This is a genomic window from Paenibacillus sp. PAMC21692, from assembly GCF_014303795.1.
GTDB classification, from domain to species: domain Bacteria; phylum Bacillota; class Bacilli; order Paenibacillales; family Paenibacillaceae; genus Pristimantibacillus; species Pristimantibacillus agaridevorans.
Genome location: NZ_CP060293.1, coordinates 3907571 through 3965241 on the forward strand (window position 1 = coordinate 3907571; position 57671 = coordinate 3965241).

Here is a 57671-nt window from a genome sequence, read left to right on the forward strand (position 1 = left end):
TGAGAACGGCAATCCCGTTGGATTGGACTCTTCGTCCTATACGACAACCGCTTCCAAGATATTGGGGGCAGGAGTCTCCAATCAAACATGGCATGAGGTGCAAGTCCATATTAAACTGAATGACCCTGGACAAAGCAACGGAGTTTATCAGGTATGGATCGATGGAGACATGGAAACGAACAAAACGAATATGAATTGGATTGGTTCATACGCGGACTACGGTTTTAATGTCGTGGAATTTTCGAATTACGTTTCTGTTCAAAATGTGCCCTTGCAATCGCGTCATTACGACAATATCGTGCTTAGCAGCGATTTTATTGAGTCCGTGAACTTAGAGGCTGGCCCCCCTTCGAACCTCGTCTTCGAAGACAACTTTGATTCGTACACCGACTCACCAAGAAATCACGGATGGGGGGAAGTGCATTCGGCTGTTGTTATTGATCCTGTCGGAGGCAAAAACGGATCTCATGCCGCCAAGGTACAATATACGACACCCGAGCAGGTGGTGATGCTGAGGAACGACGTTTCAAACTACGATCTCAATCAGGTGTTCGTAAGCTTTGACTTCAAACTCGATTCTCCTGTCGACAATGATCCGAGCACCAAAGGCGGAAGCAAGTTCCTGAAACTGTTCGGTAAAGACGGCCTTAATCCCAATGGGGCAGATGGCGTTGCCAATACCACATTCGGATTGGAGTACACGACCAACAAGCTCATTGAAGTATCTTATGGGAAGGGCACCGATTTAAATAACGATACCCAGACTACCATCGGTTATAATGGCAATCACATCGACAGTCTGGTAAATATCCGCTACTCTACGGACACTTTCGTTCCTCAAACGAATCAGTGGCATTCCTTCAAAGCGTTCATGAAATACAATTCCAACGGAAACAGGGATGGAGAGTACATCGTCTGGATCGACGGCGAGCTTCGGTTATACGCGACTAATGTGACAAACCGCAATGTATTGAACTCGGATGAATTCAAGTACGTCTCTCTAGGCGATTACTCAAGAGTCAATGCCGATCATCCATGGAATTTGTGGTACGACAATGTGCAGATCATGCGAGAAGTTCCGGAAGAACTTGCTGCGGGTTTGTCGGGCAATAACGCGAATCTAAGCGCGCTGACCGTTAATACGGGGACGTTAAGTCCGACCTTCTCGAAGGAAATAAGCAATTACACGCTCGAATTGCCCGCTGGCGCAACGAGTCTGGACATTACACCGACAACGGAACAAAACACGGCAACCATCCAGGTCAACGGAGCTTCGTTATCCAACAAAGCTGCGGTTACCGTTCCCGTAGGAGTGAACGCCACGAAGGTTAACATCGTGGTTACCGCAATGGACGGGGTGACCGCCAAGACGTACACCATATCGATCAAGCGGCCTTCGGTCGTTGCGGAATGCGGCTTCCCGCGCGAGGGCTGGATTTTCTGCGATGATTTCGAGAGCGATAGATTGGATAAATACTACGACTACTTTAAGCGATGGGGGCGGTTTCAACGTGAAGGAAAAGGCATTGAAGGCTCCACGGGAATGGTTTCTTATTACGGAAACTACTCTGCCGATACGGGGGTTATAGGCCCTTATGGGACGTGGATGAAACTTGCCTTCGGCAAAACCCCTGATCCGTCCTACTACAAGCCGGCGGGAGATCCCGAAAAGATTGAAAAAGAGCTGTATTGGCGATTCTATGTCCGCAACAATACGATAGCAGAGGGAAATACGGCGATTAGCAACGGACCTCTTGCGAGAGTGTACGGTTATGGTCCGGACGGCATTCCGATTATGCAGATTAACGTCAATTATCCCGATTCGTCAGGCGTGTTGGTATCGGAGCTGCTTCGGGGACAATTCGATCAGGAAGGATTGCCGACCGGTACGACGGAGGCTGCCGTAATATCCGGCACCGAACCGATCATGCATCCTGGCGAGGCAGGGCAATGGCGGTTAATCGAGATTCATGCCAGACTTAATGATCCGGGACAATCCAACGGGGTGTATGAGCTTCGGATTGACGGCCAGCTTGAGGCCAGCAAAACCGATCTGGACTGGGTCGGCTCCTACACCGATTACGGGATAAACGCAGTAGAGCTATACAATACGAACAATCAGCCGGGCGTACCGGGCGGGGACTTAGAGTACCGTGCGTTCGACAATATGGTATTGAGCAGATCCCCAATCGGCGCTCCGGGCGCGGTCAGCCAGATCAATGCCAATCTGAGCAATATTACCGCGAGCGTCGGCAAGCTGTCGCCTCACTTCCAGGCTAATGCGACGACCTACACGTTGACGCTGGAGCATGGAGCAACCAGCGTCGACATCACGCCGGTCGCGGCTGATGAACAGGCGACGGTGAAAGTAAACGACGAGGCGCTTCCGTCGGGCAATGCCTTTACGTTAAGCGGCGCGGCTCAGGCCGTTATTAAAGTGACGGCAAGGGACGGCAGCACCTCCAAGGCCTACACCGTTACGCTGGCGCAGGCCGCTCCCTTCGAGGTGAATGAATGCTCCGCGGCGCATGCGGATTGGCTGTTCTGCGACGACTACGAAGTTGATCGTATGGATCAATATTTCGAACGCACGAGTCGAAGCCAGTTCTACCGGACAAGCGATGTCGGTCTTAGCGGATCTTCCGGCATGAAGGCCGAGTTCCGTCAAGCGGACGGTGCGGAACATGACACGGGAGCCATTAAAGTTGCATTTGGCCGGACGCCTACTTCCTATATGGATCCGGTTGCAGCGGAGAACGAAGATCTGACCGAGGTCTACTTCCGCTTCTACGTCAAACATCAGGAAGGCTGGATTGGCGGGGGAGGCGATAAGCTGGCTCGGCTCAGCTCCATGCAGTCGGCGAACTGGGCGCAATCGATGATCGCCCATGTCTGGAGCGGCAACAATGCAGGGAAAAATTTGCTGGTGGCGGAGCCGGCCCGGGGGACGGACGCAAGTGGAACTCTGTTGTCGACGAAGTGGAACGATTGGGCGAATCTGTATTGGTTTGGAGGGCAGGCCTCCGAGACGCCAATTTACGACGAGAATCACGTCGGGGAGTGGTATTCGGTGGAGACGCGCGTCAAGCTGAACGATCCGGGACAGTCCAACGGCATCTTCCAGGTGTGGATCGATGACAAGCTGCAGATGAACCGTACCGATTTGAACTGGATCGGCTCGTACGAGATTGGACCGGGCAAGGGCTACGGCCTCAACTGGCTCGCGCTCGAGAACTACTGGAATGCAGGTACTCCGCAAGATCAGGAACGTTACTTCGACAACTTCGTCATCAGCCGTTCCAAGATCGGATTAGCGACGGCAGAAGCAACGGACAAGCCTATCGCGCTCCTGTCCGGCGATAGCGACGTTAAGCTGGCTAGCGAGAATATCGAAATGACCGTAAGCGTGGAAGATCTTGACGATGCATTCACGGTAGCGGACTTTATCGTGAACTATGATCCGCAGAAGCTGGAATTCGCAACGGAAACGAACGGAAATAGTGTCGTTTTGGCGGATTCCGCGATCGAATCCCTGCTCCCGAATTTTTCGATTGCAAGTGCAGTCAAGCAAAACCAAGGAGAAATTCGGGTGATCATGATGGCTGCAGGCGAACAAAACGCGGTTAACGGAAGTCGCCCAATCATTAAATTACACGGCACAGTAAAAAATACGGCGGAAACGGGCAGTACTGCCGTGTCGCTGTCGGATTTCGAAATATCGATGAACGGAGAGGGTACATTGCTGGACGTATCCGACGCGTCTTTAAGTATCCAAGTCGTGCAATCGAACAAAGCGGCTTTGAGCACCCTCATAGCTAACGTTCAACAAACACGAAATGCTGCGGTCGTGGGCAGCCAGCCGGGACAATATCCGCAAAGCAGCGTGAACGCATTGTCTGCCGCTATCCAATCGGCAACTGCCGTGCTCGAAAACGCAACGGCTGCGCAAACGGATATTGACAACGCGGTTATTGCTCTGAATGCGGCATTAAGCACCTTCACAAGCTCGGTCAACGGCTCTGTGTCTGCCAATCTCACCGCCTTGAACGCTGCGATTACCGCAGCGGAAAGCAAGTATGCCAAGTCGGTAGAGGGCAGCAAGATCGGTCAATATGCACCAGCTTCGAAAGCCGCCTTGCAAACAGCCATAAACGCAGCCAAAGCTGTTCGAGATAACGCTTCTTCGAGCCAGGTTCAAGTCGATCAAGCGGCAGCGGCGCTAAATCAAGCGTCTGCGGCATTCTCGTCAACGATGATCACTTTAACTCCCAATGCTGGGAGAATTACGATCCATGACTTGTCGATTATCGCGAAGTACTTCGGAGCCAAAAGCACCGATGCGAATTGGACGGAAATCGAAAAGGCGGATCTGTTGGGTCAAGGCGAAATTACGATTGAGGTACTGGCAGCCGTCGCGCAAATGATCTTGGACGACTGGCTTGCGGACTAAATAAAGGAGAATCTTTTGCCAATAAAAAACCGCCGAATGTACAATTCGGCGGTTTTTTGCGTTTTTATTCGTTTTGCAACCAGTCTGCCAGAATCATCTGCGCTACGGCAGCAAGCGCTTCTATCGTAATTTCTCCTTGATCAAGTACGTCCGCAATCGCAATCTCGGACCATTCGTTATCCGCGTCTGTTGTTCCGAAGTAGCGCGCCATGATGGACAAATCATAGATGCTAATCTGCGTCGCTCCAGACGTTAATGAGATAAACGTTGCCGCAAATGTTTCGCGTGCCGCATTCAACGACAAGACAGCCTGGTTGACTTGCGCTTGCGTCGCTGAACTATTCCCCCGTACAGATTTAGCGGCGTTAATGGCATTCGATAGAACAGTTTTCGAGCCAGGGGCGTACTGGCCGAGCTTCGAGCCTTCGATCGCGGCGTTGAATTTGCTCTCCGCCAAGGAGATTGCTGCTTGTAAAGCAGAGAAGTCCGTAGGAACGCTGGAAATGACCGAGTTCGTGAATGCAAGGATTGCCGAATTCAGTGCCGAGACAGCATGATTGACCTCAGTCTGAGTTGCCGCAGCGTTGTTGCGTACCATTGTTGCTGCTTGAATGGCAGCTTCCAGAGCGGTTTTGGATGCCGCTGGATATTGTCCAGGCTGCGAACCGATAACGGCAGAGCCCATTGTAGACTGCGCAACTGCAATACGAGCGATCAAGTCAGCTTTATCCGTATTAGCGATCGTAATGTTAACCAAAGCGTCAGTCGCGTTCAACGTTTCGCCAGTCCCGTTCATGGCTAGCTTGAAGTCCGAAAGCGAGACGGTTGTGCTGCCTGCCGCGGCGTCATTTTTTACTTTGCCAGAAAGCTTGAAGAGCGGAATGGAGCCGCTCGCGGCATTGGACTCGCCTGCCGTAGTAAGGATTACTCTGATCTTGCCTTGGCTTTCCTTGACGGCGCTGATGATGTTGAAATTCGGAAGCAGCGATTCAAGGGCTGAACCCGCCAGCGAGACGATGCTGCCGCTTGTCTCCGTCGCGAATTCCAGCTTTTGAGGATCGTAATGGACAATGACGTCCGCAACCGTGAAAGGAGCGACATGAGCGGAAGAGATTGTCAACTCGACGCTTTCCCCGACTTGCGTCGCCGATTCATCAACGGCCAGTGAGCCGCTTGGGATGATTTCCTCGGTTGCTTCTGACGCAAGACCGATCTTCGAACGACTGACAACGAAGTTATCGAAGTATCGCTCTTGATCTTGGGGGGAGCCTATGTTCCAGTAATTCTCGAGAGCAAGCCAGTTGAGACCATAACCTTTGCCCGGACCAATCTGATAAGAGCCAATCCAATTCAGATCGGTGAAGCTCATCTGCAGCTCGTCGTCGATCCATATTTGGAAAATGCCGTTGGATTGTCCTGGATCGTTAAGTTTGACGCGCGTTTCTACTGCGTACCAAGATCCGACATATTGCTCGTCGAAGATAGGCGTTTGCGACGATTGGCTTCCTAACCAAGTCATATTTTGTTGATCATTCCATCCCGTTGACTTAAGATTGCCCGCTACGTCAGTTCCACGGGCAGGTTCAGCCAATAAGAAGTTTTTGTTGGCGGAGTAGCCGCTCCAGACATGGGCGCTGATGGCTTGCGCCCAATTGGAGGTTTGCATAGAGCTTAGGCGCGCCAGCTTATCCCCGCCGCCGCCTGTCCAGCCTTCCTCGTGTTTGATGTAGAAACGGAAGTATACTTCGCGTAAATCTTCATTCTGCGCCGCAACGGACTTGAAATAGGAGGAGGGCGTTCGTCCAAAAGCAACCTTGATTGCTCCTGTGTCATGCTGGGCGCCATCCGATTGCCTGAACTCCGCTTTCATCCCGGAAGAACCGTCCAAGCCGACTTCGGTCGTGCGATAAAATTGACTTTGTTTGGTCCATTCAAAATATTGATTCATCCGATTAATCTCGTAATCGTCGCAGAATAACCAGTCGGATTGCATGTTGCTGCATTCGTTAACGATGAATGGAGCAGCTTCCTTTAAGTTGACTTTATATGTTTTTTTGATTGTTCCGTTTTTGGAAGTCACTTCAATAGAGAGCGGATTCGCTCCTGTTATGGTGATTGGAGTAAGGCTTGCATGCGTGACGCCGTTAACTTTCATCGTTGCTTCTGCATCATCAAGAACAGGGGTTATCTCCGCGCTTGCAACATTTTGATCCACGGTAAGCGTATAGTTCAAAACATTGGATTGGAAGTAAGGCGACAGCTTGCCTGCGCTTTTGGAAAGCATTTTAAGGCTGGCATTAACGCCGGTTACTGCTCCCGGAGCACCGATCGGTTCTCGGCTGACTACCAGATTGTCGAATACCCGGTATTCATTATCGTCGCCTAACGGACCGTCGACCGCATTGTTCGTATTGTACAACTCCACAACGTTTATGCCGTAATCGGTATAGGTGCCCGTCCAGTTTAAATCGGTTTTGCTGGTCTCCAGCACGCCGTCAATCCATAGTTCATACACGCCGTTAGATTGACCCGGATCATTGAGCTTTGCGTGAATTTCGATGACGCGCCATGAACCTGCCTGATCCGGCCGCATCACGGGATTTGTCCCGACAAGCTCGGCCGTTTCCTGGACGCCGGTCGGATCGCCATTTGTATTAAATTGTCCCGTACTCAATTTGGATACAAGGGCGCCGGTTGCATCGGGATGACCGACCTCGATCTGCATAATCGGCACGTTGTCGGGGCCGTAGCCATATACGCGGGCCAAAGGTCCCCTGTTTATGGAATCGGTACCCTGGACAAGCGTATTGCTCCGGGTTAGAAACCGCAAGTGGATTTCTCGTTCTGCTGTGCTGACATCGCCTACAGGTTTGTAGACGGTGTTGTTCGGAGTTTTGCCGACTGCGAGCTTTAGCCATGTGCCATGCGGCGGATACAGAGTGTTGCCGAGTCGATCGGCGGGATAGAAGCCGTAATAGGAAACCATGCCCTTGGAGCTTTCGATTCCTTTGCCCCCAATATCGAAGCGGCCCCATCGGGAAAAGTAATCATAATAAGTTGACAATTTATTTGTTTCGAACGTATCGCAGAATAACCAGCCTTGCAGAGGATTGGAGCATTCATTGACGACAGAAGGGCGTTTGATGTCAATTGTATACGTTCTGGCCGTTACTCCGTCTTGAGCGGTGGCAATAACCGTAACCTTGTTATGATTCAGGCTGACCGGGACGTATACGGCTTGACCGCTGGCGGATGATTGACCGTTGATCGTGATGGCGCCTCCCGGCGCAACGTCTGCCGTTATGCCAAGGCTTGCCACAGTGGCCGGCAGTTCAACGGTATAAGAAGTTTTGTCGGCTGCGAAAGCCGGAATTAACGTTCCGGAGTCGAGCGTCAAATTCTGAAGATGCTGATTCACGGTCGGTGTTGCTGTTGGCGTCGGCGAAGGGGAAGGAGTTGGCGTAGGTTCCAAGGTTTCGGATGCCGTGCCGATACGCTCCGTACTTAATACCATATTGTCATGATAGCGGTATTGCAAGGGAATGTTCGAACCGCCTAATTGATTGCTCAGATCTACTACATTAAACCCGTATTCCTGCGACGATCCGAGCCAATTCAAGTCGGTTTTACTAATTTCCGTCGAATTGTTGACCCAAAGCTGGAAAGCTCCATTGCTTTGACCTGGATCGTTTTGTTTGATTCGAACTTCTACCCGATTCCACTTCCCTACATATTGCGCATCTTGCCCAAGAATCTTCATGGCGGGTTGGGTAGTTGGAAGGATGGATATCGGACTTGAGGCAAAGCCCGTAGGATTTCCGTTTCCATCGAGCAAGGCAGGATGCAGATCGGCGTAAAGTCGTCCGTAGGAATATCGGAGCTCGACTTTTGCAAGGATGAGATTATTTGTTCCGTATGCATAAAATGTTGCAAATGTCCCTCCTTCCCCCGATGTCCAGTTTTCATCGTTTTTGACGTAAGTTCGCCAAAAAATTTCCTTATATGCCTCATCAGGATCCCCGACGGGCTTATAGGTTGACGGGTTAGGCGTTTTGCCGAATGCCAAGCTCAGCTTGCCGACGCTCGGAGTTCCCGAGAACTCGGAAGTGAGGGCGGTCGAGGATTCGCCAAGTCCTTTGTTTTCCTGAAGGTACAGCTTGCCAGGAGAAGATTGATACGGGATGCGATAATGGGCGGAACGGTCTTCTTCGAAATCGTCGCAGAACAGCCACGCCTCATCCGAATCGGTGCATTCGTCAGCTGGAAACTCATCTGCTTCGACCGTCTGAATGATCGTTATTACGCTTAACATCAATAGTAATGCGATCAAGCCGGCTATGAGCTTATGGGCAGGGATCCGGATCAGGGTCTTGCTCGAACGTTGCGGCATTTCTTTTTGGCCTCCTTGGAATGATGGTATTGAGCTTGTATTACGCTGCTTGATGTTTGCTTTTTCCTCCTCTCTTGTCATGACGATTAGCGTAGATGCGAGATCAGTATAATTCCGGAAGATAAAAAAGTTATACAAACCGATGTTGCGTTTGATTAACCGTTAAGGAGCAATTTATTTTTCTTGTAAAAAACAACATGATTATTAATAAAACAACTGGGATAAAAAGCATAATCTAGATAATTGTTCAAACATTTTCCGATCCGCATTGAATGCGTTTCCATTTGAAGAGTATAAAAAAATCGGCCAAACAAACGAAGGTTTGTTTGGCCGATTGGGGTATTCTCATAACACTTGCCCGTCCATAAGCAAGCGGCTGCGAAGCGCGTCGTAGTTCACTTGCTGCACGCTGACATTGTTTTCGATCGCCATCGCCGCCGCGGTTGCGGCCGATTGACCCAATACCATAAAGACGGGTTCCATCCGAATGGAGCCGTATGCGATATGAGAGGCGGACAAACATACAGGCACAAATAAATTCGCGCATTCTTCCTCTTTGGGCACGATCGAGCGGTAGCTGATCGGGTATGGGGCAGAAAGCCCGATCTGGACATCGCCTTCGTTCACGACGAAGCCGTCTTTGCCGACATGACGCTGCGTATGATGGGAATCCATATTGTACGATCCCATGCCGACGCTGTCCGCTACCGGAGTCCGGAGGAAGATATGGTTTTCGTTCATGACCGTTTCGCCGAGCATGCGCCTGGATTCCCGGATGTAGAGCTGCGGAGTCCAATGACCGTTCTCCTGGAATTCGTCCAGGGGCAACCCCCATTCCTTGTAGAAATTCCGTATGTCTTTCGGCACGCGGGGATGCTGCTGCAAAGTCCAGACCAATCCCTTTTGATACGTCTCGTGCTCCCGGACGATACGGGAGCGTTGCTCATAGTCAGCTTCCGGGTAGTTGTAATTGCGGCCTATATAATCGGTGGAGAACCCGTTGTCGTTGTTCGAGTCCGTCTTGCGGTTCGGCACCATTCGCAATTTAAAGAAACGATTCTGCCCTTGTTCGATTGCACGAAACATCAATTCGTATTCGCGCTCGTCGTAATCGCTCGGACGTTCGATCATGACGCGATTGGCGGGAGCGTCGGTCAGGGTCATACGGAAGCAATACGCTTGTACGCGGTGGTCGGCATCTCCGTCCTCGCCCCCGGCATCGGAATTCACGCCGGGCAGCAGACCGCTGCTCGGATCTCCCTTGACGACATAGGGATCAATACCGCGAGGCAACTGATTCAACCGGGCGACACCGGTCTGAATGCCGTTGTGATGTTCTCCATACACATGATTGGCTTCGCGCCCGGTTGCAAAGCGGATGCCTGCCGCCTTCATCAAGTCTCCTTCGTAGCTCGCATCCATGTACAGGCGGCCGGATACTGTCCTACCCGATTCCAGTCGAATATGGGAGATGGTATTGCCCTCCTTCGTTGCTCCTCCTGACAATTCGAGCCTTTCCCCGAACCATACTTCAATCTCATTTTTCGTGACCCACTCTTGAAATACGGCAAGCGCCACCTTAGGTTCGAACATCCATGCCGGATGATCTGAACCGTATTTCTTGCCAATTTCGCGATAAAACTGGAGAGATATACCGCCTATTGCGGCGGATTTGCCAAAATCAGTGTCTCCAAGCCCACCGGTGCTAAGTCCGCCAAGCCGATTCGTCGGCTCGATAATAAGCGGTACAAGTCCCATTCGTTTCGCTTGAATGGCAGCGGCAATACCTGCCGACGTACCTCCGTAAATAACCAAATCGTACATCAAGATAATCCCTCCTGTTTTTGTACAAATCAATGGTGAAATAACACGTACGACCCTCGAAAATCATTGTCATGAAGTAAATATCTATGTTAAATTCATTGTATAACCTTACGAGATGGAATGCGATTAACAAATCTATTATATTTGTATAAAACTACAGTCAAATGATAAAAGGAATGGAGGGGGAACATGATCGAGTTATGCGGAGCGGGTTTCGATGATCGGGATCCGGATTGGAGACGCCAGCCGGTACGTACGGTGACTTACGCGTTGACGCTTATTACTTCGGGCAAGCTGATCTACCGGATCAACGAGGAGCAATTGCGACTGGAAAAAGGGGATCTGCTCTTTATTCCCAACGGCTGCGTACGAGAAGCGTTCCATGAGGATGAAGATTATCATCAAAAGTATTGGGCTACCTTTGAAATGAAAGAGCAGGCTGCATTGACGCTGCCTATACTAACTCAACTATTGCCGCAAGTGATCAAGACGCGTCAACACGACTACATGAAGCAACGTTTCGTTCAACTTATCCAGCAATGGATGGGGAAGCTGCCGTATTACGAGACGATATGCGCGTCCATTATGACCGATATGCTCGGTCGGATGAACCGGGAGTTGGACGCGCAACATCATCCTTCGCCCATGCTGAATCTGGTCGGCAGCATTCAGGATTATGTACTCGCCCATTACCGCGAGGATATTCGCGTGGACATGCTTGCGAAGCTGATGGACCGCTCCCCGAACTATATATCGTCGGTATACAAGCGGCTAACCGGCATTTCCTTAACGGAATATATCAATCAAGTGAAGGTTTCAGCGGCTCGCGATTTATTGTTTCATCAAGATGTCAACATCGGTCAAGCCGCTGAATATGTAGGTTTCTGCGACCAAGCGTACTTCAATCGCGTGTTCAAAAAAATGTACGGTTTCCCGCCCTCGGTACTTCTGAAAGAACTGAGAAGGAAAAAGCCGAAGCGATCGTCGATATCGAACGAGACATGATCCTCATCTTTAACGCTCTTGCTGCATGTCCCGATATTCTTGAGGGGAGACGTTCATAATTTTTCGGAAAAACCGGGTGAAGGCTATACCGGATTGGTATCCGACTTCAAGAGCGATCTCGTGAATGCGCTTATCTTGGCGAGCGAGCAGCAGCTTGGACTTCTCGATTCGGGTTTCCATAATATAGTCCGAGATGCCTTTGCCTGTAATTTGTTTGTACAACCGGGAGAGATAGGTCGGATTTAGATGAACATGTTCTCCAAGCCGGGTCAAGGATAGATCGGTATGCAGATGTTCTACGATGTATTTCTCGATGTCCTGCACCAAGCGGTCAGAGTGGTTCTTTTGATCGGTCGTGACATTTTCGAACAAGTACAGGGCCAAATCGCGGTAATAATTGGTGTAGATCGTCCAGTCGAGTGCAGGCTTGATATTCAGAATGGGCTCCAGCCCGAATTTCTCCGAAATGGCAGGAATGAGTTGCCGACGGTTCATATAAACGAGGAACAAATGCGCCAGAAAATGCAGCGTTTCCAGCCGCAAGCCGACATGGTCGCCGGCCATTTTTACGGTTGTGATCAGGTTCTCGTACAGATCCAGAAACTCTTCGCGCTTGCCGCTTGCCAGCAGTCCGGACAAAGACGAGAATTGAGCGAGCTTAAGGAACACGCCGGCTTCCAGCGCGTCCGCCGTGGGGGAAGCCGCAGAATTCCGATTGCTCATCAGCTCTTCTTCCGTTGTCAGCAGTTCATGATTCAGCCCGATTCCGTTCTGCAGCAAAAATTTCAGGCGGAGGAGTCTGTCGCCGATATTCTCCCATAACGAAGAGGAGCCGAGAATGACCGAAAGGTGGAGCTGGAGCAGCTCTCGGCAGGAGTGCTGGATGGTCTCGAGCGTTCCGTAGAAGAATCGATAGGTTTTGCCTGTTTCTTGTGTTTCCTCCGACGAATCGATAGGCTGCCACAATCCCGCTACATGGGAGGTATCCAGATTGAACGTGACGAGCCGTACTTTGGGAGACAAATATTCGTTCATAATATTGCGTACGGAATAGAGCAGAAGAGCACGGTCCGACCAGGTCATGGATTGTTTCCAACGGTCGATTCTTGCAATGACAAGATAGACCGGCTTATGCGGATGAAGAGGGATGTCTAGCGCACGGAATTGTTCATGCCGTTCGTTGCCGGGCACGCGCCTGCCTTGAAGCAGCTCGATCAGAAATTCCCGCTGCAGGGAAGGCAGGGCGAGCCGGAACTGGGCATGCGCCTTGGCCACAAGCGCCTGGGAGTTTCGTTCTTCCAGTACCCTCTCCGCTGCTTGATAGACCGAATCCTGGATTCTAGCATCGCCTTCCGTCTTTAAAATAAAGTCGAAGCCGCCAAGCGTAATCGCTTCTCGAGCGAACTCGAAATCATGGTAGCTGGTGAGAAAGATCACCTTGCAGTGCGGCTGCCGCTGTTTGACCTCGCGAAGCAGATCCAGCCCCGACACCTCCGGCATTTTGATGTCGGTCACAATGATATCGATATGCCGATCCTGCATAATGGCGAACGCTCCGGGCGCCGAATAAGCTTTGTGCACCTCAAGAGGAATTCTCTGATCCTCGCTGAACAGCTCGTATAATCCGTCCGCGATAATGCGCATGTCGTCAACGATGAGGAGCTTGAGCATCCGGAACCACTTCCTTTCTCTCCATTACGATCTGAATGCGCAAGCCGCCAAGCTCGCTTCTCGACAGTTGGAGTCCGGATGTCTCTCCGAATTTAAGCCGAATGCGCCGATGTACGTTGATCATCCCTGTGCTCTCCTCCATCTGATGGGTTCCTTGCTCAAGCCTTGCAGTCATCTGCGCCAATTGTTCATCCGCCAGTTGATTGCCGTTATCGTCGATGTTGACGACAACGAACTCATCATCGTACGCGAAGCTGACGCGAAGGAACCCCTGCTGCAGCTGCTTCTCGAAGGCGTGCTCAAAGCTATTTTCTATGAGCGGCTGAATAATCATTCTAGGCACCATAAACCGCTTGATGGCGTCCGGCACGGCTTCATAAGAAACGGACACATGTTCATCAAAACATACGGATTGAATATCGACATATGCCTGAGCGTGAAGCGAATCTTCCAAGAGGGCGATTTCGTCAGAGGCGTCTCTTGTAATGTATTGGAAGTAACGTCCAAGGTACCCCGCGAACTGAATGGCCGTATCCCGTTTGCCGGAATGAATCAATCGCTGCAGGACGAAAAAGCTGTTGTACAGGAAATGCGGGTTGATTTGCGACTGCAGTCGTTTGAGCTCGGAGCGCTGGCCGAGCAATCTCTGCTCATAGACGACGTTGACCATATTGTCGAGCGTTTCCGTCATGTTATTGAAGCGCCTGTACAAATAACCGAATTCATCGTCATTCCGATGCTTAAGCGTAAATCGCATCTGTCCGATTTCGACTTTGCGGAACGCTTGCATCAGGGTCTTTAACGGCTTATGAATAATTCTGTAAAGTCCAAAGGAAAACAGGATGATGACAAGAATTGTAAGGATAGACAGCGAATAAAAAAACGTTTTGTATATCGACAAAGAACCATAGATTTCATCTTCGGGAGCAAAAGCGGCAAGCATCATGTTCGTATTGGCGGCCGGCTCATAAACAATCAAATAGGGTTCGCCTTGTATCTTGTGCGTCATGATTTGCGGACCGGCGGTTTGGGCATGCAGCTCCAATTGTTTGGCGGACAGCAGCTGTCTGATTTCGGTTGTGGCAAGCTCGTCATGGCCGGATTCAACACTCCATGTGCCTTCCGAATCAAACAGTACGGCGCCGCTTCTATTAAAGTTCATGATTTTGGAAAGATACGCAGCTACGGTAGGTTCCGAGATTTGCACGGCAAGGATAAACATGCTGTCCTTCCGGTCGGATGTTGTGACGAAGGGTGCGTTGATGAACAATTGATCATCCTGGCGGATGATCGGCTTGGAGGGCAGGCGCAGCGCCTCGAACAGACCGGAATCAAACTTTCGCAGGCCTGCTATAGTAGATTGGGTTGTGTCGAGAAGAGGCAGCAAGGCTGTCGTGTCTTTGATAAATCTTGACGAATATTGAATACGGCTGAGATAGGGACCGACCTCGCCGAAGAACATCGACTTCTCCATGTGAGTCAGATTCGCCGCGTCCAACTCGACATGGGCAATCGCGATGTCCAGCGCGCTGTTCCTGAGCATCTGCTGAATCCGCAGAAACTCGCTGTCCATAATATTGTTGTAGGATTGCAAGGAGTTTCTGAGCGCCTGTTCGATTTCCTTGCGATTATTTTCGGCGCCGATATTCGTTACGATAAAGTTGAATACATATAGAGGCGTTACGATCAATAATAGACTTGCGATCAATTTCGACAGAATCGATTGATTCCCTATGAAGCTGGTTATGAGCCTGCTAAGCTGGTTCAAACGAACCCCCCTCTGATCGACTTCCTTCCTATAAGTATAGCAAATCCGAATAGAGTTGCGGTCCTAACCATATTTAACTTACCCAAACCATTGTTTACGTTGTCTTACAAAGCAGGAAGCGGCACGATTTTGACGGAGATGCCAAATAAGGCGACAATGGTCGCCGATAGTAAGCATCGGTTTATTTCGGTAGAACAGCAGGTGAATTATGATAAAAGAGCAAACGAATTCAGCAACCAATACGAAGGGGAGTAATGGTATGAGAAGAAAATGGTCTATGGCAATAACGCTTATCCTGCTGACAGCCATGATTGCGGCTTGTTCATCGGGGAACAACAATCCGCCTGCAGCAAGCCCGAACAGCAGCGAACCGGTTGCGGATGCGACCAAGGAACCAAGCGAGCAGCCGCCGACCAAGCTGACGATGATGGTTCAGAGTCATCCTTCGTGGCCGGTAAACAAGGATTGGCTTGTCTATCGGGAGCTTGGCAAACTTGCCAACGTGCAACTTGATGTCAGCGGTTATCAGGGCGACTGGTGGGAGGCGATTCCATTAGTTATCGCTTCCGGAGATATGCCCGATCTGATGTGGATGTCCGGTCCGGATATTATCCACAAACATGGCGGCGAAGGAGCGCTTGTCAACCTGCTGGATCATATGGATCAAATGCCGAACCTGCAAGCATGGATCTCGGAGCATCAGGAAATTACGGACGCGCTGCTGTCTACCGACGGCAAGCTGTACATGAACCCTGCGCAGGGCGCATACGGCGATTGGGACGGATTATGGCTGTATCGCGAGGATATCTTCCTGAAAAATAATCTTGCAGTGCCGAAGACGTACGAAGAGCTCTTCGACGTACTGGTGAAGCTGAAAGAGCTGTATCCGGACAGCTATCCATTGTTTGTGCCGAACTGGGGCACTATGAACCAGATCGCTCTGAGCTTCGGTACCGCCAACACGTTTTATTATAACGAACAATCGAAAAAATGGCAGTACGGCCCGACGGAAGAAAGCTACAAGCAAGCGCTTCAGTTCCTTGTGGATGCTTATGCGGCGAAGCTCATTCCTGTCGAATTTGGAAGTCTGGACGAGAACAAGCGCAATGAAATGATTACGACCAATCAATCGTTTATCGTGTATGGCTACATCGGCCAGATTGACAGCTTTAATAACTTGGCTAGAGGAGAAAATCCGGAATTCAAGATGGCTCAGTTTACCCCTCCGGGCGGAGCTGGAAATCCGGGCTACCACGGCAAGGAATTCAGGTTCCAGGAAGGGCTGACGGTAGCGTCCAACTCGAAGAACAAAGAAGCGGCGTTCCGATTTATCGATTCCATGTTTACGGAGAAAGCAAAAGAAGTTGTCAGCTGGGGCGTAGAGGGCATTACGTTCGAGAAGGTTGACGGTAAAAATAAATATTTGCCAATCGTCAAGGATACAGCGACTCGCGCAGTCAGCTTCGGTCTCCGTACTGCCGGCGTTAACGCCTGGTTTGATAATGAAGCCAATATATCGTTGTTTAATGAAGAAACAAAGGCTTCTTATATGGAAGCAGGCAAACATATTGCCCCTGCCGGACAGGTTGCTACATTTACGAAGGAAGAAAGAGAGTCGATTTCGCTCAAGCAACAGGCTATTTCCAAGTTCGTTTCCGAAAATGTCAGCAAATTCATTATCGGCCAACGTCCGATGAGCGAGTGGGACGCGTATGTAAAGGGCATTAACGATCTTGGCCTCAGCGATGTGCTGAATGTGTTCGAACAGGCGTATGCCCGTTCGCAGCAATAAGGAAGGGAGGGCTACCATAATATGAACGGCATCCGAAGAAGACCATTTTTGAAGAGATTGGACGATAGCAAATATTTGCTGTTATTGTTCTTGCCCGCAGCCCTGTTCTACCTGATCTTCGAATATGCTCCGATGTTCGGCATTGTGGTAGCCTTCAAGGATTACAACACTTTTGCAGGCGTATGGGCCAGCGATTGGGTAGGCCTCAAATATTTCCGGATTTTCCTGTTCGAAAATCCCGATTTCCTGCTTTTGCTCCGCAATACGTTCCTGCTAGGCGTGTATTCGCTCGTCTGGGGTTTCCCGGCGCCGATCATCCTCGCTTTGCTCTTGAACGAGCTGCGCAGCAGCATCTTCAAGCGCACGGTGCAGACGGTCAGTTATTTGCCGCACTTCGTCTCCAATGTCGTCATCGTCAGCATGATTACGATGTTCCTGTCGCCTGATGGAGGATTGGTGAACAAAATCATCGGTATTTTTGGTGCGGATCCCGTTTATTTCTTGTCGAAATCCGAATTTTTCCGAACGATTTACGTTTCCTCCGGGATCTGGCAAGGCGTAGGCTGGGGAACGATTATTTATTTGGCCGCGTTAACGGCAGTCGACCCTCATTTGTACGAGGCGGCCGAGCTGGACGGAGCGGGCAGATGGAAGCGGATGCTGCATGTATCGATTCCCGGCATCGTCCCCGTCATCATAATCCTGCTCATCCTCAATATCGGGGGGCTGCTGGGTACGGGCTTCGAGAAAGTATTCCTTCTCTACAACCCCATGGTCTACGCGACGGCGGATATTTTCTCAACATATACGTACAGAGTGGGACTCTTGCAGGGCAACTTCAGTTATGCGACGGCAATCGGCGTGTTCAACGGCGTAGTCGGGTTCATCCTGATCGTAGCAACGAACCGTCTGGCCAAACGAACGCAGGAAACCAGCTTGTGGTAGGGGAGGACAGAACATGAGAAACAAAACAGGTCTCTTCGATATCGTCAATATCATCCTTATGCTTGGGCTCATCGCGGTCACCCTCTATCCCTTCTGGTATATGATCAGCGTGTCGTTAAGCGGAGAGTTGTCCGTTATGCAAGGCAAGGTGAATTTCTGGCCGGTCGACTTTACGCTGGGCTGGTACAAAACGGTGTTTAACGATCCGCGCATCGGCATCGGCTACCGCAATACGATTATGTATGCGGCGGTGGGAACGGCGATTGCGCTTATGGCGACCTCAATGGGCGCCTTCGCCTTGTCGCAGAAACGCATGATCTTCCGCAAGGGCATCATGCTGGCGATCGTATTCACTATTTTGTTCGGCGGGGGAATGATCCCGAGCTTTCTCGTCGTCAAGGAACTGGGCATTCTGAATACGATGTGGGCGATGGTGCTGCCTGGAGCGGTAGGCACGTTTAATCTGCTTGTATTCCGGACCTTTTTCGAAGGGCTGCCGGAAGAATTGTACGATTCCGGCCGAATCGACGGCTTGAACGACATCGGGTTGTTTTTCCGGATCGTCATGCCGCTGTCCAAAGCGGTGTACGCGGCAATCGGCTTATTTTCGGCCGTTGGCATCTGGAACAATTTTTATAGCGCGATCATCTATTTAAGAAATCCGGATTTGTTCCCGCTTACGATGATCCTCAGGGATCTGATCATCAAGGGAACGCTGGATGCGGAGATGGCGGTGCAGTCGACGGTAGGAGGAGACCTCGTCACGACGGACGCGCTGAAGTTCGCGACGATCATGGCGACCACGCTGCCGATACTGTTCCTGTATCCCTTTCTTCAGAAATATTTTGTCAAAGGCGTCATGTTAGGATCGGTGAAGGGGTAATCGGGCAACCGACGTCCCCTCGCGCAGTCAACGATAGAATTACTATACGGATGGGAAGTGGATCGACATGATTGAAGCGGCATTGCTTGGCGCCGGCGGAAGGGGGATGTTCGCTTATGCCTCCTATGCGCTGAAACGGCCGAATGAAATCAAATTCGTGGCAGTTGCGGAGCCGAACGACGAGAAGCGGGAACGGTTCGCCAGGGAACATGGCATCCCGCCGGAGCGAGTGTTCTCAAGGTGGGAGGAGCTGCTTGCGGAGCCGCAGATATGCAGGGCGCTGTTCATCTGCACGCAAGATGCCGATCATTACAATCCTGCCATGCGGGCGCTGGACCTCGGCTATGATCTTATATTGGAGAAGCCGATGGCGACAAGTCCGCAGGAATCGCTGGAAATCGCGCAGAAGGCGGAGCGGCTCGGCCGCGCGCTCAGCGTATGCCACACGATGCGCTACGCCACCTACTTCAGCAAACTGAAGGAGCTTGTGGACAGCCGCGTCATCGGCCGGATCATGAACATCCAGTGGACCGAAAACGTCGGCTATTGGCATCAGGCGCACAGCTTCGTGCGCGGCAATTGGCGGCGCAAGGACGAGACAAGTCCGATGATTCTTGCCAAGAGCTGCCACGACATGGACATGATTCAGCATATTGTTGGAGGCGAATGCTTGAAGGTATCCTCCTTCGGCAGCTTGTCGTACTTTAAACCGGAGAACGCGCCGGAAGGATCGACGAAGCGTTGCACGGACGGCTGCAAGGTGGAGCATGAATGTCCGTTCTCCGCGATCAAGTGGTATTACAACGAGAAAGACGAATGGCCGCAAAGCATCGTATCGCTGACACCCAAGCTGGAGACGCGCTGGCAAGCGCTTAAGGAAGGGCCTTACGGCAGATGCGTCTTCCATTGCGACAACGATGTTGTCGACCATCAGGTCGTCAATCTATTGTTCGACAACGAGGTGACGGTCTCGTTCACGATGTCCGCCTTCTCGACGGACAACACCCGCAGCTTCAAGATCATGGGCACAGCGGGCGAAATTCGAGGGTATGACAAGCTGAACGAGATCGAGATTATCCGCTTTAACGGCGAACGCTACAAGGTGACGCCGGAGACGATCGAAGGCGGCCATGGCGGCGCGGACACGAAGATGATGATGGATTTCGTAAAGCAGTTGGAACAAGGAGACGCGCAAGGGAAGTCGCCGGGACTCGTCTCGGCTCGCAGTCATCTGCTTGCATTCGCGGCGGAGCACTCCCGGATGACGGGGGAGACGGTGACGATGAGCGAATACGCGGCGGCAATGCAATAACGATGATGGTCCCCACCGCTATTCAAGCGGCCATGGGGACCATTCTTATAGAGGTTGTTCCAAAAGGAGATGGAATCATCATGGGATTCGGCAGCTATGCCAGCGGTTATTACGATATCGGGACGCAGCTTCCCGATTACTTGAAGCGGCTGGCAGACGATTATTTCGCACGGGATCGGGAAGTGAAGGACGGGCTGCGCGATGTGAAGTCGTTCGAACGTCGCAAAGCGGGATTGAAGGAGTATTTCATGGCAATGATCGGCGGCCTGCCGGAGAGCAGGACGCCGCTGGGAGACGTATGCACAGGCATTGTGGATCGCGGCAGCTACCAGATCAGGAAGATCGTCTATCAAAGTCTGCCCGGCGTATACGTAACCGCCAATCTCTATGTGCCGACCGCAGGCGCCGGGCCGTATCCTGCGATCCTGTTCGCGTGCGGCCATATCGAAGCGGGCAAGGCGGCGCCAATCTACCAGAAGGTATGCATGGAGCTGGTCAGTAACGGGTTCGTCGTACTTGCCGTCGACCCGGTCTCGCATGGCGAGCGAATGCAAGGTTACGATGCAGAGGCGGGCAGGACGATCGTCCGCTGGCATGCGGAGCATACGTACCTGGGGCAGCAGTGCGAGCTTGCGGGAAGGCATATCGTCCGTTATTTCGTATGGGATCTGATTCGCTCCGTCGATTATTTGTGTACAGTTGCAGAGGTTGACAGTACACGGATCGGCATTACCGGCAATTCCGGCGGGGGTATCCAAACGATTATGGCGATGATCGCGGATGATCGGATCGCCGCCGCCGCTCCGTGTACGTACATTTCCTCCCGCGAAGCCTATATGAAGACCGGGCAGCCGCAGGATGGAGAACAAATATGGGATGGCGCGATTGCTGCGGGGATGGATTATGACGACTATATGACCTTGTTCGCGCCGAAGCCGGCGCTGATCGGAGCCGTGGAGTCGGATTTCTTCTGCATTGAGGGGACGCTGGACAGTTACGACAGGGCAAAGCAGGTATATGCGATCTACGGCAAAGAGGATGATGTCGAGCTGGGGCTCGCCAAAGGGACGCATGCCTTCAATGACGAGCTGAGGGGCATCGTCGTCTCCTGGTTCGTCAAGAGGCTGCTGGGGCAAGGGCAATCGGCAACGTTATCCGGGAGCATAACGCCTGAGAGTACGGCTACGCTGCAATGTACGCTGACCGGACAGGTGCTGCAGGAATACGCCAACGCCGTGTCGGTGCAGGCGGACAACGCGGCGGCGTTGCCGGAGCTGCGGCGCGGCCTGCGCGAGCTGGCGCGCGATCCCCGGCGGATGCGAGCAGAGGTTGCCGCCTGGCTGCGCATGCCGGCAGGTGACGATCCCATCCGGCCGCGAATCGTGGGTACAGAGCGAGTCGACCGGGAGGGCTGCCTCATGGAGCAGGCCTTCCTCCGCGAGAGCACGCTATTCTTTAGCGAGCCGAATATGATGGTCGGCGGTATCATGATCGAGCGGGAGGGGAATTCTTGTGACCGAACTACTGTCCTGTTGCTCGATAAGGGGACGGACGGCATTCATACGGAGAATGATTGGATAACGTCGTTGACGGCGGAGAGCCGCGTATTCGCTTTCGATCCCAGAGGGACCGGGGCGTTCCTCAGCAGAGCCGTGAACGGGAGACAATATGACATGATGTTCGGCACGGAATATAAGCTGGGCTGCGATGCCCGCATGCTCGATCGGCCGCTCGCGGGAATGCGCGTATTCGACGCGCTGAGGGCGCTCGACTACGCGGCGCAGCGGGATCCCGGGACGAAGCTTGGCATCGCGGGTCAAGGATATGGCGCTATCTATGCCTTGCTCGCCGGAATCGTGGACGATCGGGTGGATGAGATTTATCTTGAGAATATGCCGGGCTCCTTCGCCGACATGGCGGAGACGCGTTTCTACCCGTACGATGTCCGCAATCATTGGTACGGAGTGCTGCGGCACTTCGATCTGCCTGAGCTTATTGAAGCATTTCGGGATACCAAGAGGATTCGCATCGTTGATATGCCGGATGTCGGCCGTATCGTCAAGTTCTAGTCGCTGCATGCGGGAGGAGGAATCACATGTCAAATACATTATGGCATAATGCCACAATTGCGACGCCTGCCGGACTGCTGCCGGACGGATATGTGCTGGTGGATGACAATGGGGTCATTGTGGAAGTAGGAGAGTTTGGGGACGGGAGGCTGTTGCCGCCTCGTACAAGTGTCAGCCAAACGAAGGATCTGCAAGGCGCTTTATTGCTGCCCGGCCTTATCGACGTTCATGTACACGGCGGCGGGGGGTTCGAGACTATGGCAGGTACAACCGAGCATCTCGACGGCATGAGCCGGTTTCACGCGGAGCATGGCACAACATCGTTTCTTGCGACGCTGATGACGGATGATCCGGATAGGATCGGCGGCGTTCTGGAGGCGACGGCGGATACGACGTTAAGCGGCGTGTCGGGAGCGGAGTTGTTAGGCTCCCATCTTGAAGGACCGTTCCTGAATGCGAAGCGGGCTGGCGCGCAGAGCAAATCGTTTATCCGCAATCCGGACGCCAGGATGATAGACGGCTTCCTTGCGGCAGCGCGGGGAACCATGCGGCTTGCAACGCTTGCGCCGGAGCTGCCGGGAGGATTAGCGGCCGTAGCGGCTTTCGCCGCCGCCGGGGTTACCGTCTCGGCCGGGCATACCGACGCGACGTTCGCCGAGATGGAAGAATCCGTGCGGCATGGCGTCTCGCATACGACGCATCACTTTAACGGCATGCGGCCGTTCCATCATCGGGAGCCTGGGGCCGCCGGAGCAGGGCTGCTGCTTCCGGAGCTGACGGTCGAACTTATCGCGGACGGCATCCACTGCCATCCCGAGGTGATTCGGCTGACTTTCCTGACAAAACCCGTATCGCGCATCTGCATGATTACGGACGCGATGTTATGCGCCGGTCTGCCGGATGGCGAATACGGCGATTCCGTCATGGAAAACGGGCAGATCTATTCCAGGGATCGCTCCACGTTGGCGGGAAGCTCCTTGACGATGATTGCGGCGCTGCGCAACACGATGCGTTTTACCGGTCTGCCTGTGGAGCAAGTGCTGCCATCCTTTACGAGCGTGCCTGCAAGGCAAGCAGGTGCAGATGGTCGCAAAGGGACGCTTGAAGCGGGAAAGGACGCCGATATGATTGTCGTTGACGATCGGTATGAGCTGTTAATGACGGTCGTCCGCGGTCGGACGATCGTAGATCGGAACGCACACATCTGATACGAGGGAGTAGATGCATAATGGCAAATGTCGAACGGACGGTTGCCGTCATCGGAGCCGGCGCCATCGCCGGCCATCATTTTGGCGCGATTGCCGAGATGGAGGGACTGCGGGCTTGCGCGGTTGCGGATCTGAACGCGGAACGGGCGGGAGAGCTTGCCGCTCAATTCGGCGTCGCTGATTACCGGGACTATCGCGAGATGATTACCTCGGAAAGGCCGGACATCGTCGCGATTGCGCTGCCGCATTATTTGCATAAGGAGGCCGCGTTATTTGCCGCTTCCTATGGCTGCCATATGATGCTGGAGAAACCGATGGCGTTATCTACCGCGGAATGCGATGAAATCATTCATGCGGCTCAGCTTGCGGATGTTCGGGTGCTCGTCGGGCATACGCAGCATTACATGGCGGAAAATATCATGGCGAAAACAATGATCGACAGCGGGGCGATCGGTTCGCTGGTTATGATGAACGATATCCGCCATATGGATTATTACCGATCGTCCAGGCCCGACTGGTTTCTGGAGAAAACGAAATCCGGCGGGGGCATTCTTGCCAACCTCGGCACGCATTCCATCGATAAGATTCAATGGCTGGCCGGCAGTGCGGTACGCAAGGTAAACGCCTCGGTCAGCTATCATGGCAGCCGGGGAAACGTGGAAGGCAGCGGGCTGGTTTATTTGGAGCTGGAAAACGGCATGCCGGCCACGATCGTACAAGCGGGATATATCGGAGCCGCCCGCAACGAAACGGAAATCATCGGTACAAAAGGGATGCTCAAGCTGATGACGGGAGACAGCCTGTGGGTCAGCACGGGGGGACCGTACGAGCAGGTGGACGTGCCGCGTTCCGCCGCGCCGTTCGAATTGCAGTACGGAAATTTGCTTCAAGCCATTGCGGGCGGCGGGGAAACCAGTTGTCCGCCAAAGTACGGCAGAGACGTCATCCGGGTGTTGGAGACGGTCTATGCATCGGCTGCTTCCGGGAAGGAGCAATACATGGAAGGTGGAGCTGCGACATGATAATCGGCATAACGGCTCGGTGTTGATTCGTGGAGAGAGGGCGAATGTTGTCGGGAACGTCTGCGTGGAATACAATATTGACACCAGTCGACAAATTTGTCCATAATAAGGGAAGAACGCAGGGAAGCACCCCGCATAGCCGTGCACGAACATGTGACGCTTGCAGGGTGTTTTTGCATGGAAGAAGGGAGAATGAAACGATGGGTGACGGGAAGAAAGACAACAAGCGCGATAAATTGAAGGAGCATCATCCGCGCTATTTGATTGACGAACGTTATGAAATTATCGAGGGCGTCCGGTATGATTTTCTCTCCTCGCCCAAGTATGTCCACCAGAATTTGCTGGGAAAGTTACACTTGGCCTTCCATTCTGCCTGTGCATCGGACGGGAAAATTTTAATGGCGCCCATGGACGTGCATTTTGACGACATCAATGTTTTTCAGCCGGATATAATCTATATCGCCAATGACAATAAAGGCATTATCCGCGACGGTTTTGTGTTCGGCGTCCCAAATCTGGTAGTAGAAATTCTGTCGGAGAGCACAGCGCGTAGGGACAAAACGATCAAAAAATCGGGTTATGAGAAGTTTGGCGTCAAGGAGTATTGGCTGGCTGACCCCATCTATAAGCTGGTGGAGCAATACGTTCTGGTAGAAGGACAATACCGTCTTGCCGCGACGTTAACCGAAGAAGATCGTCTTGTCTCGGTAGTTGTTCCGTGTCTGACGATTGAATTATCGGTCGTCTTTGAGGATGATCTGTGAGATGAAGCTTGCCCGGTTGCCGGGACAAGCTGTATGATAAACTGAATAGACGGGATTGTTTGGATAATGAAGGGGGAAGTACTAATGGATAAGTTGAAAGTCGGAATTATCGGTACGGGCAATATTAGCGGTATTTACTTTCAGAACGGCAAACGATTCGAATCCATGGAGATTGTTGCCTGCGCGGATCTCAATGCGGAACTCGCCGCCGCCAAGGCGGCCGAATACGGCGTTCGGGCATGTACTGTCGAGGACTTGCTTGCGGATCCGGATATTGGGATGGTCATTAACCTGACGGTTCCCAAAGTGCATGCGGCTGTCTCCATACAAGTGTTGGAAGCCGGCAAACACGTTTATTCGGAGAAACCTCTGGCAGCAACGCGCGAAGAAGGGAAACGCGTGCTTGAGGTTGCCCGCAGCCGAGGATTGCTCGTTGGTTGCGCTCCGGATACGTTTTTGGGCGGCGGTCTCCAAACCTGCATCAAATTGATCGAAGACGGTTGGATCGGCACGCCAATCGGAGCCACTGCGTTCATGCTGGGGGGAGGTCCGGAAGGATGGCACCCGAACCCGGATTTCTTCTACCAGCCAGGCGGCGGCCCTCTCTTTGACATGGGACCCTATTACTTAACGGCTCTCGTGGCCATGCTCGGCCCGATCACGCAGGTGACGGGCATGGCCAAGATTTCGTTCCCTGAGCGGACTGCAACAAGCAAAGAGCAGTTCGGGAAAAAAATTAAAGTCGAAACGCCAACCCATATCGCGGGTACGCTCAATTTCGCCTCAGGCCCGATCGCTACGCTGCTGACGAGCTTTGATGTCAAGGCCGGTTCCACGCTGCCCAGAATCGAGTTGTACGGCAGCGAAGGCACGCTGGAAGTGCCGGATCCCAACACATTCGGCGGGAAGATCCTTATCCGGCGCGCAGGCGCGCAGGAGTGGTCCGACATTCCTTTGGCTTACGGCAAAGCGGAGAATGCGCGGGGAGTCGGTGCGGCGGACATGGCAACAGCGATTTTGACCGGCCGCGCCCACCGCGCGAACGGAGAGATGGCGTATCATGTGCTTGAAGCGATGTTCGGCATCCTTGACTCCTCGGAGCAAGGCGTGCATTACGCAATGGAGAGTACATGCCGGCGTCCTGAGCCGTTCCCGCTCGGTCTTGCGGACCACAGCTTAGGCGAGTAACGTTGGAGCTGCGGCGGAGCCGGGCAATAAATGGGGACAATCTTGTACGGAGAAAGGGAAGGACGGGGGCTCTTAAGCCGCCGTCCTTTCTTTTTTAATCGATTGTTAAGAGAGCTTGGGCTGCCGCGATTCTAGCCATAGGAACACGGTATGGCGAGCAACTGACATAGTCCAATCCGGCCGAATGGCAGAAACGAATGGAACGCGGATCGCCTCCATGTTCGCCGCAGACGCCCGTCTTTAGACCGGGATTGGCCTTACGTCCCTTATGGAGCGCGATCTCGATGAGCTGACCTACGCCTTCCGTGTCCAGAATCTGAAACGGATTGTCAGGCAAGATTTGTTGATCAACATAACTGGATAGGAACTTACCTTCCGCATCGTCTCTGCTGTACCCGAAGGTCATTTGCGTCAAATCATTTGTTCCAAAGGAGAAAAAGTCGGCCTCCTTCGCAATTTGATCAGCTGTGAGCGCGGCTCTTGGCACTTCTATCATGGTACCGACCTTATAATCCACATGATGATTTTCGCCAAGGATATCGGCTGCGACGCGATCTGCCAATTCGCGGACCCTCTTTAATTCGTTGACATGACCGACCAACGGAATCATAATTTCAGGCCGGACTTTCATCCCTTTCTCCGTGCAAGCCAAAATGGCTTTAAAGATGGCTTTGAGCTGCATCTCGTATATTTCCGGAACAACAATGCCTAATCGGCAACCCCGCTGTCCCAGCATCGGATTGACTTCATGTAGCGATTGGACTTTACGAATGAGCTTGTTCGTTTCATCGTCTTTATTTGCCGATTCCCGTTGCCGTTGTTGCAAGAGTTCAAGCTTTGGCAAAAATTCGTGCAATGGCGGGTCAAGCAACCGTATATTAACGGGGAGTCCCTCCATGGCGGCGAATATGCCTTCAAAATCCTCTTGTTGCATAGGCAACAGCTGATCCAGCGAGTGTTGGCGTTCTGCCTGGTGTTCTGCGAGTATCATCGACTGAACGACAGGCAGCCGTGCCGATGACATAAACATATGTTCCGTCCGGCATAATCCGATTCCTTCCGCGCCGAATTCTCTGGCCTTCCGTGCATCTTCCGGATTGTCCGCATTCGCAAGAACCTTTAGACGGCGAATCCCATCCGCAAATTGCAGCAATCTTGTCAGCTCTGCCGTCATCTCCGGTTCTTTAAGCGTTACTGTTCCCATAATGACCCGTCCGGTGGAGCCGTCCAATGTGATCCAATCTCCCTCATGCACCTTTCTGCAATTCTCTTGCAGACCGCCAGGGCCGGCTATATCGAAATGACGGTTCATCTTGTCGATCCTTATTTCCTCGCACCCGCAGACACACGGCTTGCCCATTCCTCTCGCAACGACAGCCGCGTGGCTTGTCATTCCGCCTCTGCTTGTCAGTACGCCTTCCGAAGCGATCACTCCATGAATATCATCCGGGCTGGTCTCGGCGCATACAAGAATGACTTTATGGCCTGCGAGCTTCCAATCCACTGCTGTGTCGGCATCGAACACTGCCCGGCCGGATGCCGCTCCAGGGGAGGCGTTAAGACCCTTGGCAATGGTATCCAGTTGTTGCTCGGAATCGATAGCCCGGTGCAGCAGCTGATCCAAGTGCTCCATCTCAATGCGTTTCAAGGCCTCTTCTGCGAGAATAATCCCCTCGTCTACCAAGTCGACGGCAATCTTTATCGCCGCTTGAGCCGTACGTTTGCCGTTGCGTGTCTGCAAAATAAACAATTTATTCTGTTCGACCGTAAATTCAATATCCTGAACATCCTTGTTAAGCAGCTCGAGCTGTTTGGCTATATCGGTTAATTGAGAATAGATGTGTGGCATTTCTCTTTTCATTTCGTTGATAGGCAGCGGTGTTCGAATACCCGCTACTACATCTTCGCCTTGCGCGTTGATGAGATATTCCCCGTACAGCTTCTTTTCGCCCGTTGACGGATTTCGAGTAAATAGTACTCCGGTGCCGCAATCGTCGCCCTTGTTGCCAAATACCATCGATTGAATGGTTACCGCGGTTCCCTGCTCGTCGGGAATACGATAGGCATTGCGATATGTAATAGCCCTTGGATTATTCCATGAGCGAAACACCGCCTCGACGGCCAGTTGCAGTTGGATGTAAACATCTTGGGGGAATACGTTGCCGGTATGGTTTTTAATCAACATTTTGTATGATTCGATCAGTTCCGTCCAAGCCTCCGCAGCGACGTCCCGGTCTTGTTGATAGCCGTATTTCTGTTTCAATTTATGGAGGAGCAGTTCGAAGTGAATCGATTCCACGCCGAATACCACATTGCCGAACATCTGAATAAAACGGCGGTAACAGTCAAAAGCAAACCTGGAATTTTTTGTTTCGCCGGAGAGTCCAAGCACGGTTGCGTCATTTAAGCCAAGATTGAGGATCGTATCCATCATGCCCGGCATCGAAGTGACTGAACCGGATCTGACCGAAAACAGCAGCGGATTTCTCTCATCGCCGAACCTTTGAGATTTAAGCTGCTCGATGCGCAATATCGCGTTACGGATATCCGGCATTAAACCTTCCGGAAGTTGATTGCCGTTCTCGTAAAAAGCTCTGCATACATTCGTCGTGACGGTAAATCCGGGCGGGACGGGGAGGCCCGCGCGGGTCATCTCGGCAAGGCTCGCTCCTTTTCCGCCAAGCCATTGCTTCATTCCGGCATGACCTTCGTGGAAATGTACAATTGAACTAACATTGGTCATAAACTGCTCCTTCGGGTTCGCGACTGGCCCGGTGCTCCAACCGATCGCATTCCGTATAGTAGGTGATTGCGCCTCCATTAGTGGAACCTCCTGATTCTTTTTTGGCATTAAACGAAATATTGAACTCATATATCTTTTATCACATTCTTATATAATACGCAATATATAAAATAAGAACACTATAATTGAGTCATATATAAATCATAAACCATATATATGACGTATTATATATGGGACGAGTATAATGGCGAGCAATACTTTACAATTAGAAGCTTCATATCGTGGACCACACTTCCGAGTTCATGATAGGGTATATGACATCGTGCAAACGCTTCAAAAAAATGATCGCGCTTACCTTCATTATGAAATCGCTTTAAATTTTGATGCGTTTGTGTCGTGTGAATTATTTTCACAAAAAAGAAAAAAAGATATTTACTTTTGATTAATCATTATATATTATACATTATATATAATCCTACTTTGAGAGGGGGCTAACGGCTTGAAGATGACGAAGCAAAACATTATGGAAAAACAGAATATAAGCGAAGACCTTGTGCAATTGATCAAGCAGCAAATCATTGAGGGAGAGCTGAATCCAGGCGATCGTATCGTAGAGACGAAGTTCGCCAAAGACCTCGGGATCAGCCAGACGCCCGTGCGCGAGGCGATCAGGCAATTGTCGGGAGAAGGCGTTGTCGTCATAGTTCCTAACAAAGGGCCGATGGTGCGCGAGCTTAATATGCAGGATGTGTTCGAGATTTATTCGTTAAGGGCGGTTTACGAAGGACTGGCGATTCGCCTGGCTATCCGTAATGCTTCGGATCAGGACATCCAAGAGCTTGAAAGCGTGTACGAAGATATGAAGAGGAAGATGAACGACGATGAAGTTCCTTCGTTGCTTGAGGAATCGCTGTACATCCACCAATCGATCATTCGTCTGTCCAAACATGAACGTCTGATTCGAATGTATAAAACGATCTCGTTTCAGATTGCGCTTGTCAATCGGATTCTCGGAAGGGCCTCAACCAAACAGAAGGAAGTCGAGCAGCACTGGGAGCTGATCGATGCAATGAGAAGGCGCGATCCCGACCATGCGGAAGGAGTCATGCGCGAGCACATTCATCGGTCCTATCAAGAATTCGCGGATATGAAGGAAGTAGACGGTACATTGTTCGATGAACATTCGTGGTTTTAACCCAGAGGGAGGACGTTTATTATGATGCACAATTCATTGCTTATTGCCGACCGGCTCCTTCGAGCGAATCAGGATGAAATCGCGATAGAGCGGCGGGCTCCTCACCGGTCGATAAGACGTCTGGCTGCAGTCGATACTGACAGGCCGAACGCAGTAGGGCTTGACGGCAGTTGGCTTGTTACGCGGGAGGCTTCGTTTACTGGCGCAACGGAGGCTGCCGAGGATTTATCCGATTATCTGGCACGCGCCGGCATTGAAGTGAACGAACATGCGGAGCAGAGGTTTGTTATTCGCGAAGACGCCAGCATCGGCAAAGGATGCTTTAAAAGAGAGGTTCGGATCGGTGAAGTTGTTATAGAGGCATCGGAAGCCAAGGGACTTTGGGCCGGCATCGTCTGGACGGAGCGAGAGTTGTCGGCAAGCGGAGTCGCTTGCCTGGAAGCGGGAATCGTCGAACGTTCTCCGCAATGGCAAGTACAGATCAGTCAGGCGCCGTATCTCTCCAACTATCTCGTGCCTGATCTTGATGAAGCCTATCTCTCCGACGAAGCATTCGGATTGCTTGCGCACTATGGGATTAACGGAATGACGTTATACGGCGATTGGCTGTTGTACGTTGAGAGTCGGATCTTTCCCGAACTCAATCATCCAAAGAGCAAAGAAAACCTGGAGAAGCTGCAAGATGCGGCCAGGCGCGCGGCGAAGTACGGCATTTCATTATACTACGTACCTGTCAGCCCGAAGCTGGACGGCAATCATCCCTTATTCCAAAGAGTACCTTCCGCGCGGGGAGCCCGCATCAATCCGGGGCTAGTCCAGAACGGCAAGGAAATATACAATTTATGCTCGTCGGATCCCGACTGTCTGGACTTCCACGGGGAGACGATGGCGAATTTGTTCCGGGAAGTACCCGAATTAGGCGGCTTGATTCTGATCATCGGCGGCGAGTCTTACTATCATTGCTTTATGAGACCCGATTTGAGAGATTTGCCGGATGAGGCCCGAACGAATTGTCCGAATTGCAGGGACAAACAACCGGAAGATGCAGTGAACGGCCTTCTTCGGGCGACGGCGGATGCCGTGCATGCCGTGAAGCCGGATGCGCCGATAATGACATGGCCATACAGCGCGTTCGTGTGGTCGAGCGACCCTGCGCAGTTGGCGCTGATCGACGGCATGTCAAACGGCGTATCGCTGCTCAGCACAATCGAGAAAGATGAATGGGCGGTCAAGGAAGGGTACGACAAGAAAATTTGGGATTATTCCGTCGATTATACAGGCCCTGCCACCAATCTGCTCCAACAAGCGGAAGACGCGGCTGGCAAGCAAATCCCGCTATATATCAAGACGGAAACGGCGATTGGTCTCGAGTGCATCCATATTCCCTATATGCCCGCGCTGGGCCGACTGGAAGAGAAATGGCGGAATACGGCAGCCATGTCGCCGGCCGGAGTGCTTCAATCATGGATGTTTTTCGGAATGTGGGGATCGCGCGCGGAGGAACTGGGATGGTGGGCATCATGGCGTCCCGAACTGTCGGCAGGAGAAGCTGCAGCCATCATGGCCAAACGGGATTTCGGACCGGCCGCCGAAGCGTTTATAAACGCTTGGAGAGAACTGGATCAGGCCGTCGCGCATTTGCCATATATCCCGATTTATTTTACGGGACCCGAATTTATCGGTCCGGCTCACCCGCTAGCATTCGGGGACTTGCCCGATGAACCCGAGTTGTATGAAGCGCTTCTCTATTACTTGCAAGAGAATGAGGAAACTTTCTCCAACGCAACAAACGAAGTAAAGCATTCGCTTGTATTGACTTCATTGCCCCATTCGCATATGAAGTTCACCATCAGGCCTCGAAACGACAGCGAGCCGGCAGACATCTTGATCCGGGAATACGAAATTGCATGCAGGCATGCTTTGCAAGCTTATCAGGCAGTCGCATCGGCTCCCGCATCCGAGGATTCGCTGCAAGTCAAGATGGCGGCCGAAGAATGCGCATTAATCGAATATGTGTACAGGACGCTCCTGACGACGCTAAATACTTACAAGTTCCTATTGGCCAAAGAGAGCGGAAACAAAAATCTGATGCTGGAGATTGCGGCAAAGGAAAGAGAAAATGCGGAAGCGGCAGTCCCGCTGCTTGCGCGGGCGCCATGGCTGGAGCTGTCGCGCCGTACCGATGGAGAGTTTCCGTCCACGGCAACCATGCTGGAGGCCAAGTTGAGAAGCCTGGCTAATGTGTTGGGCCGTTAATGGAAACGGTCGAAACCGATTTAAGCTTCCCGCACGTCAGCGAGCAAAAGGCGGCGTCGAAGGAGAAGTTTAAATAGATTATATCGATGTAGAGGGGGATCGGAACAGACTTTCGGTGAGGAAGAGGGGTGAGGAAAACAAAATATGATACCAACCGAAAGCAGCAAGCGGGGCAACCTGGTGGGCTGCGCTTGATGAACGAGTTCGACAACACGCGAACAATGGGCAAGAGTTGGGCGGAGATGCCAGCACGAATGCGAATAGCTTGCAGAGCTACCCGGCAAATTGAGTGAATAGGCTGTTAATTCAAAGGAGAGTGACTTTTCTTGAAAAGAAAGTTTACAGGTATTCTCATTGGCGCCATTATCGCCACATTATCGCTAGCAGCATGTGCCAATAACTCGAATGACAAGGCATCTCCGTCCCCATCTCAGACCTCGGACGCGCCGGCTTCCCCGACAGGAAGCACGGACGGCAAGTATGATCCGCCGATCACGCTTACTACAGTAAACCAATCGCACCCAACCGTCAAGTATGCAGATGGAGATACCGTCGACAACAATCCCTGGACCCGGGAATACGAGGACCGGTACGGCATCAAGATCAAGTCTTTGTGGAGCGTGGATGCTACGCAGTGGGAGCAGAAAACGAATCTCATGATCGCGACGGGCGATATTCCGGACTTCTTCCAGGCTACGCCCGTTCAGTTCAAGCAATTGGCCGAGGCCGATCTGCTTCACGATCTGTCCGCCGCTTATGACAGCGCCCCTGAACGAGTCAAATCCTTGCTTAACGAAGGCGGCAGCGCCGCGCTGGATTCGGCGAGAATTGGCGGCAAGCTGCTGGCTATTCCTTTCACCGGAACACCCAAGGAAGGCGCCCAGATGATATGGATTCGTACCGATTGGTTAAAGAAAGTGAACCTATCCGAGCCGAAAACGATGGACGATTTGTTAAAGATTTCCGAAGCCTTCACTACGCAAGATCCGGACGGCAACAATAAAAACGATACGTTCGGGCTCGCAGTAGACAACGCCTTCTCGACTTTGACGGGCTTCTTCAATGGCTTTCATGCGTATAACAATATCTGGATCAAGGGGCAAGACGGCAAGCTGGCATACAGCAGCATTCAACCTGAGATGAAGACGGCTCTCGGCATCTTGCAAGAAATGTTCAAAAATAAACAAATCGATCCGGAATTCGGCTCCAAGGACTTCTCCAAAGTCATAGAATCGATCGTTAGCGGAAAGATAGGCATGTTTTTTAACAGTCCGTTCTCTGGACTGTATCCGCTGCAGCAGAACATTGACCAGGATCCGAATGCGGAATGGAAAGCGTTTCCCATCGTCTCCAACGATGCGGAGCCTGCCAAAAACCAGGCTGCGCTCGGCACGATCGGCTATTGGGTCGTCAAAAAAGGAACGAAGAATCCCGAGGCGCTATTCTCTATGCTCGATATGTGGACGGAAATCTTCTACGAGAATAAAGATCCGGAAATCAATTCGAAGTTCGTCAACGATGGCAATACCGAGATCTGGCAAATGAACAAAATTGCCGCATATCGCGCGTTTAAAAATACGGACCAGCGCATTAAAGTCATAAAAGCGCTAGATTCCGGAGACACCTCGGATTTGACGGGCGACGACATGGGCGTCTATGACAAGATCCAAAAATTCGAAGCGGGCGACCGTTCCCTGTGGGGCTGGAACGCCATCTTCGGCAAGGACGGCTCGATGGGCGTTACGGATCAATACCGTCAGTCGAATGCCTACTTATCCGACGAGTTTATTACATCGCCTTTGACTTTGATGTCCGAGAGAAGCGCAGATATGAACAAAATTCAATTAGAAACGTTTACCAAAATTATTTTCAATGCCGCGCCGATCGACGAATTCGACAAGTTCGTCACGGAATGGAAGAAACGCGGGGGCGACGCTGTGACGGAAGAAGTCAATGAATGGTACGCCAATCGGTAACAAATGGCGCGTCATCCGGTAACAGAGGTTTCCGACCACGTCGGAGAAGAGCGGCTTCGGCCGTCTCTTCCCGACAACGGGAGGAACGGAAGGAAGGTTGAACTCATGAAGCGATCCACATTATCCAATTGGCCGCTGCATCTGCTGTTGCTCCCGGCTGTGATCCTGCTTCTTGTCTATTGTTATGGTCCAATGTTCGGAATTGTCATCGCATTTCAGAAGTTTATACCGGCCAAAGGATTTCTTGGCTCGGACTGGATCGGCTTTGATAACTTCCGCTATATTTTGAGTCTTTCGGACATGCGGGAGATTATGTGGAATACGGTGTACATCTCCGTCATGAAAATTATCGCCGGCGTTGTCGTTCCGTTGACCGTATCCCTGCTTCTGAACGAAATCCGTCACCGGTTATTCAAACGCGGCGTGCAGACGCTTATATATTTGCCTCACTTTTTGTCATGGGTTATTTTGGGCGGCATACTGGTCGATATCCTGTCTCCCTCCACCGGGATTGTTAATGCGTTTCTGGGTTTGTTCGGTATCAATCCGGTCTATTTCCTGGGGGAAAACAGCTGGTTTCCTTATGTGCTTGTCATCTCCGACATTTGGAAGGAATTCGGATTCAGCACCATTATTTATTTGGCGGCGTTAACCGGCATTAACCCATCTCTGTATGAAGCCGCGGTGATGGATGGAGCGAGCCGAATAAAGCAAATATGGCATATCACGTTACCCGGAATCCGTACAATCGTTGTCCTGCTAATGACGCTTAGTTTGGGCAATGTGCTTAACGCAGGTTTTGAGCAGGTATTTAATCTCTATAGTCCGCAAGTATACGACAGCGGCGATATTATCGATACGTACGTGTACCGGATGGGCTTAATTTCCGCTCAATATGGCCCGGCGACCGCAATCGGACTATTTAAGTCGGTCATCTCGCTCGTTCTTATTTCGACAACCTACTATCTGGCCTACAAATTCGCCAAGTATAGAATTTTCTAGGGAGGATTCGGCATGCATTACACTACAAGACCTATGCGGGTGTTCCAATGGTTCAACGCGTTCTTGCTTGGTCTGCTCGCATTGCTGTGCGTACTTCCCATTATTCATATTCTGGCCGTATCCTTCAGTTCAAGCGCCGCAGCCACAGCAGGCCTTGTTCGATTTTGGCCGATAGATTTCAATGTGAAGTCTTATGAATTCGTGCTCAGCTCGGGACTATTTTTGAAGTCGTTGCTTGTTACTCTGGAACGGGTGGGCATCGGCGTTGCCGTCAATATGCTTCTGACGCTTATTACGGCATATCCGCTCTCCAAAGACAGCGAACGTTTCAAGCAACGCACGATATACACCTGGTTCATGTTGGTGACCATTCTGTTTAGCGGCGGAATCGTCCCCTTGTTCATGATTGTCAGGGAGACGGGAATCATGGGTTCGATCTGGGCGCTTATTTTGCCGGGAGCGGTGCCTGTATTCAATGTCATTTTGCTGCTTAATTTCTTCCGCAATCTTCCGAAGGAGCTGGAGGAAGCAGCTTTTATCGACGGAGCGGGCCATATGTCCACTTTGTTTCGGATATTCGTACCGCTATCTCTTCCGGCGTTGGCGACAATTGGTCTGCTAACGGTTGTAAACCACTGGAACGCTTGGTTCGACGGACTGATCTTTATGAACTCGCCGGATCGTTACCCGCTGCAAAGTTATCTGCAGACGATTATTATCCAGCGCGACTATTCGAACATGACGGAGCAGGATCTCAAGACGATGCAGCTTATATCCGACCGCACGATCAAGTCGGCTCAGATCTTCCTCGGCGCGTTGCCCATATTGCTTCTTTATCCTTTCCTGCAAAAGTACTTCGTGACCGGCATCACGCTTGGGAGCGTGAAGGAATGATGAGCAACAACATAGAGGCGGTTGGCGGAGCGGAGGCTGTAGCTGGTTGTACGGGTAATCATCCGGTGCTGGAAATACTGGATGATTTGGTCCGCATTAACAGTGTCAATCCCTACTACGAAGAGGGAGCTCCCGGCGAGTCGGACGTTGCATGTTATGTGGAAGAACGCATGAGGAGAGCAGGAATACCCGTACGTCGGCAGCAGGTATTCGCGGGACGCTGGAATGTAGTCGCCGAGCTGAGCGTCGGCAAGCCGGAACGCGCCCTGCTGTTCGAATCCCATATGGATACCGTTCCGGCCGGTTCGATGGAAAATGCGTTCGAGCCGCAGATTCGGGACGGCCGCCTGTATGGCAGAGGAGCCTGCGACACGAAAGCCACGCTTGCAGGGATGATATGGGCGATCGAATATTGGGCGGCAAGACGAGATTCGTTGCCGCGCGATCTGGTGTTATGCGCGGCTGTAGACGAAGAAGCTGCCTTTCGCGGCGTATTGCGATTTCTGGAGGAGGATCGGGAGCATCGATTGGCAGGCGCGGTTGTAGGCGAACCGACCGAACTTCGCGTCGTATCCGCAACAAAAGGCTGCGCACGCTTCGCGGTCGAGACCAGAGGCAAAGCCGCCCACAGCTCGATGCCCGAGGAAGGAGACAACGCCATATACCGGATGTTGGCGGTATTATCCTATATCCGTGATCGGGAGGCGCCGCGGCTTGAGGGGTTATCGCATCCTCTATGCGGTCGGGCATCGATCTCAGTCGGCACCATCGAGAGCGGCGGCCAGATCAATATCGTGCCCGAACGCTGCGAGATTCAAGTCGACCGGCGAATATTGCCCGGCGAGCAGCCGGACGTCGTGCGGGAGCAATTTAAGCAGGCGCTCGGCGCCGAGCTTCCTTCCGACACCGTATTCGAGGTTCGCGAGCTGCTGTCGGATTGGGCGCTTGATACGGACCCGCAGGCCGCGATCGTGAGGGAAGCCCTTCAGGTTGCCGGGAAGCTTGGACTCGCCACGGAAGCCGTCGGCGTACCTTACGGCACGGATGCAAGCAAGCTCCAGCAGCTTGGAGGCATACCAAGCATCGTCTTCGGACCCGGTTCGATTGCGCAAGCGCATTCCAAGCACGAATGGGTCGATCTTGAAGAAGTGATCCAGGCGGCAACATTTTACGCAACACTGGCAGGCGTTCAATCCGCCGAATGACAAGAAGGAGTGAAATCGAAATGCGCAAGCAAATCATCGTCACGGATAAGGCGCCGAAGCCAAGCGGCGCGTACGCTCAAGCCGTGAAGCTGGGGAATATGGTATATGTCTCGGGAACGTGCCCGTTCGATCTGGAGACGGGATCGGTCCTGGCACCCGGCGATGTGGCCAAGCAGACGGCCATTGTCCTTGATTATATGAAGGAAATCCTTGAGGAAGCTGGCTCATCGCTGGAACATGTTGTCAAAGTGACGGCCTTCCTGGACGATCTGGACGGATTCAAAGCCTACAACGAAGTTTATTCCGGTTATTTCGAGCACGAACCGCCGGCCAGAAGCACGGTCGAAATCGTCAAGTTCCCGCCTGGAATGACCGTCGAGATCGAGTGCATCGCCTACATTGACGAGGAGGAGAACGGACATTGAAGCTAAGGGAAGGTCTGTGGCTTGTCGGCAGCGGACAATTCGGCTTTGAGATGACGCATAGACTGGATTGCAACATCTACCTGATTGGCGACGGCGACGAATATGCGCTGATCGATGCCGGCGCGGGCGTGGATACGGAGCTGCTGTTGAGTTCCATAGAATCGACCGGCGTTCCCGCCTCCCGTATCCGCAAGCTGTTGATGACTCACGCGCATGCCGATCATGCCGCTGGAGCGGCGGCTCTCCGGCAACGGCTCGATCTTTGGACGATCGCGTCGAAAGATGCCGGACCATGGATCGAATCCGCCGACATCGACAGAACGAGTATCGGGGCAGCGGTGTTTGCAGGCGTCTACCCTCCGGATTATTTATACCAGCCTTGTCCGATCGACGAAACTGTAAGCGACGGGGATATCATTGAGGTTGGCGCGCTTTCGCTGAAGGTGATAGAGACGCCGGGACATGCCCGGGGACATATCAGCTTTGCTTTGGACGAAGGCGACGGCATGTCCTTGTTCGCGGGAGACGCCATATTTGCGGGCGGCAAAATCGTACTGCAGCAAATTTGGGATTGCGAGATTGACGCTTATGCCCGAACGATAGCCAGGCTTAACGATCTGCGAATCAAACGATTGTACCCGGGCCACGGTCCATTTCTGTTATCGGCGGCTGACCGGCATATCGCCAAAGCATACGACTGCTTCGAGAAGCTCGAGCTTCCCCCGAATTTATAATCCAGAATGAAATGCTAGGAGCGAGAGCAGATGGAATCATTAATAAGCAAAAAAATGTTCGAAAATATCGGCGATCGTGTGTGGTTCTACAACGGGGCGGAATCGCCGCCTCTCAAAGGGAGCGTTGACGCAGTCAGGCGCTATATGGAGCACCGAAGCTACGGTCCGGGCGGCAGAAGCTCGAATGCGGAGGTTGAGGATTCTTGCAAGTCGAATCTGGCGAAGATGCTTGGAGGCCAGCCCAATCAAATCGCGCTGCTGTCCAATTCGTCCGATGTCATTTCCATGATTGCAGGAGCTTTAGGTCTCAAGGCCGGCGACAACGTAGTTGTCAACAAGCTGGAGTTTCCTTCCGGCATTTTGCCTTGGCTGGTGCTTCGGGAGGCGGGCGTCGAGGTGAGGTTCGTAGATCATGTCAATTGGCGCGTGTCGCCGGAGGACATCCTGTCGCGCGTTGACGCAAGGACGCGAATTGTCGTCTCCAGCCATGTCAGCTATCTCTCGGGGGCGAAGCTGGACTATAAGGAACTGTATCGCGCTCTCAAACAGACGGATACGCTGCTGATGCTCGATGCGACCCAGTCGCTCGGCATTACGGCTGTCGATATCAATGAGACCGACTTTGTTGTCTGCAGCTCCTATAAGTGGCTGCTCGGCATACACGGTCTGGGCATTCTCGGCATTAATCCGGCACGGACGAGCGATTTTATGCCAAGAGCGGTCGGCTGGAGAGGCGTGACGGATATGTTTAGCCCCCTTCGCGACGGAAGCTATCGCTTTCAGCCGGATGCCAGACGATTCGAGACGGGATATCCGAGTTATCCTTGCGTATATGCGCTTGACTACTCGACCCGGCTGCTGCTTGACACGGGCATCCCGCTTATCGAAGATCATGTGCTCGGTCTTGGCACCGAGCTGATAAGCAAGCTGGAGGCGGCAGGCTACGAACTGATGACGCCGCGGGAACCCGAATTCCGCGCGGGCAATATATGCGTCGTCAGCGACCAGGGGGAGGAGATCTCCGCGGAGCTGGAGCGGCAAGGCATCTATCTGTGGGGCGGGGACGGCCGGTTTAGGGCGTCGGTCCACGCCTTTAACGACAGCGCCGATGTGGATCGGCTCATAGCCGGCTTGTCGGCGATCCATTCGAAAGGGGAGGCAATCTTATGATGAAAACGGCGGTATGGACGGCCCCCGAGAGCATCGTCATCGAAGAGAGATCCGTTCCCGAGCCTGGAACGGGAGAAGTGCGGCTGCGGGTAGAAGCGGTAGGCATATGCGGCTCGGAGCTGGAAGGATATTTGGGCCATAACAGCTTGCGCGTGCCCCCGCTCGTTATGGGGCATGAAGCAAGCGGCGTTGTGGAAGCGGTTGGCCCGGGAGCTGGACGGTATTCTGTCGGCCAGCGCGCGGTTATTAATCCGTTGCTGTTCTGCGGCAGCTGCCGCAGTTGCTTGAGCGGCTTGACCCAACTGTGCGCCAAGCGGCAGATCATCGGCATTCACAGGCCCGGCGCCTTCGCCGAATACGTTGTTGTGCCCGAATCGGCAATCGTGCCGATCTCGGACGGATTATCCGCCGAGCGCGCCAGTTTGGCCGAACCGCTTGCTTGTTCGCTGCGCGCGGCGAGACGCGCGATGGAACGGCATCCGTTCGCGGCCGTTGCCGTGCTTGGCGCGGGAGGGATCGGTATCCTGAGCGCGATGGTTGCTCGCATTTTGGGCGCTTCCGACGTTCTTGTCGCCGATACGAACGAGGAACGGCTCGCGATGGTGCGAGGCCTTGGCTTTAACCTGACTGCGAATCCAAAGACGGAATCGCTCGAAGATGCGGTGCGCCGCCATTTCGCCGAAAAAGGCATCGATGTGGTTATCGATGCCGCCGGATTCCAGCCGACGCGGGAAAGTGCCCTGCGATCCGTTAACCCGGGCGGGACGTTTATGAATATCGGTCTCGGCATCGATGAGACGCGACTGCCAATCAATCACTTGATCCGCAGTGAAATCGCCATTCTCGGTTCCTTCTGCTATACCGCCAGAGACTTTGCGGATGCGGTCGATTTGCTTGAGCAGGGCAAGATCACGGAGGAAGGCTGGACCGAGATCTGCCGGCTCGAGGATGCGGACCGGGCGTTTAAGATGCTGGTCGGCGGCAATGTAAGCAGCGGCAAAATTACGATGAAGCTTAACGAAAAGGGGGGGCTGGCATGAGTAAGCTGCGCGTAGGCGTGATCGGTTTGGGCAGCTGGGGGATGTGCCACCTTGAAGCTTTCCGGTGTTTGCCGCAAGTCGAGATTGTCGCCGTATGCGACAATCGTCCAGAGAGACGGGAACTGGCGGAGCAGCGTTTCCCTCAGGCGGCTGTATACGCTTCGTACGAAGAGATGCTGTCGAGAGACGACTTGGACCTCGTGAGCGTCGTTACCTATGAGAAAGAGCATCTGGCACCGACACTGGCGGCGCTTGCATCCGGCAAACACGTCATCGTCGAGAAACCCGTCTCCACATTGCCGGAGGAGGCGCGCCGCATGTTCGATGCCGCTCGGGTCGCAGGGAGACATGTGCTGCCGGGACATCTGCTGCGCTTCGATCCAAGGTACGCGGAGATTAAGCGCCGGATAACAGATGGCGGGCTTGGCAAGCCGGTCAGCATGTTCTTTAAGCGATCGCGGGAGCATTCGCTCTTCGAAACCTATAAGCGGACGCATACGGTCTACGAGCTGTCGGTTCACGACCTGGATTTGGCTATCTGGTATGCGGGAAGCCGCGTCGTCTCCGTTCGGGCGCAAGGCTGTTACATTGAAGGAGTCGAGGCGCCGGAGGTGCTGTGGTCGACGCTTGTCTTCGAAAACGGCGCGATAGCGGTTCTCCACAGCAATTGGATGACTCCGGATGCTGCAGGAATAGCGATTGTCGACCAGGTGGAGGTCATCGGAACGGAAGGCGTTGCGCATTTCGAGACGTCGGGATCAGGATTGCAGGTTTGGAACGACGGCGGAAGACGCACGACCGAGTTTGCCATCCATCACGAGTTCAACGGCAAAGTATATGGCGCCCTCCGCGATCAGCTCGGTTATATCGCCGACGGCTTGCTCGCGGGCGGACAGGGATTGGACTACCTGTCGTTCGACGATGCGATTCATGGCTCGGAGGTTGCCGCCGCTATCGTCGAAGCTTGCGCGACCGGACGGGAAGTTAGCGTTGCGGGAACGCCATCCGACTCCCAGCATAGGAGGGTATAGACCATGACCAACGGGCAAGGCTTGCCGGAGAGCGGCAAGGATATTACCGCATCCGCGACGGATGCGGCCGGGACGAAGATATGGAAGGGGGCTCTGATCGGAATCGGGTTTATGGGCCGCGTTCACCTGGCGCAATACCAACGCCTGGAGCGCGAGGGAGCCCCGGTGCGTTTGCAAGCGATCTGCGATATCGATGCCCGCAAGTTCGACAACGTGTTTGTCGAAGGCAACCTTAATGAATCGTTCGAGCGCATCGACTTTTCGCCCTATCGCCTCTACACGGATATAGGAGAGCTGCTGGAGCGCGAGGAGCTTGATTTTGTGGATATCGCGCTGCCGACCGATTTGCATGCCGCAACGGCGATCCGGGCTATGGAGCGCGGTCTGCACGTGCTGTGCGAAAAACCGATGGCGCTAGGCGCGGACGAGGCGTCCGCCATGGCTCAGACGTCGGCGAGAACGGGCACAACGCTGATGGTTGCGCAGGTGCTGAGATTCTGGCCCGCTTACGAGTATTTGAAAAATTGTACGGAGCAGCGCCTTTATGGAGATACGCTGGCAGCGACATTTTTCCGCGGCGGAGATACTCCTGTCTGGTCGCATGACAACTGGATGCTTCGCGAAGCCCGTAGCGGCGGCAGTCTGCTCGACCAGCATGTGCACGACGTAGATTTGATCAATTGGCTGTACGGACAGCCGGAGAGCGTATCCTGCGTGGGCCGCAATGTGCTGCCGGGCAGCGGGTACGACATCGTCTCGACGCATTATCGTTACGCGGACGGCAAGGTTGTGCTTGCGCAGGATGACTGGACGTTAAAGGGGGCCTTCGGTTTCGAGATGAGCTACAGAGTCAATTTCGAACGGGGCTGCCTCGTTTTCGAGCATGGCATTCTTACCGATTATCCGGCCGATGGAGAAGCGATCAAGCCCGAGCTGGATGAGGATGCCGGCTTTTACCGCGAGCTTCGTTACTTCGTCGAGATATTGTCTGCCGGAGACGAGCCCGAGCGCTGCATGCCTGCGGATACTCTCGGCACGATCCGCATTGCCGAGGCGGAGCTGGCCTCGGCCAGAAAACAGGGAGAATGGGTGGCCGTATCATGAAGGAGCCCTGGTACCGAAGCAGTTATCGTCGCAATCTGATCGATATGCACATACCGGACGACGACATTCGTTTCATGGCGGATTTTGACGCCGGGCGTTATGTCGAGCTGTTAAAGACGGCTCGCGTCGATACGGCGATGGTGTACGCCTCTTCTTGTCTCGGACTGTGCTATTGGCCGACGCCGCACGGCAGGATGCATGCCGGCATCGGCGAGATCGATCTTATCGGAGAGGTCACGGCAGCTTGCCGGGAAGCGGGAATCCGTACGGTGGTCTACATGAATTACTGGAATAAATGGGCCTACGACAACCACCCCGACTGGCGCTTTGTTTCGGCGGACGGCCTGAACACGGCGGAATATTTGTGGGACAGCGGACGCTTTGGCGTCTGTTGCTTCAATACGCCGTATGGCGAGCATCTCCGTTCGCAGATCGAAGATTTATGCCGCAATTATTCGTTCGACGGGCTGTGGATCGATATGATCCACTGGCCGTATTCTCCCTGCCATTGCGGAGCGTGCAAGGCAAGATATATGGCGGAGACGCAGCGCGAGATTCCGCGAACGGTTGATTGGAGCGACCCGGATTGGGTCGCATGGCAGCGTACGCGCGAGAGCTGGCTGGCCGATTATGCGGGCAGCCTGACGGAGCTCGCCAAGCGGGTTAAACCCGGAGTGACGGTGGGCCAGCAGAGCTCATCCTGGTCGGTTGGCTGGCAGAACGGGCTAACCGAAGCTTTCTTTCGACATACGGACTACTGCAGCGGCGATTTCTATGGAGACGCGCTGCTGCAAACCTTCACCTGCAAGGCGCTCGACAATCTGTCGGAGAACCGGCCTTTCGAGTTCATGACGTCCCGTTGTCCCGATCTGACCGAACATACAACGACCAAATCGAAAGCATTGCTTCGCGCCCAGACCTTCTCCGCCATTTTAAACGGAGGCGCATTTTTATTTATTGATGCAATCGACCCGACAGGCACGCTCGACGAACGCGTATATGAGACGATGGGCGAAATATACGGCGAGCTCGAGACTTATGAGCCGTATCTGAATCCCGATGCTGAGCCAATTGCCGACGTGGCGCTTTACTTCAATTTCGAGTCGCTGTACGATCCGGCCGACAACGGCAAGTCCGTGCTTGCCGGGTCGATGGACAAACCGCTTATGAAGGCGGCGAAAAACGCGGCCCGCACCCTGATGAACGCCAACATTCCGTATGCGGTCATCACGCGGCGCAACCTCGGTGAATTGGACCGTTTCGCCGTCGTCGTCTTGTGTGATCTGCCGGTCGCGGATGATGAAGAGATTGAGGCATTAACCGCTTATGTTCATGGCGGGGGAGGCCTTTATGCGAGCGGAGCCGGGACGCTGCGCCGCAAGGATGGAACCCTGCGCCCGGACTTCGGACTTGCCGCCGTCTTGGGAGTGTCGGATGAAGGTCAAACGGAGGAATCTATCACCTATATGGCTCCAGCGCCGGCATTCGAACACTGGATGCCCCGAAACGATGCAGCCCATCCCATGATGATTGCAGGACCGCAGCGTTTTGTACGGGTGACGACAGGGGAGATTGCGGCGACTTTGACGCTGGCGTATACGAACCCCAAGGACCCGAGCCGCTTTGCATCGGCTATCAGCAATCCGCCGGGCATCGCTACGGAACGTCCGTCGCTGGTGTTGAACGAATATGGCGCAGGCAGAGCCGCCTATTGCGCCGGAGGAATTGAGCAGATGACTTCCGATGATCATCGGCAGCTGTTTACGCAAGTACTGCGCAGTCTTGCCAACCGGGCATGGACCGCTTCTTCGGACGCCCCGCGGCCAGTCGAAACCGTTTGGTACCGATCTGGAGATTCTAACAGCCATACGCTGCGAGTGCTTAATTATCAGGAATCTCTGCCGAATATCCCGGTCCGCAATATCGAATTCCGATTAAAATGGGAAGAATCGGCGGGGGCGCGAGTCCTTCTATTGCCGGGGGGCGAACGGCTGCCGTCGTCGTATCGGGACGGCGAGCTTGTATTTACGCTGCCGGAACTGGAGACGTTCGCTATGGTGGCGATCGAAGAAGAGAACAGCCTTAAGGAGGAATCGGCATCATGAATATCGGTGTAATTAATCAAATTCGCAATGGAGGCGATTGCTTCCGCCATGTAAAGGATTTCGGGCTTGACGTGTGCCAGTTGATGAGCTGGAATCCGAACGAAGCGACGCCGGAGCTGGCGAAGAGCGTCATCCGACACGCCGGCGAAGCCGGAGTACGCATCTGCGCGGTATGGGCGGGCGTATCGGGACCAAGCGAGTGGAATTTCACCGGAGGACCGACGACGCTTGGACTTGTTCCGCCGCAATATCGCGAAATGCGAGTCGACGAATTGAAGCGCTGGGCCGACTTTGCCGCCATGATCGGCGCGCCTGCCATTATTACGCACTGCGGATTCATCCCGGAAAATATGACCGATCCGGAATATGAGCCGGTCGTGGGCGCGATTCGCGAGGTGGCGCAATATTGCCGGACGCTTGGACTGGAGTTCTGGTTCGAGACGGGTCAAGAGACGCCCGTCGTTCTGCTTCGAACCATTAAGCGGGTAGGGACCGACAATCTGGGCATTAATTTCGATCCGGCGAATCTGGTCTTGTACGGCAAGGGCAACCCGCTTGATGCGCTTGACGTGATCGGCCCCTACGTACGCAATGTGCATGTCAAGGACGGCTTCTATCCAACCGACGGCGAAGCGCTCGGACGCGAGGTTCGCCCGGGCCAAGGCAAAGTGCGATTTCCCGAATTCGTCGCCAAGCTGGCGAGGAGCGGATTCGCAGGCGAATGGATTATTGAACGGGAGATCGAGGGCGAAGAGCAGGAGCGGGACATTCGCCAAACGATCGGCGATCTGAGGGCATGGCATGATTCGGCCCCATACTTATGAGCCAATCGCAAGTTAACGAAGGCCGATCAACATGAGAAAGAGGGGAAATGCGTCATGAAACTGTTGAATTACAACATCAACGGAGGTCTGAAACTCGGCATATCGACCCACGGGGGCGTGCTGGATGTCGCAGCAGCCGCGGAGGCATTGCTACCTGGAACAACGGTACCGGATTCGGCGTCCGAGGCTATTGAAGGCGGTACCCAAACAAGAGCCCTATTGGAATCGCTGTTATCCAAGGCGTCTGCCGAAGATCGTCCCGAATGGTGGCTTAACGAAAAGGAACTGCTCCTTGGACCTTGCGTCGATTCGCCGAGCAAAATCATATGTGTCGGTCTTAATTATCGGCAGCATGCAATCGAGACGAATATGGACATCCCCGCGCACCCGGTCCTGTTTAACAAATTCGCCAACGCGCTGGCAGGCTGCGGGGAAGATATCCCTATGCCCCCGGACAGCAAGATGATCGATTATGAGGCTGAATTGGCGATTGTGATCGGCAAGCGCGCCAAAAATGTATCCCGTGAGGACGCATTGGCTTACGTTTACGGATATTGTAATGCAAACGATCTTTCGGCAAGAGATTTTCAGCTTCGCACCTCCCAGTGGATGATCGGCAAGAGCTGCGACAAGTTTGCGCCGCTTGGCCCTTATTTGGTTACGTCCGACGAAGTCGGAGATCCTCAAGCATTGACCATCAAGTGCATCGTCAACGGAGAGATCCGCCAATCGTCGAATACGTCGGACATGATTTTCCGTTGCGACGAGATCGTCAGTTATATATCCCGCCACATGACACTCATGCCGGGCGATGTTATATTAACCGGAACGCCCGAGGGCGTCATGATGGGATATCCGGAGGACCGCAGAATCTATCTGCAAGACGGCGACGTGGTCCAGGTGGAGATTGCCAAGCTGGGATCGATAACCAATCGTTTGATTGCGCAAGCCTGACCAGGGATTCGATTAAAACAGGCCGATCAAAGAAATTAGGTAAAACGAAAAGGTACAGTCTCTCGTTTTTTGGAGAGCTGTACCTTTGTTTTTGGAGATCTGTGCCTTTTATCCGAAATGCGGACTATTTGCAACGATTAACGGTCCTTTTGCTAAAGAATAATAGAGTTGCAGGGGGTACACTGGAGAGGAAGCTAGCAGTCTAAAAATTAGTTATAAACGGGAGAGTGTTGACATGAATTTCATGCGGACGGTCAAAGGCTCGATGCTGGATGGTTTCTACCCTGCGGGATGGAACATGGACAAAATTGACAGTTGTTGTTCGAATTCTCCGGAATCGATAGATGAGCGGCAGCCCTTTTGGAATGAGAAATTTGTACCGTTTTCTTGTTCAGACGTCGGAGAGCTTGATGTAAAAATGGGGCATGAGATTGCGGTTCAAATTCGAAAGAGCAAGGATCAAGGACGCAAAATCGCTTTTATTTTACCGGTTGGCCCAATGGGGATGTACAAATGGGCGGTCTACTTCCTAAAAGAATGGCAAGTAGATTGCAAGCATGTTTACGGGTTTAATATGGACGAATGGAGCGACGAAGAGGGAAGGACATTGCCCTCCGACAATCGGGGCTCTTTTCAATACGCAATGGAGCAAGCGTTCTACGGACCATTAGGCGAATACACCGTGCCTGAGGATCAGAGACATTTTGCGACTGCCGACATGCTGCCGACTTACGCGGAGAGAATTGCCGCATTAAAGGCGGAAGGCGCCGAGCTCGTCACCGTATTCGGAATTGGCCGAATGATGCATATTGCCTTCTGGGAGCCGCATTTCGGCGGAGAGTTCAGCAATGATGCGGATTGGAGCCAAGCAACGCATAGAATTGCCGCACAGCTCCATCCCCTAACGATAGAACAAAATGCGATAACGAGCTTTAAAAGCCGGACAACGCTGGTGCCATGCCGGGCCAACACGATCGGACCGGGTTTGTTCCTGCAATCCGACTATATCATTGGCGGCTGCGACGGGGCGCTGGGCCGAGGCATGCAGTGGCAAGGGTTATCCCTGTGGACAACATTGCGCCATGGTCCGGACCGCTGGCTGCCATCGACATTTATGCCCACTTTGCCGGGCAAGCTGTTTTTCTTAAATGAGCTCGCCGGACCGCTTGAGGCCGATGTGAACTAAAAAATCGAAGCAGGTCCTTGAAGTTACAGATATCAAGGGCCTGCTTCATGTGCACCAGACATGCTACGTAAGTCGAGTTTTTGGATCACATCTTGGCTATAACCGTTTTCGCATATTCCGATGGGGACATGCCCGTGAATAACTTGAAATGTCTCGAAAAGGTATGGACGCTGCTGTAGTGGAGGAGCTCGGATATTTCGGTAAAATTGTGGTGCTGCTCGCGAATCATTTGTTTGGCTTGATCGATCTTTAATTTCCGATAGTGTTTCATGATGCTTTGTCCGGTTTGTGCTTTAAAGATGGTTAGCGCATGGCTTTTGCTTAAGTTAAATGATTTATAAACTTGTTCCAGCCGAATCTCATCGAACACATGCTGCTCCATATAGTCGCACATTCGCTGTACCAGCTCTGCCTCGCTTCGTTGTTTTGTCGTCCCCGACAACCGCTGCTCCTGTTTAGTCCGATCGTCATGCTCCCGCAAGCTGATTAGCAACATCTCCAAATAGAGTTTAATCAACTGCTCTGAACCGATCGGCGCATTTGACCTTCTGTTCAGCGTATGATTTCGTGGATCGTCGAATGGGGGATGAAAAGCGGCAAAGCCGTTTTTAATAATTTGCGCGAGCATTTCGCGCTGACGGGTGTCCAGATTAAAGATTTTATTTTCAAAAAAAGCGATTTCCTTCGAGTGGCATACAAACGAAACAATAATGACGTTAGGCGCTATCTTTCTGTTGGCCCATACGCCGTGAAATTCGTTCGGTTTATGGAAGATGACATCACCCTGCTGCAGGCAGTACCCCTCCATATCGGCAAACACGTCGATCTCGCCCTTGTCTACGTACACAAACTCCCAAAAGTCATGTTTCTCCCCTTCGAATTTAAAATTCTTTGAGAATTCGAAATAATGCAGAGATATAATGTCTTTCACTGTAAAAGACTCTTGAAGCCTGGTTCGCACGAAAGGGTCAGTTGTAGCTGCCATGGAATTCCGACCTCCGTTGACATTCAATCTATCGTTCTATTATAACAGCTTAAGAGTGGACTTATTGCAACTTTTAATGGTCTTTTTGCTAAAGAATATTGGTTTTGCCGGGAGTACACTGGAGTAGGAGTTGCAGAAGCAGCAATCAGAATCAAAATATAAGGGAGGGAATAATATGAACGTTTTGGCAGTGGGTTGTCATCCGGATGATCTGGAGATTGGCTGCGGAGGGACATTGGCGAAGTTGTCGGCACTAGGCCACAAGGTGACGATGGTTCATGTGGCCAATGGGGATAAAGGACATAAGGTCATTCCCCAGGACGAGTTAATTGCCATTCGAAGATTGGAAGCGCAAGCGGCAGGTTCCTTGATCGGAGCCGATGTGATTAGCTTGGATGTGCCGGATCTGTTGGTCAAGGCGGATCATGACGAGCTGATTTTGAAGTTGGTCAAAGTGATTCGCGAGACGAAGCCGGATTATATCATTACGCATCCGCCCGAGGACTATATGAAGGATCATATGGAGGTTTCCAAAGCGGTGTTCGATGCGAGCTTCGCGGCGACGGTTCCTCATTACAACAACGAAGCAGGACATGATATCCATCATAAAGTAGCGCCAATCTTTTATATGGACACATTGGCCGGGGTCGGCTTCTTGCCGACAGAATATGTGGATATCTCGGATCATATCGACGTTAAGATCGAGATGAACAACAAACATGAGAGCCAGATCAAATGGTTGTATGAACATGACGGGATCGATTTTTTGGATTTTGTCAGAACCGTTTCCAAGTTTCGCGGACTACAATGCGGCAAGGCTTATGCGGAGGGTTTCACGAAATGCCAGGCCTGGCCAAGATTGTCCGCCGAAAGGCTTCTGCCGTAAGAAAGTTGTTGAAGTCATATAACATCAACTTGGAATCAGCTATAACGGCGAATAGTATTTAACTGAAAACAGTGTAGGCGGAAAGCCTTTGAAATCAATGATTTCGAGGGCTTTCTCTGACGTTTCGCACTCTGTAGTTGCCAACTGGAACCAGTTCATTCTATTTGATTAACATGCCGGAATGATATAATAAATTTAGAATGAATGCGAGGAGGTCAATTGCAATGACCAAAGGCAAACCGCATGATCTTACAGCCAAGGTTAAGGAACAGCGGGAAATCTAAGATACGCCCGAGAGGTATGAGATCATTGAAGGAATCCGATACGAGTTTCTATTTTCTCCCAAGTACGTTCACCAAAAGATTTTGACTAATTTTCATCTTGCGTTTCACGCTCCTTGTAGTAAAGACGGGGAAATCTTGCTCGCCCCAATGGACGTTCATTTCGACGAAGAGAATATTGTCCAGCCAGATATCATTTTTATTGCCAATGAGAACCTTCACATCATACGGGACGGATTTGTGTTCGGAGTTCCCGATCTGCTTGTAGAAATTCTGTCAGATAGTACGGGACGCAGGGATAAAACGATAAAAAAATCACTTTATGAGAAACACGGTGTTAAAGAATACTGGCTTGCCGATCCAATCTATCGTACGGTAGACCAATTCGTGCTGGAGAGCGGTAAATACCGGTTGGCGGCTACGTTAATCGAAACGGACACTATTCGTTCGCATGCGGTTCCATGTCTTGTCATTGACCTTGGAGCTATTTTCCCGGAAGATGATCGGCAATAAAGATTTGTCCTTTTTTCATTTAGCTGTTCCTCATTCTCCTCATTGATACACCCAAATCCCCGCCACCGTCATAACCGCAGGCAGCGCGCCTTCGTCCACCGCAACATTGTCGTACCACCCGCCTACAGCGAGGTTCAGCACGGGATAGAAGGGTTGGTCGAACGGCATGACGCCCGCCTCCATGGCGCGTTCGGCATAACAATGGCCGTCTACGAGCCAGCGGATAGAATGTTCATCCCACTCCAAAACGTAGTCGTGGAACTCCGCGATCGAACCCTTGTCGAATGTATAAGAAAATTCGTCGAGACGCTTGTGATCCCAGTCCTTGCCGTAATGAAGAGTGCCTGACACTTGATGGGGCAGCCGGCCCCTGGCTTCCATAATGTCGATCTCGCCGGAAGCCGGCCAAGGACCGTAGGCCTGATCTTGCGGCAGAAGCCAGATGGCGGGCCATAGCCCTTGTCCGACCGGCAGCCTGGCACGCGCGACGAGTTTGCCGTAACGGAAGGAGAAGTGATCCTTCGTATCGATTCGGGCAGAAGAATAAGCAAAGCTTCGACCGTCCGAACTCTCAATCGTCTCGCGGTGCGCGCACAGATTCAACCCTTCCTCGTCGATGTACAGATTCCCGGCTTGCCCCGTGTAGAATTGCCCCTCCCCGTTGCCCCAACCCGGCATTACGGCGTTGCCCTCATTGTCCAGCAGGTCGTTGCCGAGGCGAATATTCCAATTGCTCAGATCCGTGTCTCCCCCCGCAAAATCCTGCTGCCATATCAGCTTGTTCATCGTAAGAAATCCTCCCCTCGAATATTTTCAGCATACTCCATTCCCGCGCAAGATCAACGGAACCTAAAAAATTGGGATAGGGTCAAAAACGGTGGTCTTTTTTTTGCATGCCGAAATGCTTACGATGAAATGGAAGGGGGCAGCAATGTGATCCAATCCAAAACCGGTCAAATGAAAACGTTTTTAAAGCAGTGGCAGCTGCAAAGCATGGTGATCCCGGGCATCGTCTGGATGTTGATTTTCTGTTACATCCCCATGTTCTGGCTTATTATCGGCTTTATGGACTACAGTATCGCAAAGCCTATGCTCCAGTCGCCGTTCGTAGGTCTCAAGCATTTCGAGGATTTCGTGACGGACGAGAGATTCTGGCGTTCCATCCGCAATACGCTTGGCATGAGCAGCATCAAGCTGGTGCTCGGCTTCTCGATTCCGATCGTATTTGCCTTGCTGCTCAATGAAATTCGGAGCCTGCGATTTAAACGAACGGTCCAAACGATCTCCTATTTGCCGCATTTTATCGCATGGACGATATTCGGCGGCATTATGCTGAACTGGCTGGGCGAAGGCGGCGTCATCAATCAACTGTTTATGGGCCTTGGCATTCAGGAACGAGAAATTTTGTATAACAGCGACCCGAAGTACTTCTGGTGGATAACCTTCTTCTCCGACACGTTAAAGGAAACCGGCTGGAGCGCCATTATCTACATCGCGGCCATTGCGGGCATCGACCCTGCGCTGTACGAAGCCGCGGAGCTGGACGGCGCGAACCGCTGGCAGCGAATGTGGCATATTACGATCCAGAGTATACGGCCGACCATCGCGATCCTGTTTATTCTCGCCGTTGCGGGCATTCTCGGCAGCAACTTCGATCAGATCTTTATGCTAAAAAACAATATGAACATGAAGATGGCGGAAAGTCTGGATTTGTACATCTACAACATGGGACTGGTATCCGGTCGACATTCCTTTTCGACGGCCGTCTTGTTCGCCCGCTCCATTGTGGCGCTGGGGCTGCTGTTCCTGGCCAACTACTCGTCCAAAAAACTAACAGGCGACAGCATCTTTTAGAAAGGTAGTTCAAAAAGTCCGCTTCCCATTACGAAGTAATTCTAGAAGCTTACTCGACTTCGAATCTTGAATTCAAGCGAAACTTCCGGTGCTCACGTAGCTTCCACTACGCTCCGCTCCTCAGTTTCTACTTTCATTCAATCTTCTCGGTACTGAGAACCGAACTTTTTGAACTCATATTTTTTTTAACACGCTTTTTAAATAGGGGGCAGAACCATGAACGCTAGAGGATTACGCCGCATTGGCCTGTTCGAGGTCGTTAATACCGTGCTGATGATAGCGGTATGTTTCATTACGCTGTATCCCATGTGGTTCGTGTTCGCCAACTCGCTGAATGCGCCCGAGCACGCCACGCTAGGCACGGTCAACTGGATTCCGAAAGCGATATCGTTCGACAGCTACCGCGTCGTATTCAGCAATGAAAATATGATGAACGGCTTCTATATCACGACCATGCGGACCGTCATAGGGACAGCCGCCCATGTGCTCTTTACCGCTATTGTGGCGTATGGCCTAAGCAAAACCAACTTGATTGGCCGCAAAATTTATATGAAGATTGCTCTGATCACCATGCTGTTCTCGGGCGGACTGATTCCGACCTTCATTTTGATGACGAAGCTGGGCTTGTACGACAACTTCTGGGTATTTATCATTCCCGCGATGTACACTTTTTTTAACATGGTCATCTTCATGAGCTTTTTCCGCACGATTCCCGACAGCTTGGAGGAATCCGCGAAGGTGGACGGCGCTTCCGATTACGGCGTACTGTTTCGTATCGTCATGCCGAACAGCATGGCGGTTATTGCGACCATCTCGCTTTTCTCCGCAGTCTATCACTGGAACGACTATTATCAGGGCGTCATCTATATTCGAACGCAAGAGCTTCTGCCGCTGCAGACCATGTTGTTCAAAATCATCGCGGAAAACTCCATGTCCTTCATGCAGCAGCAAGCGATGGCGCAATTCGGCGCCAGGCTGCCGGGCAATTCTATCAAGTTTGCTTCGATGATGGTGGCCACTTTGCCGATACTATTGTTTTATCCGTTCATCCAGCGCTATCTGGTCAAGGGCGTCATGATCGGAGCTATCAAAGGGTAAGTGCCGTGCGTCTATCCAAGCTTGGATTCAGGGGGCGTATGGATCAAATAAAAATATACAGATAACAGAAGAAGGGATGATCAGAAGATGAACAAAAGCACCATTAGAAAAAGCTCGGCCCTGGTATTGTCCGCGCTTATGCTGGGCCTGGCCGCCTGCACGAACTCAGGGAACGATCCCGCGCCTACGTCTCAGCCGGATTCCAGCACGCAGCCGGAGGCTACTCCCGCGGAAACGGCGCTGAACCCCGACGAACCCGCATGGAGGCTGGACACGAGCCCGGTCGAATTAAGCTGGTTCGTAGGCGCATCCTGGTATCCGCATAGCTGGGGAGAGAGCTTGAATTCCAAGTATATTACCGAGAAAACTGGCGTTAAAGTCAAGATCGAGGTTCCGTCGGGCGATGCAAACGAACATATTACGCTCATGATGACTTCCGGCAAGCTGCCTGACCTCATCAGCATGGGATCGTGGGAAACCGCCGTCAAAAAGCTGTGGGAAGGCGATCATGTCTATGCTTTAAACGAGCTGGCGGATCAGTACGACCCATACTTTTTTAAGGTGGCCGGCGATGGCACGCTCAAGTGGTACCGTCAAGCGAATGGCAACACGTATGGCATTCCGAATGATTCCTACAGTCCTAATCTTATGCACGAGACCGGCATGACGGCCGCGAACCAAACGTTCCTGGTGCGCAAAGATCTCTATGAGGAAATGGGCAAGCCGGATCTGTCTACGCCCGATGGTTTCCTTGGCGCGCTTCAGACGATCAAGGATCAATATTCCGAGTACAAAGGCCAGGCCATCAGTCCTTTCTTCGCGCAAGGCAATGTGCCTTATGGCATGACGGAATATTTGCAGAATCTGCTGGCCGTTCCGCATGAGAAGGATGGCAAAGTCTACGATCGGATTACCGATCCCGATTACGTGAACTGGCTTAAAACGTTCCGCACCGCTTACGAGCGCGGACTCATCAACGTCGATTTCCTCGTGGACTCCGATACGCAGGTGGAGGAGAAAACGAACAATGCCCGCTATTTTATGATGGTTCGCGAATGGAACGGCATGGCTGCCGTTAACCCGATGCTGGCCGCAAGCGCCAACCCGGATTCTTATTATATCGCTGTAGATGGGCCGCAAAACGGCAAAGGCGACAGCGCGAAGCTGTTCCCCGGCAATATGGACGGCTGGATGGTTACGATGATCAGCAAATCCGTTAAAAATCCCGAGCGCGCTATCCGCTTCCTGACGTACTTGGCCAGCGAAGAAGGACAATTGGATCTGTTCCTTGGCAAAGAAGGCGAAACATGGGATTCCACAAGCGGCAAGCCGCAATTAAAGCCGGAGCTGGTCGAGCTGCTGAGCTCCGATATCGAGAAGCTGGAGAAGGAATACGGCGTGATGGATACGTACTGGATGATGCGCAACCCCGTCATTATTAACCAATGGAGACCGGAGAAGTCGCCCGTCATTAAGCAAATGGAGGACTTCGCCAACGCCCAGGCCGATATTGACAGCGGCATCTACAAGGGGCTGGACCCGCTCGGCGATTCCGAAGTTGCGGTGGCTTGGTCTCGCATCGCCCAAAACTGGGAGGAGGTCCTTCCTGAGCTGATTACGGCCAAGGACGATACCGCTTTCGATAAAATATTCGAAAGCTTCCTGTCCCGCCGCGACAGCTACGGCTTCGCCCAGGTCATGGAGCATCGCCAAGCGGAGCTGGATGCCAGAAAAGCGAAGATGGCGGAATAAGGGTTGCTATTTATTGCCGGCTGCCGGATAGGCAGCCGGTATTCCCCGCTTTTCAACTATGATATATTACTGAAGTGGGGAGGACATCCAAATGAAGGCCGTAAGCATAAAAATAAGGAAAATCTATCGAAATGCCAGCATCTCGCAAAAGCTGTTTCTGGCTTTCAGCGTCATGATCGCGATTCCGGCGATTGTAGTATCTTTTTTATTTATCCGCGTGCAGGAATCGCAGCTATACAAGGAAGCGATGTCCGCCGGTAACGGCCATGTCTCACGGATGAGCGAACAGCTGCGGTCCAGAATGGGCATACTTGAAAACGCTTCCTCTACCGCGCTTACGCAGAAGTCATTTATCGATTTTATCCATTCCAACATGCTCGGGGACGGACTGCGTCTTGTGAAATTCAGGCAAAATCAGTTCGAGCAGATGCATAATATTATCCAGAGCAACGAAATGATCAGCGAGCTCAGCTTTTACGTCGACAATCCGAACGTGCATGAAATTTGGCCGGAAATCTATCATTACGACAAGTTCTGGCCGCAGCAATACTGGACCCGGCTTCGTGATGAGGGAGGATCCTCTTACCAATTGTTTGCCTTTAAGGACGGCGAGCACACCTTATCCTATTATCGCCTTGTTCGTCTGCAGGGTCAGGGCGGAAAACGTCCTACAATAATGGAAATTCGGTCGGAGCATCGCGTTTTTTTTGGAGGAATGCTAGAGGAGACGGGGGGAGACTTTTTTTCCGTAGTCATGGACGGAAGAGATCCCGGTCGCTTCGTCTACAATCCTCAGCATAAATTTTCGCTCCAAGCCGGTGATGAGATGGGCGACATCCTGGGCGGTATTCATCGGCAACTGGACGTTCTTCAAGGTCAGGAGCCCATCAAGGTTTATGTCGGCGACCATGCCTATTACGCCTTATATCGCTATATCGCACCGCTTAATGCCTTTGTCGTGGATATTGCTTCGCATCAGGATCTGATGAAAGGGCCGCGCAACTGGTATTATCTTGTGGTGGCGGTAACGCTGCTCGTCCTGCTGCTCATGCTGCTGCTCGTATCGCATACGACAAGGCGCATTTTTCGCCGGATGGACCGGGTGCTGATCTCCATGCGCAAGGTTCGCAGGGGACAACTGGACGCGAAGATCGATCTCGGCCTCGCTGCCGGAGATACCGGCGACGAGATCGACGAGATGGCCATCAGCTACAATAATATGCTGGACGAAATCAAGCAGCTGATGACCCAGGTCGTCGACAAACAGCTGATTGCCAAAAACGCGCAGCTTCACTCTTTGCATTCGCAGATCAACTCGCATTTTCTGTACAACGCGTTGGAGTCCATTCGGATGCTGGCGGAGGTGCGGCGGGAACCCGCGATCGCAGACGCCCTGGTATCATTGGGATCGCTGATGCGTTACAGCATGATGTGGCGCAATGATACGGTCGCCTTAAGCGAGGAGCTTGCCAATATCCAAAGTTATGTCGGGTTCATCAACTTCATGGAAGGCGGAAGCATCGCGCTGTTATCCGACATTCCAAATGAGCTGACGCGGTATGCCATTCCCAAGATGTGCATGCAGCCTATCGTCGAAAACGCCGTGCATCATGGAGCTCCGAGAGGAGGCAGCGTGACCATCGAGATCAGCGCCCGGGTGGAGAACGACAGCATGCTGGTCATTCGGATTCGTGATGACGGAAACGGAGTCGACCCGGACATACTGGCGGGTTTGCAGGCTGTGCTGGAGGGCGAATCGGATACGCCTATCGTCGCAAGCAAAAACGGGCTGGGTCTCGAAAACGTGCACAAGCGGCTGCAGCTTCATTACGGCCGGGGCAGCGGCCTCCGGATCGACAGCGAGCAAGGGGCTTACACCTGCGTCACGATTTCAATGCCTTGGGCAAACGCCAATCTTGGAGGGTGGTAACCGATGATCTCTATACTGATCGTGGATGATCAAAAGCATATACGCGACGGCCTGCAAGCCATGTTGAGCCAATTCCCTCTTGGCTTGGAGCAAATTTTTACCGCTGGCAACGGATTGGAGGCGTTGCAGCTGCTGCGCGAACACAGCATTGGGCTCGTCATTACGGATATCCGGATGCCGGATATGGACGGCCTTACGCTGATGGAGCAATGCAAGGAAGAACGGATTCGGGTCGAT

40 protein-coding genes and 1 pseudogene (2 of these 41 running past the window's edge) are annotated in these 57671 nt (G+C 52.5%); 34 read left to right on the forward strand and 7 right to left on the reverse strand.

Annotation, left to right across the window (positions count from 1 at the left end; translation table 11 throughout):
- Positions 1 to 4450, forward strand: partial view of a cadherin-like beta sandwich domain-containing protein gene (locus H7F31_RS15440; RefSeq protein ID WP_187104907.1) — the 3' portion only. 569 nt of this gene lie to the left of the window's left edge; only the last 4450 of its 5019 coding nucleotides appear in the window; the start codon falls outside the window, past its left edge; the stop codon is at positions 4448 to 4450.
- Positions 4451 to 4514: 64 nt separating this feature from the next.
- Here the strand turns inward: H7F31_RS15440 and H7F31_RS15445 are convergent, their stop codons facing one another.
- Both H7F31_RS15445 and H7F31_RS15450 read right to left on the reverse strand, forming a co-directional pair.
- Positions 4515 to 8840 carry a cadherin-like beta sandwich domain-containing protein gene (locus tag H7F31_RS15445; RefSeq protein ID WP_187104908.1) on the reverse strand — a complete coding sequence of 1442 codons (4326 nt, stop codon included), beginning with the start codon at positions 8838 to 8840 and terminating at the stop codon, positions 4515 to 4517.
- Between the two features lie 345 nt (positions 8841 to 9185).
- Entirely contained in the window at positions 9186 to 10664 is a 1479-nt protein-coding gene (locus H7F31_RS15450; protein WP_187105376.1) for an FAD-dependent oxidoreductase, read from the reverse strand.
- Between the two features lie 189 nt (positions 10665 to 10853).
- On the opposite strand from H7F31_RS15450, the gene H7F31_RS15455 reads away from it, so the two are divergent.
- The gene (locus H7F31_RS15455) at positions 10854 to 11669 is read left to right on the forward strand and encodes a helix-turn-helix domain-containing protein (RefSeq protein ID WP_187104909.1); all 816 of its coding nucleotides are present in this window, start codon (positions 10854 to 10856) and stop codon (positions 11667 to 11669) included.
- 9 nt (positions 11670 to 11678) lie between these two features.
- On the opposite strand, the gene H7F31_RS15460 is transcribed toward H7F31_RS15455, so the two are convergent.
- Both H7F31_RS15460 and H7F31_RS15465 read right to left on the reverse strand, forming a co-directional pair.
- Positions 11679 to 13340, reverse strand: coding sequence for a response regulator (locus tag H7F31_RS15460; RefSeq protein WP_187104910.1), 1662 nt, complete (start codon positions 13338 to 13340; stop codon positions 11679 to 11681).
- A complete protein-coding gene (locus H7F31_RS15465) occupies positions 13318 to 15108 on the reverse strand; it encodes a sensor histidine kinase (RefSeq protein ID WP_187104911.1) in 1791 nt (596 codons plus the stop codon). Before H7F31_RS15465 ends, H7F31_RS15460 begins: the two co-directional genes overlap by 23 nt.
- A gap of 259 nt (positions 15109 to 15367) precedes the next feature.
- Here H7F31_RS15465 and H7F31_RS15470 point away from each other — a divergent pair, with 259 nt between their 5' ends.
- From H7F31_RS15470 to H7F31_RS15510, 9 genes are all read left to right on the forward strand, one after another.
- Positions 15368 to 16900, forward strand: a complete 1533-nt coding sequence (locus H7F31_RS15470; RefSeq protein WP_187104912.1) for an extracellular solute-binding protein — start codon at positions 15368 to 15370, stop codon at positions 16898 to 16900.
- Between the two features lie 21 nt (positions 16901 to 16921).
- The gene (locus tag H7F31_RS15475) at positions 16922 to 17845 is read left to right on the forward strand and encodes an ABC transporter permease (protein ID WP_187104913.1); all 924 of its coding nucleotides are present in this window, start codon (positions 16922 to 16924) and stop codon (positions 17843 to 17845) included.
- A gap of 13 nt (positions 17846 to 17858) precedes the next feature.
- Positions 17859 to 18728 carry a carbohydrate ABC transporter permease gene (locus H7F31_RS15480; protein WP_187104914.1) on the forward strand — a complete coding sequence of 290 codons (870 nt, stop codon included), beginning with the start codon at positions 17859 to 17861 and terminating at the stop codon, positions 18726 to 18728.
- Positions 18729 to 18795: 67 nt separating this feature from the next.
- A complete protein-coding gene (locus tag H7F31_RS15485; protein ID WP_187104915.1) occupies positions 18796 to 20040 on the forward strand; it encodes a Gfo/Idh/MocA family protein in 1245 nt (414 codons plus the stop codon).
- Between the two features lie 80 nt (positions 20041 to 20120).
- Positions 20121 to 22109 carry an alpha/beta hydrolase family protein gene (locus tag H7F31_RS15490; RefSeq protein WP_187104916.1) on the forward strand — a complete coding sequence of 663 codons (1989 nt, stop codon included), beginning with the start codon at positions 20121 to 20123 and terminating at the stop codon, positions 22107 to 22109.
- A gap of 26 nt (positions 22110 to 22135) precedes the next feature.
- Entirely contained in the window at positions 22136 to 23317 is a 1182-nt protein-coding gene (gene nagA / locus H7F31_RS15495) for an N-acetylglucosamine-6-phosphate deacetylase (protein ID WP_187104917.1), read from the forward strand.
- Between the two features lie 20 nt (positions 23318 to 23337).
- Positions 23338 to 24339 carry a Gfo/Idh/MocA family protein gene (locus H7F31_RS15500; protein ID WP_187104918.1) on the forward strand — a complete coding sequence of 334 codons (1002 nt, stop codon included), beginning with the start codon at positions 23338 to 23340 and terminating at the stop codon, positions 24337 to 24339.
- Positions 24340 to 24539: 200 nt separating this feature from the next.
- Positions 24540 to 25103: a Uma2 family endonuclease gene (locus tag H7F31_RS15505; protein ID WP_187104919.1), complete on the forward strand. Its 564-nt coding sequence runs from the start codon at positions 24540 to 24542 to the stop codon at positions 25101 to 25103.
- An 84-nt stretch (positions 25104 to 25187) separates the two neighbouring features.
- A complete protein-coding gene (locus H7F31_RS15510) occupies positions 25188 to 26291 on the forward strand; it encodes a Gfo/Idh/MocA family protein (protein WP_187104920.1) in 1104 nt (367 codons plus the stop codon).
- A gap of 94 nt (positions 26292 to 26385) precedes the next feature.
- Here H7F31_RS15510 and ppdK read toward each other — a convergent pair whose 3' ends face one another.
- Positions 26386 to 29034 carry a pyruvate, phosphate dikinase gene (gene ppdK, locus H7F31_RS15515; protein ID WP_187105377.1) on the reverse strand — a complete coding sequence of 883 codons (2649 nt, stop codon included), beginning with the start codon at positions 29032 to 29034 and terminating at the stop codon, positions 26386 to 26388.
- A gap of 505 nt (positions 29035 to 29539) precedes the next feature.
- On the opposite strand from ppdK, the gene H7F31_RS15520 reads away from it, so the two are divergent.
- The 16 genes from H7F31_RS15520 (at position 29540) to H7F31_RS15595 (ending at position 48135) form a co-directional block, all read left to right on the forward strand.
- On the forward strand, positions 29540 to 30229 hold the full coding sequence (locus tag H7F31_RS15520; protein WP_256975537.1) for a GntR family transcriptional regulator: 690 nt from the start codon (positions 29540 to 29542) through the stop codon (positions 30227 to 30229).
- Between the two features lie 21 nt (positions 30230 to 30250).
- Positions 30251 to 32485: a hypothetical protein gene (locus tag H7F31_RS15525; RefSeq protein WP_187104921.1), complete on the forward strand. Its 2235-nt coding sequence runs from the start codon at positions 30251 to 30253 to the stop codon at positions 32483 to 32485.
- 326 nt (positions 32486 to 32811) lie between these two features.
- Positions 32812 to 34461: an extracellular solute-binding protein gene (locus tag H7F31_RS15530; protein WP_187104922.1), complete on the forward strand. Its 1650-nt coding sequence runs from the start codon at positions 32812 to 32814 to the stop codon at positions 34459 to 34461.
- Between the two features lie 105 nt (positions 34462 to 34566).
- Positions 34567 to 35463, forward strand: coding sequence for an ABC transporter permease (locus tag H7F31_RS15535; protein ID WP_108993550.1), 897 nt, complete (start codon positions 34567 to 34569; stop codon positions 35461 to 35463).
- Between the two features lie 12 nt (positions 35464 to 35475).
- Entirely contained in the window at positions 35476 to 36357 is an 882-nt protein-coding gene (locus H7F31_RS15540) for a carbohydrate ABC transporter permease (protein WP_087566394.1), read from the forward strand.
- Complete coding sequence (locus H7F31_RS15545; protein WP_187104923.1) at positions 36354 to 37562, forward strand: M20 family metallopeptidase; 1209 nt, start codon at positions 36354 to 36356, stop codon at positions 37560 to 37562. The genes H7F31_RS15540 and H7F31_RS15545 overlap by 4 nt, the downstream gene beginning before the upstream one ends.
- A 20-nt stretch (positions 37563 to 37582) precedes the next feature.
- Positions 37583 to 37987, forward strand: coding sequence for a RidA family protein (locus H7F31_RS15550; protein WP_187104924.1), 405 nt, complete (start codon positions 37583 to 37585; stop codon positions 37985 to 37987).
- Positions 37984 to 38721, forward strand: coding sequence for an MBL fold metallo-hydrolase (locus H7F31_RS15555; protein ID WP_187104925.1), 738 nt, complete (start codon positions 37984 to 37986; stop codon positions 38719 to 38721). Before H7F31_RS15550 ends, H7F31_RS15555 begins: the two co-directional genes overlap by 4 nt.
- Positions 38722 to 38751: 30 nt before the next feature.
- The gene (locus tag H7F31_RS15560) at positions 38752 to 39891 is read left to right on the forward strand and encodes an aminotransferase class V-fold PLP-dependent enzyme (protein WP_187104926.1); all 1140 of its coding nucleotides are present in this window, start codon (positions 38752 to 38754) and stop codon (positions 39889 to 39891) included.
- A complete protein-coding gene (locus H7F31_RS15565; protein WP_261800434.1) occupies positions 39888 to 40931 on the forward strand; it encodes a zinc-dependent alcohol dehydrogenase in 1044 nt (347 codons plus the stop codon). Before H7F31_RS15560 ends, H7F31_RS15565 begins: the two co-directional genes overlap by 4 nt.
- Entirely contained in the window at positions 40928 to 41962 is a 1035-nt protein-coding gene (locus H7F31_RS15570) for a Gfo/Idh/MocA family protein (protein ID WP_187104927.1), read from the forward strand. Before H7F31_RS15565 ends, H7F31_RS15570 begins: the two co-directional genes overlap by 4 nt.
- A 3-nt stretch (positions 41963 to 41965) precedes the next feature.
- Positions 41966 to 43066, forward strand: coding sequence for a Gfo/Idh/MocA family protein (locus H7F31_RS15575; RefSeq protein WP_261800435.1), 1101 nt, complete (start codon positions 41966 to 41968; stop codon positions 43064 to 43066).
- Complete coding sequence (locus H7F31_RS15580) at positions 43063 to 45171, forward strand: alpha-amylase family protein (RefSeq protein WP_187104928.1); 2109 nt, start codon at positions 43063 to 43065, stop codon at positions 45169 to 45171. The genes H7F31_RS15575 and H7F31_RS15580 overlap by 4 nt, the downstream gene beginning before the upstream one ends.
- Positions 45168 to 45995, forward strand: a complete 828-nt coding sequence (locus H7F31_RS15585; protein WP_187104929.1) for a sugar phosphate isomerase/epimerase family protein — start codon at positions 45168 to 45170, stop codon at positions 45993 to 45995. The genes H7F31_RS15580 and H7F31_RS15585 overlap by 4 nt, the downstream gene beginning before the upstream one ends.
- 54 nt (positions 45996 to 46049) lie before the next feature.
- Positions 46050 to 46949: a fumarylacetoacetate hydrolase family protein gene (locus H7F31_RS15590; RefSeq protein WP_187104930.1), complete on the forward strand. Its 900-nt coding sequence runs from the start codon at positions 46050 to 46052 to the stop codon at positions 46947 to 46949.
- A gap of 235 nt (positions 46950 to 47184) precedes the next feature.
- On the forward strand, positions 47185 to 48135 hold the full coding sequence (locus H7F31_RS15595; RefSeq protein WP_187104931.1) for a sugar phosphate isomerase family: 951 nt from the start codon (positions 47185 to 47187) through the stop codon (positions 48133 to 48135).
- A gap of 85 nt (positions 48136 to 48220) precedes the next feature.
- On the opposite strand, the gene H7F31_RS15600 is transcribed toward H7F31_RS15595, so the two are convergent.
- Positions 48221 to 49120: an AraC family transcriptional regulator gene (locus H7F31_RS15600; protein ID WP_187104932.1), complete on the reverse strand. Its 900-nt coding sequence runs from the start codon at positions 49118 to 49120 to the stop codon at positions 48221 to 48223.
- 175 nt (positions 49121 to 49295) lie between these two features.
- Between H7F31_RS15600 and H7F31_RS15605 the strand changes: the two genes are divergently transcribed.
- Both H7F31_RS15605 and H7F31_RS15610 read left to right on the forward strand, forming a co-directional pair.
- The gene (locus H7F31_RS15605) at positions 49296 to 50006 is read left to right on the forward strand and encodes a PIG-L deacetylase family protein (RefSeq protein WP_187104933.1); all 711 of its coding nucleotides are present in this window, start codon (positions 49296 to 49298) and stop codon (positions 50004 to 50006) included.
- Between the two features lie 302 nt (positions 50007 to 50308).
- Positions 50309 to 50800, forward strand: a pseudogene (locus H7F31_RS15610) (Uma2 family endonuclease); the annotation flags it as partial.
- Between the two features lie 39 nt (positions 50801 to 50839).
- Here the strand turns inward: H7F31_RS15610 and H7F31_RS15615 are convergent.
- Positions 50840 to 51586 carry a glycoside hydrolase family 16 protein gene (locus tag H7F31_RS15615; protein ID WP_187104934.1) on the reverse strand — a complete coding sequence of 249 codons (747 nt, stop codon included), beginning with the start codon at positions 51584 to 51586 and terminating at the stop codon, positions 50840 to 50842.
- Between the two features lie 147 nt (positions 51587 to 51733).
- Here H7F31_RS15615 and H7F31_RS15620 point away from each other — a divergent pair, with 147 nt between their 5' ends.
- From H7F31_RS15620 to H7F31_RS15640, 5 genes are all read left to right on the forward strand, one after another.
- Positions 51734 to 52654: an ABC transporter permease gene (locus tag H7F31_RS15620; RefSeq protein WP_087566379.1), complete on the forward strand. Its 921-nt coding sequence runs from the start codon at positions 51734 to 51736 to the stop codon at positions 52652 to 52654.
- Between the two features lie 216 nt (positions 52655 to 52870).
- Positions 52871 to 53752 (forward strand): carbohydrate ABC transporter permease, encoded by an 882-nt coding sequence (locus H7F31_RS15625; RefSeq protein WP_187104935.1) that lies wholly within the window; start codon positions 52871 to 52873, stop codon positions 53750 to 53752.
- A gap of 87 nt (positions 53753 to 53839) precedes the next feature.
- Positions 53840 to 55504, forward strand: a complete 1665-nt coding sequence (locus H7F31_RS15630; RefSeq protein WP_187104936.1) for an extracellular solute-binding protein — start codon at positions 53840 to 53842, stop codon at positions 55502 to 55504.
- A gap of 91 nt (positions 55505 to 55595) precedes the next feature.
- Positions 55596 to 57434, forward strand: a complete 1839-nt coding sequence (locus H7F31_RS15635) for a sensor histidine kinase (protein WP_187104937.1) — start codon at positions 55596 to 55598, stop codon at positions 57432 to 57434.
- Between the two features lie 3 nt (positions 57435 to 57437).
- A protein-coding gene (locus tag H7F31_RS15640) for a response regulator (RefSeq protein ID WP_187104938.1) crosses the window boundary here: on the forward strand, positions 57438 to 57671 show its beginning. 1341 nt of this gene lie beyond the right edge of the window; the window shows 234 of its 1575 coding nt (coding positions 1–234); it begins with the start codon at positions 57438 to 57440; its stop codon lies off the right edge, out of view.

Coding starts and splice junctions, on each gene's coding strand:
- H7F31_RS15545 (WP_187104923.1), top strand. CDS start 36,354: ATGATGAGCAACAACATAGAGGCGGTTGGCGGAGCGGAGGCTGTAGCT.
- H7F31_RS15450 (WP_187105376.1), bottom strand. CDS start 10,664: ATGTACGATTTGGTTATTTACGGAGGTACGTCGGCAGGTATTGCCGCT.
- H7F31_RS15590 (WP_187104930.1), top strand. CDS start 46,050: ATGAAACTGTTGAATTACAACATCAACGGAGGTCTGAAACTCGGCATA.
- H7F31_RS15630 (WP_187104936.1), top strand. CDS start 53,840: ATGAACAAAAGCACCATTAGAAAAAGCTCGGCCCTGGTATTGTCCGCG.
- H7F31_RS15625 (WP_187104935.1), top strand. CDS start 52,871: ATGAACGCTAGAGGATTACGCCGCATTGGCCTGTTCGAGGTCGTTAAT.
- H7F31_RS15540 (WP_087566394.1), top strand. CDS start 35,476: ATGCATTACACTACAAGACCTATGCGGGTGTTCCAATGGTTCAACGCG.
- H7F31_RS15470 (WP_187104912.1), top strand. CDS start 15,368: ATGAGAAGAAAATGGTCTATGGCAATAACGCTTATCCTGCTGACAGCC.
- H7F31_RS15505 (WP_187104919.1), top strand. CDS start 24,540: ATGGGTGACGGGAAGAAAGACAACAAGCGCGATAAATTGAAGGAGCAT.
- ppdK (WP_187105377.1), bottom strand. CDS start 29,034: ATGACCAATGTTAGTTCAATTGTACATTTCCACGAAGGTCATGCCGGA.
- H7F31_RS15510 (WP_187104920.1), top strand. CDS start 25,188: ATGGATAAGTTGAAAGTCGGAATTATCGGTACGGGCAATATTAGCGGT.
- H7F31_RS15570 (WP_187104927.1), top strand. CDS start 40,928: ATGAGTAAGCTGCGCGTAGGCGTGATCGGTTTGGGCAGCTGGGGGATG.
- H7F31_RS15500 (WP_187104918.1), top strand. CDS start 23,338: ATGGCAAATGTCGAACGGACGGTTGCCGTCATCGGAGCCGGCGCCATC.
- H7F31_RS15520 (WP_256975537.1), top strand. CDS start 29,540: ATGACGAAGCAAAACATTATGGAAAAACAGAATATAAGCGAAGACCTT.
- H7F31_RS15615 (WP_187104934.1), bottom strand. CDS start 51,586: ATGAACAAGCTGATATGGCAGCAGGATTTTGCGGGGGGAGACACGGAT.
- H7F31_RS15480 (WP_187104914.1), top strand. CDS start 17,859: ATGAGAAACAAAACAGGTCTCTTCGATATCGTCAATATCATCCTTATG.
- H7F31_RS15565 (WP_261800434.1), top strand. CDS start 39,888: ATGATGAAAACGGCGGTATGGACGGCCCCCGAGAGCATCGTCATCGAA.
- H7F31_RS15550 (WP_187104924.1), top strand. CDS start 37,583: ATGCGCAAGCAAATCATCGTCACGGATAAGGCGCCGAAGCCAAGCGGC.
- H7F31_RS15595 (WP_187104931.1), top strand. CDS start 47,185: ATGAATTTCATGCGGACGGTCAAAGGCTCGATGCTGGATGGTTTCTAC.
- H7F31_RS15580 (WP_187104928.1), top strand. CDS start 43,063: ATGAAGGAGCCCTGGTACCGAAGCAGTTATCGTCGCAATCTGATCGAT.
- H7F31_RS15560 (WP_187104926.1), top strand. CDS start 38,752: ATGGAATCATTAATAAGCAAAAAAATGTTCGAAAATATCGGCGATCGT.
- H7F31_RS15525 (WP_187104921.1), top strand. CDS start 30,251: ATGATGCACAATTCATTGCTTATTGCCGACCGGCTCCTTCGAGCGAAT.
- H7F31_RS15490 (WP_187104916.1), top strand. CDS start 20,121: ATGGGATTCGGCAGCTATGCCAGCGGTTATTACGATATCGGGACGCAG.
- H7F31_RS15575 (WP_261800435.1), top strand. CDS start 41,966: ATGACCAACGGGCAAGGCTTGCCGGAGAGCGGCAAGGATATTACCGCA.
- H7F31_RS15635 (WP_187104937.1), top strand. CDS start 55,596: ATGAAGGCCGTAAGCATAAAAATAAGGAAAATCTATCGAAATGCCAGC.
- H7F31_RS15455 (WP_187104909.1), top strand. CDS start 10,854: ATGATCGAGTTATGCGGAGCGGGTTTCGATGATCGGGATCCGGATTGG.
- H7F31_RS15535 (WP_108993550.1), top strand. CDS start 34,567: ATGAAGCGATCCACATTATCCAATTGGCCGCTGCATCTGCTGTTGCTC.
- H7F31_RS15445 (WP_187104908.1), bottom strand. CDS start 8,840: ATGCCGCAACGTTCGAGCAAGACCCTGATCCGGATCCCTGCCCATAAG.
- H7F31_RS15460 (WP_187104910.1), bottom strand. CDS start 13,340: ATGCTCAAGCTCCTCATCGTTGACGACATGCGCATTATCGCGGACGGA.
- H7F31_RS15585 (WP_187104929.1), top strand. CDS start 45,168: ATGAATATCGGTGTAATTAATCAAATTCGCAATGGAGGCGATTGCTTC.
- H7F31_RS15600 (WP_187104932.1), bottom strand. CDS start 49,120: ATGGCAGCTACAACTGACCCTTTCGTGCGAACCAGGCTTCAAGAGTCT.
- H7F31_RS15605 (WP_187104933.1), top strand. CDS start 49,296: ATGAACGTTTTGGCAGTGGGTTGTCATCCGGATGATCTGGAGATTGGC.
- nagA (WP_187104917.1), top strand. CDS start 22,136: ATGTCAAATACATTATGGCATAATGCCACAATTGCGACGCCTGCCGGA.
- H7F31_RS15475 (WP_187104913.1), top strand. CDS start 16,922: ATGAACGGCATCCGAAGAAGACCATTTTTGAAGAGATTGGACGATAGC.
- H7F31_RS15485 (WP_187104915.1), top strand. CDS start 18,796: ATGATTGAAGCGGCATTGCTTGGCGCCGGCGGAAGGGGGATGTTCGCT.